This window comes from Burkholderia sp. PAMC 28687 (genome assembly GCF_001577465.1).
GTDB lineage: Bacteria > Pseudomonadota > Gammaproteobacteria > Burkholderiales > Burkholderiaceae > Caballeronia.
Genome location: NZ_CP014507.1, coordinates 798,931 through 855,819, shown reverse-complemented (window position 1 = coordinate 855,819; position 56,889 = coordinate 798,931). Strand labels below are relative to the sequence as shown.

General features: G+C 60.7%; 56 protein-coding genes (2 of these 56 cut by a window edge). 33 read left to right on the top strand and 23 right to left on the bottom strand.

Annotation, left to right across the window (positions count from 1 at the left end; genetic code table 11):
• The 11 genes from AX768_RS26760 to AX768_RS26710 form a co-directional block, all read left to right on the top strand.
• On the top strand, positions 1-1,060 hold the 3' portion of the coding sequence (locus AX768_RS26760; RefSeq protein WP_062003091.1) for an efflux transporter outer membrane subunit. Its footprint begins 353 nt before the window's first position; the window shows 1,060 of its 1,413 coding nt (coding positions 354-1,413); its start codon lies beyond the left edge, outside the window; the stop codon is at positions 1,058-1,060.
• Positions 1,061-1,121: 61 nt separating this feature from the next.
• Entirely contained in the window at positions 1,122-2,051 is a 930-nt protein-coding gene (locus AX768_RS26755; RefSeq protein WP_062003090.1) for a LysR family transcriptional regulator, read from the top strand.
• A 103-nt stretch (positions 2,052-2,154) separates the two neighbouring features.
• Positions 2,155-3,348: a CaiB/BaiF CoA transferase family protein gene (locus AX768_RS26750; RefSeq protein ID WP_062003089.1), complete on the top strand. Its 1,194-nt coding sequence runs from the start codon at positions 2,155-2,157 to the stop codon at positions 3,346-3,348.
• 71 nt (positions 3,349-3,419) lie between these two features.
• Positions 3,420-4,766: an MFS transporter gene (locus AX768_RS26745; RefSeq protein WP_062003088.1), complete on the top strand. Its 1,347-nt coding sequence runs from the start codon at positions 3,420-3,422 to the stop codon at positions 4,764-4,766.
• 343 nt (positions 4,767-5,109) lie between these two features.
• On the top strand, positions 5,110-5,505 hold the full coding sequence (locus AX768_RS26740) for a hypothetical protein (protein WP_335340481.1): 396 nt from the start codon (positions 5,110-5,112) through the stop codon (positions 5,503-5,505).
• A gap of 75 nt (positions 5,506-5,580) precedes the next feature.
• Positions 5,581-5,865 (top strand): hypothetical protein, encoded by a 285-nt coding sequence (locus AX768_RS26735; RefSeq protein WP_062003700.1) that lies wholly within the window; start codon positions 5,581-5,583, stop codon positions 5,863-5,865.
• Positions 5,862-6,137: a DUF6723 family protein gene (locus AX768_RS26730; RefSeq protein WP_062003087.1), complete on the top strand. Its 276-nt coding sequence runs from the start codon at positions 5,862-5,864 to the stop codon at positions 6,135-6,137. The genes AX768_RS26735 and AX768_RS26730 overlap by 4 nt, the downstream gene beginning before the upstream one ends.
• Before the next feature lie 258 nt (positions 6,138-6,395).
• On the top strand, positions 6,396-6,599 hold the full coding sequence (locus AX768_RS26725; protein WP_056365119.1) for a cold-shock protein: 204 nt from the start codon (positions 6,396-6,398) through the stop codon (positions 6,597-6,599).
• A gap of 429 nt (positions 6,600-7,028) precedes the next feature.
• The gene (locus AX768_RS26720) at positions 7,029-7,265 is read left to right on the top strand and encodes a hypothetical protein (RefSeq protein ID WP_062003086.1); all 237 of its coding nucleotides are present in this window, start codon (positions 7,029-7,031) and stop codon (positions 7,263-7,265) included.
• 416 nt (positions 7,266-7,681) lie between these two features.
• The gene (locus tag AX768_RS26715; RefSeq protein ID WP_062003085.1) at positions 7,682-9,373 is read left to right on the top strand and encodes a methyl-accepting chemotaxis protein; all 1,692 of its coding nucleotides are present in this window, start codon (positions 7,682-7,684) and stop codon (positions 9,371-9,373) included.
• A 163-nt stretch (positions 9,374-9,536) separates the two neighbouring features.
• Positions 9,537-10,001, top strand: a complete 465-nt coding sequence (locus AX768_RS26710; RefSeq protein ID WP_062003084.1) for a hypothetical protein — start codon at positions 9,537-9,539, stop codon at positions 9,999-10,001.
• A gap of 21 nt (positions 10,002-10,022) precedes the next feature.
• Here the strand turns inward: AX768_RS26710 and AX768_RS26705 are convergent, their stop codons facing one another.
• Positions 10,023-10,484: a response regulator gene (locus AX768_RS26705; protein ID WP_062003083.1), complete on the bottom strand. Its 462-nt coding sequence runs from the start codon at positions 10,482-10,484 to the stop codon at positions 10,023-10,025.
• Between the two features lie 265 nt (positions 10,485-10,749).
• On the opposite strand from AX768_RS26705, the gene AX768_RS26700 reads away from it, so the two are divergent.
• A complete protein-coding gene (locus AX768_RS26700) occupies positions 10,750-11,448 on the top strand; it encodes a response regulator transcription factor (protein ID WP_062003699.1) in 699 nt (232 codons plus the stop codon).
• Between the two features lie 120 nt (positions 11,449-11,568).
• On the opposite strand, the gene AX768_RS26695 is transcribed toward AX768_RS26700, so the two are convergent.
• Positions 11,569-13,596: an ATP-binding response regulator gene (locus AX768_RS26695; protein WP_062003082.1), complete on the bottom strand. Its 2,028-nt coding sequence runs from the start codon at positions 13,594-13,596 to the stop codon at positions 11,569-11,571.
• 258 nt (positions 13,597-13,854) lie between these two features.
• Between AX768_RS26695 and AX768_RS26690 the strand changes: the two genes are divergently transcribed.
• Entirely contained in the window at positions 13,855-14,628 is a 774-nt protein-coding gene (locus AX768_RS26690) for an SDR family NAD(P)-dependent oxidoreductase (protein WP_062003081.1), read from the top strand.
• Between the two features lie 10 nt (positions 14,629-14,638).
• Here the strand turns inward: AX768_RS26690 and AX768_RS26685 are convergent, their stop codons facing one another.
• Both AX768_RS26685 and AX768_RS26680 read right to left on the bottom strand, forming a co-directional pair.
• Positions 14,639-15,022 carry a VOC family protein gene (locus AX768_RS26685; protein WP_062003080.1) on the bottom strand — a complete coding sequence of 128 codons (384 nt, stop codon included), beginning with the start codon at positions 15,020-15,022 and terminating at the stop codon, positions 14,639-14,641.
• A 1-nt stretch (position 15,023) separates the two neighbouring features.
• Positions 15,024-15,980, bottom strand: a complete 957-nt coding sequence (locus tag AX768_RS26680) for a hydroxymethylglutaryl-CoA lyase (protein ID WP_062003079.1) — start codon at positions 15,978-15,980, stop codon at positions 15,024-15,026.
• Positions 15,981-16,342: 362 nt separating this feature from the next.
• Here AX768_RS26680 and AX768_RS26675 point away from each other — a divergent pair, with 362 nt between their 5' ends.
• From AX768_RS26675 to AX768_RS26665, 3 genes are all read left to right on the top strand, one after another.
• Positions 16,343-17,653 (top strand): IS256 family transposase, encoded by a 1,311-nt coding sequence (locus tag AX768_RS26675; protein ID WP_062003698.1) that lies wholly within the window; start codon positions 16,343-16,345, stop codon positions 17,651-17,653.
• Positions 17,654-17,835: 182 nt separating this feature from the next.
• Positions 17,836-18,975, top strand: a complete 1,140-nt coding sequence (locus AX768_RS26670) for a fimbrial protein (RefSeq protein ID WP_082779101.1) — start codon at positions 17,836-17,838, stop codon at positions 18,973-18,975.
• 351 nt (positions 18,976-19,326) lie between these two features.
• On the top strand, positions 19,327-19,728 hold the full coding sequence (locus tag AX768_RS26665) for a PaaI family thioesterase (RefSeq protein ID WP_062003697.1): 402 nt from the start codon (positions 19,327-19,329) through the stop codon (positions 19,726-19,728).
• A gap of 30 nt (positions 19,729-19,758) precedes the next feature.
• Here AX768_RS26665 and AX768_RS33925 read toward each other — a convergent pair whose 3' ends face one another.
• Positions 19,759-20,016 (bottom strand): hypothetical protein, encoded by a 258-nt coding sequence (locus tag AX768_RS33925; RefSeq protein ID WP_062003077.1) that lies wholly within the window; start codon positions 20,014-20,016, stop codon positions 19,759-19,761.
• Between the two features lie 134 nt (positions 20,017-20,150).
• Between AX768_RS33925 and AX768_RS26655 the strand changes: the two genes are divergently transcribed.
• A complete protein-coding gene (locus tag AX768_RS26655; RefSeq protein WP_062003076.1) occupies positions 20,151-21,506 on the top strand; it encodes an MFS transporter in 1,356 nt (451 codons plus the stop codon).
• Positions 21,507-21,511: 5 nt separating this feature from the next.
• Here the strand turns inward: AX768_RS26655 and AX768_RS26650 are convergent, their stop codons facing one another.
• The 11 genes from AX768_RS26650 to AX768_RS26600 form a co-directional block, all read right to left on the bottom strand.
• Entirely contained in the window at positions 21,512-22,579 is a 1,068-nt protein-coding gene (locus tag AX768_RS26650; RefSeq protein WP_062003075.1) for a zinc-binding metallopeptidase family protein, read from the bottom strand.
• 120 nt (positions 22,580-22,699) lie between these two features.
• A complete protein-coding gene (locus AX768_RS26645; protein ID WP_062003074.1) occupies positions 22,700-23,284 on the bottom strand; it encodes a TetR/AcrR family transcriptional regulator in 585 nt (194 codons plus the stop codon).
• A gap of 79 nt (positions 23,285-23,363) precedes the next feature.
• Entirely contained in the window at positions 23,364-24,281 is a 918-nt protein-coding gene (locus AX768_RS26640) for a nucleotidyl transferase AbiEii/AbiGii toxin family protein (RefSeq protein ID WP_062003073.1), read from the bottom strand.
• On the bottom strand, positions 24,282-25,130 hold the full coding sequence (locus tag AX768_RS26635) for a type IV toxin-antitoxin system AbiEi family antitoxin domain-containing protein (RefSeq protein WP_062003072.1): 849 nt from the start codon (positions 25,128-25,130) through the stop codon (positions 24,282-24,284).
• Between the two features lie 187 nt (positions 25,131-25,317).
• On the bottom strand, positions 25,318-26,841 hold the full coding sequence (locus AX768_RS26630; protein ID WP_062003071.1) for an efflux transporter outer membrane subunit: 1,524 nt from the start codon (positions 26,839-26,841) through the stop codon (positions 25,318-25,320).
• On the bottom strand, positions 26,838-27,830 hold the full coding sequence (locus tag AX768_RS26625; RefSeq protein ID WP_062003070.1) for an efflux RND transporter periplasmic adaptor subunit: 993 nt from the start codon (positions 27,828-27,830) through the stop codon (positions 26,838-26,840). Before AX768_RS26625 ends, AX768_RS26630 begins: the two co-directional genes overlap by 4 nt.
• A complete protein-coding gene (locus AX768_RS26620) occupies positions 27,827-28,036 on the bottom strand; it encodes a DUF1656 domain-containing protein (protein WP_062003069.1) in 210 nt (69 codons plus the stop codon). The genes AX768_RS26625 and AX768_RS26620 overlap by 4 nt, the downstream gene beginning before the upstream one ends.
• A 37-nt stretch (positions 28,037-28,073) precedes the next feature.
• Complete coding sequence (locus AX768_RS26615) at positions 28,074-30,194, bottom strand: FUSC family protein (protein WP_062003068.1); 2,121 nt, start codon at positions 30,192-30,194, stop codon at positions 28,074-28,076.
• A gap of 6 nt (positions 30,195-30,200) precedes the next feature.
• Complete coding sequence (locus tag AX768_RS26610; RefSeq protein ID WP_062003696.1) at positions 30,201-30,698, bottom strand: MarR family winged helix-turn-helix transcriptional regulator; 498 nt, start codon at positions 30,696-30,698, stop codon at positions 30,201-30,203.
• Between the two features lie 88 nt (positions 30,699-30,786).
• Complete coding sequence (locus tag AX768_RS26605) at positions 30,787-32,487, bottom strand: cobaltochelatase CobT-related protein (protein WP_062003067.1); 1,701 nt, start codon at positions 32,485-32,487, stop codon at positions 30,787-30,789.
• Positions 32,488-32,496: 9 nt separating this feature from the next.
• The gene (locus tag AX768_RS26600) at positions 32,497-33,708 is read right to left on the bottom strand and encodes an AAA family ATPase (protein WP_062003066.1); all 1,212 of its coding nucleotides are present in this window, start codon (positions 33,706-33,708) and stop codon (positions 32,497-32,499) included.
• 409 nt (positions 33,709-34,117) lie between these two features.
• Between AX768_RS26600 and ltaE the strand changes: the two genes are divergently transcribed.
• Positions 34,118-35,149 (top strand): low-specificity L-threonine aldolase, encoded by a 1,032-nt coding sequence (gene ltaE / locus AX768_RS26595; RefSeq protein ID WP_062003065.1) that lies wholly within the window; start codon positions 34,118-34,120, stop codon positions 35,147-35,149.
• A gap of 19 nt (positions 35,150-35,168) precedes the next feature.
• Here ltaE and AX768_RS26590 read toward each other — a convergent pair whose 3' ends face one another.
• Positions 35,169-36,059 (bottom strand): LysR family transcriptional regulator, encoded by an 891-nt coding sequence (locus AX768_RS26590; protein ID WP_062003064.1) that lies wholly within the window; start codon positions 36,057-36,059, stop codon positions 35,169-35,171.
• A gap of 109 nt (positions 36,060-36,168) precedes the next feature.
• Here AX768_RS26590 and AX768_RS26585 point away from each other — a divergent pair, with 109 nt between their 5' ends.
• The 5 genes from AX768_RS26585 to AX768_RS26565 all read left to right on the top strand — a co-directional run bounded on the left by AX768_RS26585 (position 36,169) and on the right by AX768_RS26565 (position 41,339).
• Positions 36,169-37,173, top strand: a complete 1,005-nt coding sequence (locus AX768_RS26585; protein WP_062003063.1) for an aldo/keto reductase — start codon at positions 36,169-36,171, stop codon at positions 37,171-37,173.
• 122 nt (positions 37,174-37,295) lie between these two features.
• Positions 37,296-38,180, top strand: a complete 885-nt coding sequence (locus tag AX768_RS26580; protein WP_062003062.1) for an oxidoreductase — start codon at positions 37,296-37,298, stop codon at positions 38,178-38,180.
• 10 nt (positions 38,181-38,190) lie between these two features.
• A complete protein-coding gene (locus AX768_RS26575; RefSeq protein WP_062003061.1) occupies positions 38,191-39,213 on the top strand; it encodes an AraC family transcriptional regulator in 1,023 nt (340 codons plus the stop codon).
• Between the two features lie 345 nt (positions 39,214-39,558).
• Entirely contained in the window at positions 39,559-40,809 is a 1,251-nt protein-coding gene (frc, locus tag AX768_RS26570) for a formyl-CoA transferase (protein WP_062003060.1), read from the top strand.
• An 83-nt stretch (positions 40,810-40,892) separates the two neighbouring features.
• The gene (locus AX768_RS26565; RefSeq protein ID WP_231941560.1) at positions 40,893-41,339 is read left to right on the top strand and encodes a PAS domain S-box protein; all 447 of its coding nucleotides are present in this window, start codon (positions 40,893-40,895) and stop codon (positions 41,337-41,339) included.
• Between the two features lie 53 nt (positions 41,340-41,392).
• Here AX768_RS26565 and AX768_RS33015 read toward each other — a convergent pair whose 3' ends face one another.
• Together AX768_RS33015 and AX768_RS26555 are read right to left on the bottom strand one after the other, a co-directional pair.
• Positions 41,393-41,743 carry a hypothetical protein gene (locus tag AX768_RS33015; RefSeq protein WP_062003058.1) on the bottom strand — a complete coding sequence of 117 codons (351 nt, stop codon included), beginning with the start codon at positions 41,741-41,743 and terminating at the stop codon, positions 41,393-41,395.
• A gap of 109 nt (positions 41,744-41,852) precedes the next feature.
• A complete protein-coding gene (locus AX768_RS26555; protein ID WP_062003695.1) occupies positions 41,853-42,773 on the bottom strand; it encodes a LysR family transcriptional regulator in 921 nt (306 codons plus the stop codon).
• Between the two features lie 451 nt (positions 42,774-43,224).
• Here AX768_RS26555 and oxlT point away from each other — a divergent pair, with 451 nt between their 5' ends.
• The 5 genes from oxlT (at position 43,225) to AX768_RS26530 (ending at position 47,795) form a co-directional block, all read left to right on the top strand.
• A complete protein-coding gene (gene oxlT / locus AX768_RS26550) occupies positions 43,225-44,583 on the top strand; it encodes an oxalate/formate MFS antiporter (RefSeq protein ID WP_062003057.1) in 1,359 nt (452 codons plus the stop codon).
• The gene (locus AX768_RS26545) at positions 44,580-45,536 is read left to right on the top strand and encodes a LysR family transcriptional regulator (RefSeq protein WP_062003056.1); all 957 of its coding nucleotides are present in this window, start codon (positions 44,580-44,582) and stop codon (positions 45,534-45,536) included. The genes oxlT and AX768_RS26545 overlap by 4 nt, the downstream gene beginning before the upstream one ends.
• A 149-nt stretch (positions 45,537-45,685) precedes the next feature.
• The gene (locus AX768_RS26540) at positions 45,686-46,714 is read left to right on the top strand and encodes a 2-dehydropantoate 2-reductase (RefSeq protein WP_062003055.1); all 1,029 of its coding nucleotides are present in this window, start codon (positions 45,686-45,688) and stop codon (positions 46,712-46,714) included.
• 114 nt (positions 46,715-46,828) lie between these two features.
• Positions 46,829-47,050 carry a hypothetical protein gene (locus tag AX768_RS26535; RefSeq protein ID WP_056365209.1) on the top strand — a complete coding sequence of 74 codons (222 nt, stop codon included), beginning with the start codon at positions 46,829-46,831 and terminating at the stop codon, positions 47,048-47,050.
• A gap of 64 nt (positions 47,051-47,114) precedes the next feature.
• Complete coding sequence (locus AX768_RS26530) at positions 47,115-47,795, top strand: GntR family transcriptional regulator (RefSeq protein WP_256700993.1); 681 nt, start codon at positions 47,115-47,117, stop codon at positions 47,793-47,795.
• Positions 47,796-48,570: 775 nt separating this feature from the next.
• On the opposite strand, the gene AX768_RS26525 is transcribed toward AX768_RS26530, so the two are convergent.
• Both AX768_RS26525 and AX768_RS26520 read right to left on the bottom strand, forming a co-directional pair.
• A complete protein-coding gene (locus tag AX768_RS26525) occupies positions 48,571-49,470 on the bottom strand; it encodes an IS3 family transposase (RefSeq protein WP_061998991.1) in 900 nt (299 codons plus the stop codon).
• The gene (locus AX768_RS26520) at positions 49,467-49,856 is read right to left on the bottom strand and encodes a transposase (protein ID WP_061998992.1); all 390 of its coding nucleotides are present in this window, start codon (positions 49,854-49,856) and stop codon (positions 49,467-49,469) included. The genes AX768_RS26525 and AX768_RS26520 overlap by 4 nt, the downstream gene beginning before the upstream one ends.
• A 596-nt stretch (positions 49,857-50,452) precedes the next feature.
• On the opposite strand from AX768_RS26520, the gene frc (AX768_RS26515) reads away from it, so the two are divergent.
• The 3 genes from frc (AX768_RS26515) to AX768_RS26505 all read left to right on the top strand — a co-directional run bounded on the left by frc (AX768_RS26515) (position 50,453) and on the right by AX768_RS26505 (position 53,878).
• Positions 50,453-51,700 (top strand): formyl-CoA transferase, encoded by a 1,248-nt coding sequence (gene frc, locus AX768_RS26515; protein WP_062003054.1) that lies wholly within the window; start codon positions 50,453-50,455, stop codon positions 51,698-51,700.
• Positions 51,701-51,813: 113 nt separating this feature from the next.
• A complete protein-coding gene (locus AX768_RS26510; protein WP_155524345.1) occupies positions 51,814-52,557 on the top strand; it encodes a hypothetical protein in 744 nt (247 codons plus the stop codon).
• Positions 52,558-52,636: 79 nt separating this feature from the next.
• Positions 52,637-53,878 (top strand): YbfB/YjiJ family MFS transporter, encoded by a 1,242-nt coding sequence (locus AX768_RS26505; protein ID WP_062003052.1) that lies wholly within the window; start codon positions 52,637-52,639, stop codon positions 53,876-53,878.
• Positions 53,879-53,947: 69 nt separating this feature from the next.
• On the opposite strand, the gene AX768_RS26500 is transcribed toward AX768_RS26505, so the two are convergent.
• Positions 53,948-54,274, bottom strand: coding sequence for a DUF4148 domain-containing protein (locus AX768_RS26500; protein ID WP_062003051.1), 327 nt, complete (start codon positions 54,272-54,274; stop codon positions 53,948-53,950).
• 220 nt (positions 54,275-54,494) lie between these two features.
• A complete protein-coding gene (locus tag AX768_RS26495) occupies positions 54,495-55,394 on the bottom strand; it encodes a LysR family transcriptional regulator (RefSeq protein ID WP_062003050.1) in 900 nt (299 codons plus the stop codon).
• Positions 55,395-55,528: 134 nt separating this feature from the next.
• Here AX768_RS26495 and AX768_RS26490 point away from each other — a divergent pair, with 134 nt between their 5' ends.
• Positions 55,529-56,695 carry a mandelate racemase/muconate lactonizing enzyme family protein gene (locus AX768_RS26490; protein ID WP_062003049.1) on the top strand — a complete coding sequence of 389 codons (1,167 nt, stop codon included), beginning with the start codon at positions 55,529-55,531 and terminating at the stop codon, positions 56,693-56,695.
• Positions 56,696-56,762: 67 nt separating this feature from the next.
• On the top strand, positions 56,763-56,889 hold the 5' portion of the coding sequence (locus tag AX768_RS26485) for an NAD-dependent malic enzyme (RefSeq protein ID WP_062003048.1). Its footprint extends 1,502 nt past the window's final position; 127 of the gene's 1,629 nt are visible here — the first part of the coding sequence; it begins with the start codon at positions 56,763-56,765; its stop codon lies off the right edge, out of view.

The following is a 56,889-nucleotide window of genomic DNA, read 5'->3' as shown; positions in this document are numbered from 1 at the left end:
GCCGCCTTTGGGTTACGTACGTGATGCAGGGTTTGGCGTCGCGCTTGGCTGGGCGCCCGATGTCTTCGGCGGAGAACGCCTCGAATTACTGGCGGCAGAAGCGCAACTGACCGGCCGTCAACACGCCGTCGATGAACTTCGTCTCGCGCTCGCGGCAAATACGGCGTCGGCGTATGTCGATCTTCGATGGGCGCAGAGCGAGCAGAAGATCCTGCAAGACAACGTCGCCATCCGCGAACGCGCGCTCAAACTCACGCAAGAACGCATGCAGTACGGACTCTCCACGCGGCTCGACGTAGCCCGTGCGAAGAATCAGTTGAGCGAACTGCAATCGCGCTTGCCGCGGGCGGCATCGACGATTCAGCATCAGTTGAGCCTGATCGCGGTGTACTCGGGGCGCACGCCCGAATCGGTCGATACCCTCGTGCTCGCCACGCCCGCCGCAATCCCGACGCCGACCGATGCCGTGCCGCAAATGCTGCCGTCAGAAGCGCTGTTGCGTCGTCCCGATGTCCGCAGCGCCTACGCCGAACTCACGCAGCGCGCGGCGGAAGTCGGCGTGGCGAACGCGAATCGCTATCCGAAGTTTTCGCTGCAGCTGACCGATGGCTTGCTGGCAGCGTCGTACGTCGGCTTGCCTACGCTCACCGACAACCTTTTCAGCGCCGCGCTCAACGCAACGAGCCCGATCTTCAACGCGGGGCGCATCACCGCGGGTATCGAACAGAGCGAAAGCCGCATGCGGGAATCCGATCTGCGCCTTCGGCAGACCATGCTGCAGGCGTTGAAAGACGTGGAAGACACGCGCAGCGATCTCGTCAGCACGTCGGAGCAGGCAGATCGTTTGAAAGACGCGTTGCAGTCATCCGACCAGTCGCTGCGGCTTTCCACGCAACTGTATAAGGGCGGCGCGAGCGGTTTCCTCGATGTCCTCGCGGCGCAGGACGCTTACCTGAAAGACTCGGACGCGTTGAATCAGGCGAAGCGCGAGCACGCGCTTGCGGCGGTTGCGCTCTACCGTTCGCTTGGCGGCGGATGGAGCGAGACACGGCAGGACTGATGCTCTTAGGACGCCTCGGGTAACATCGGGCATCTTCCGCCCCACGACGCTCGACCCGCGCATGGCACTCAAAAACCTCCTGAGACGGCTTGACCTCACCACGCTGCAACTATTCCTCGCCGTCTACGAGGAAGGCACGCTCACACGCGCTGCCGAGCGCGAGGCGATCGCCGTTTCGGCTGCAAGCAAACGTCTGCTGGAACTCGAACAGGCCGTGGGCGCAGCGCTGTTCGTTCGCCGTGCGCGCGGCATGGAGCTCACGCCGGCCGGAGAAACGCTGCTGCACCACGCACGCCGCGTGTTGCGCGATGTCGAGAATATCGGCATCGAACTTGCCGAGCATGCAACCGGCGTGCGCGGTTATGTGCGGATGATGGCGAACCTCTCGGCCATCGTCGAATTCTTGCCGGAAGACCTGCGCGCTTTCTTTTCGATGAACGAACGCATCAAGCTCGACCTGGAAGAACGGCCTAGCAGCGGCGTGGTGGAGGGCATAGCCGACAGCCTCGCCGATGTCGGCATCTGCTCGGGCGAAGCGGATACCCGTGGGCTGCACGTGTCGCATTATCGGCACGATTCGCTCGTCGTCGTGATGCGCGAGGATCACGCGCTCGCGAGTCGCGAAAAGGTCGCGTTCGTCGAGACACTCGACGGCGATCATGTCGGGCTGCACGCGGCAAGCTCCATCAACCTGCGCACGCACATGGCGGCACGGCAGGCGGGCAAGCCCCTGCGCTTGCGCATCCAGGTACCGGGTTTCGATGCAGTGTGCCGCATGGTCCAGACCGGTCTTGGCATCAGCGTGCTGCCGCTCAAGGTGTTCAACACGGTCGGCCGCCCGCTGGGACTAACGGCCGTCACGCTCGATGAGCCCTGGAGCCAGCGAGATCTGATCGTCGTCGTGCGCGACGTCGGCGCGTTGTCTCCCGTCAGCAAAATGCTCTTCGATCACCTGCTTTCGGTCGAGCAACGCGAACAGAATCCGGCTTGAGCGTTCGCCGTTCGCGAACGGTCGTTGGTGAATTGAGGTTGGACGCGGGGCGCGGCGCGCTCCTAAGCTGTCTTCAGACTGGACATTTCTGGAGACATGCATCATGGCCGGACCGCTTGCAGGCATTCGCGTAATCGAGATCGGCACGCTCATCGCAGCGCCGTTCGCCGCCCGGCTGATGGGAGAGTTCGGCGCCGACGTGATCAAGATCGAAGCGCCCGACAATGGCGACCCGCTTCGCAAATGGCGAAAGCTGCACGAGGGCACGTCACTCTGGTGGTATCTGCAATCGCGCAACAAGAAGTCGGTGTGCGTGAATCTCAAGTCGCCGGACGGTGTGGATGTCGTCAAGCGCCTTGTTGCGGACGCCGATGTCATCATCGAGAACCTGCGTCCCGGCGCGCTCGAAAAACTCGGCCTCGGCTGGGACGTCCTGCACGAAATCAACCCCAGGCTCACGATGGTGCGCATCTCTGGCTACGGCCAGTCCGGACCGTATCGCGACCGTCCGGGCTTTGGCGCGATCGGCGAGGCGATGGGCGGCATCCGCTACACGACCGGCGAAGCCAATGGTGCGCCGGCGCGCGTGGGCGTGAGTCTCGGCGATTCGCTCGCGTCGCTGCATGGCGTGATCGGCGCGCTGATGTCCATCCTGCGCGTGAAGACGGGGCAGGGCGACGGGCAAGTGGTGGATGTTTCGCTGGTCGAAAGCGTGTTCAACCTGATGGAAAGCCTGATCCCCGAATACGATCTGCTCGGCCATGTGCGTGAGCGCAGCGGCGGCGCGTTGCCGGGCATTGCGCCATCGAATACCTATCCGACCGAAGACAACGGTTATGTCGTCATTGCGGGCAACAGCGATCCGATTTTCAAGCGCCTGATGCACGTAATAGGCCGCGCCGATCTCGCCGATGACCCCGCGCTCGCCCGCAACGACGGTCGCGCCGCGCAGAGCGAAACGCTGGATGCCGCCATCACCGCGTGGACCTCGCACCATTGCACGCAAGACGTGATCGCCGCGCTCGAAGCAGCGGCAGTACCTGCGGGCAGGATCTATTCCGTGGCGGACATCGTTGCGGACCCGCATTACCAGGCGCGTGACATGTTGCTCGATGCAGCGCTGCCCGGTGGGATATCGGTGAAGATGCCAGGCATCGTACCCAAGCTCTCGGACACTCCAGGCGAAGTTCGCTGGCAGGGGCCTTCGCTTGGAGAACATACGGATTCCGTATTAAAAGATCTCGGCTTCGATTCGCAGGACGTTGCCCGCCTGCGCCGCGAAGGTGCGGTTCAATAGTCGCCGTCATCACCTTCATTACCTTCAATAACGATGACCGGACATAACAACCAGTCCGGCAGGAGACGATCATGAGCGTTCCAGGCGCCACGGCGACCGCAGTACACGAGCAAGACGAAACCGATTTCAAGGCGATCATCCGGAAGGTCGCGTGGCGGGTGATGCCGCTGATCATGATCTGCTATCTGTTCGCCTTTTTCGACCGCATCAACATCAGCTTCGCGAAATTCCAGTTGCAAAGCGACCTGGGTTTCTCGGACACCGCCGACGGCCTCGGCGCAAGCCTTTTCGTGATCGGCTATGTTTTGTTCGAAGTCCCAAGTAACCTGATGTTGTACAAAGTCGGCGCCCGCCGATGGATTGCGCGCATCATGATTTCCTGGGGTATTGCCACGAGCTTGATGGTGTTCGTGGGCAATGAATGGCAGTTCTATGGGCTGCGCTTCATCATCGGCGCGATGGAAGCGGGGTTTGCGCCCGGTGTGCTGTATTACCTCACGCTGTGGTTCCCGGCGAGTCATCGCGGACGCATCACTTCCTTGCTGTTCCTGGCCTCCGCGTTTTCGGGGCTGGTCGGCGCACCGCTCTCGGGCCTTGTGCTCGGCCACATGGATGGCGTGCTCGGGATTCGCGGCTGGCACTGGCTGTTCCTGCTCGGCGGCTTGCCGTGCATAGCACTCGGTGTGCTCGTGCTCAAGGTTTTGAAGGACCGCATTGAAGACGCGGGTTGGCTCGACCCCACCGAAAAGTCGATGCTCGCAAGCCGTATCGTGCGTCAGGACCCGCACTCGGGCGCCGGGAAATCGCTCTGGGGCGCAATCACGACGCCGGGGTTCCTGACGCTCGGACTGGTCTACTTCCTGATCCAGGTGGCGTCCTACGGACTCAACTTCTGGGCGCCGCAACTGATTCGCAGCGCAGGCACACACAACCCGACGACGATCGGTCTGTTGACCGCCGTGCCTTACATCTGCGGCGCGATCTGCATGGTCGTCGTCGGCCGTCTTTCCGATGCGTCCGGCGAGCGCCGCAAGTTCGTCTCCGGATTGTTGCTGATGGCGGCGATCGGGTTTTTCGCCGCAGGCATCTTCGACAAACAGACCGGCTTGCTCATCATTTCACTGGGCGTGATGGGCGGCGGCGTGGTCGCATCGATCCCCGCATTCTGGGCCTTGCCGCCCAAACTGCTGACGGGTGCCGGAGCGGCAGGGGGCATCGCGCTGATCAACACACTCGGGCAGCTCGGCGGCATCGTGAGCCCGGTCATGGTCGGGCGGGTCCGCGACCTGACGGGCAGCACGACGCCAGCGTTGTATGCAATCGGGGCAATGAGCCTGGTTTGCGCCGCGATTCTGCTTTTCGGCCTGCCGGCAACGCTGCGGCAGAAAGATCAGCCGGAGGCGCGGGTTTCTACCTGATTGCAGTCCAGCTTAAAAGCGCTGTTTCAAGAATATTTGAAACGGCGCTTTATGCTTGCGGATTAACAATTCGGCCACTTATACCGCTTTGAATACCGCTTTGAACTCCGGACTCATGAAAACGGGAAAATCGTCCGGAGAGTTCATCCATCGCTTTAAATACTGTCGGGACATATCCGCGCGGCAAGCATCCCCGGAATCGGCGCTTACTCCGATTTGCCTTGCCCAAAACACCAATTCGGCGCATTCTTAATCGTTCCGATGCCGATGACCGCCTGTTTTCTCTATCGGTTCATCAGGTGTTTTCCACGGCGGTCAGCGCAGTGTGTTCAGCGAGTGCGTCATGACCATCCATATCAGCGAATATCGCGGCTTTGCACTGCGTGCTTATTCGCAGCAGATTTTCCCGCCCCACGGCGATCCGTTCGCAAAAGGCCCGAAGCGATTTTCCGCAATCGTCCAGATCGACTCGGTTCCCACCGACACTGCGACCTCGAAGCGATATTCGCCGGGCCTCAAGGGCACGGAGCCGGCGAGCGCGGACGCGGCGATTGAACTGGCGATGCAGTACGGCCGGGACATCATCGACGGAAAGGTGCAGGCAGGCGCGCTCTACAACGTGCGCAGCGGGCGCTTTTCGCATTCGGTGAGGCGCTTCAGGCCGGCTACGCCGGCTGTTGCGGCAGCGCCTGTGCCGCTGAAGACAGGCAATGACGGCGCAATGAACGACGGCACATGAACTGGGCTGAGAGCCAGGCAGCAATACCGCGTGACGGAATCTCGGGACCTCGCGCACAACCGAAAGAGCATGATCATGAATGACACAGTACGAAGCTACCGCGGCCTTGAAATCTACCCGCTGATCTACCCCCACAAGCCGCGTGGCGCGGACGGTTCGCGGCATTACGACTCAGGATTCGACGCCGCCGTGAAAATCTCGCGGCGCGGTATCGATGACAGCACCACGACCAGCCGGGTCTATCGCGTGCCGGGCGAAAGCCCTTTCACCGGTTCGGGCGAAGCGCGCCTCGCGTCGATGCGCTACGCCGAGCAACTGATCGACGGCAGCGTAGCCGGCGAATCCATCTCCGATCTATGAGTTACTCATCCTCACTCGACCTTCCTCGCGCCGTGTCCTCACTCGACAAACCTGCCGTGCGGAGCAATTACAACGTGGCGGTATCGTCCCGGCGCGCGACGGGCGGCACCATGCCCACGTTGCGCGTGACGCGCCTGTCCGACAAGCGTGTGATCTATCCGTTCGTGGGCTGTGCGGACATGCCGCTTTTCCCCGATGCACAGACCGCCCGCGACTACGCCGAGCAGTACGGCGCAAGCCTCGTTGCAGGCGATATTGCCGTGCCGGAGTGACGTGTGCAGGCGGATGTGCAGGTGCTGCGGGGCTGATATGGGGCGAATAGTCACATTGCGTGACTAAGCTCAGTCCGAAATAGCTTGACACGGCTCCTCAGCGGCCGTAATCTGAGGGTCGAAGTATTTCAAGAAGTTCGATTGCTGTTCATCATTCTCCGTTGTCATCTCCGCGGTATTTGTTGTCCTCTCACTTCCTTGAAACTTCTCTCGCCTCATTCAGAGGTTGCATCATCTTTATATTTTCAAGGATTTAATATGGATACCGGTATCGTCAAGTGGTTCAACGACAGCAAGGGCTTCGGCTTCATTACGCCTGACGCAGGCGGCGACGACCTCTTCGCCCACTTTTCGGAAATTCGCAGCGAAGGCTTCAAGACCCTCGCCGAAAACCAGAAGGTTAGCTTCGAAACGAAGCAAGGCCCGAAGGGTCTGCAAGCTTCGAACATTACCCCGCTGTAATTGACGGTGTAATTGGTTTTAACGTGTGAATTGGTTCGTACCGGTTCACACGTGCATCAAGCGTTTCGCGGAGCTTTGGCTCCCGGTTGCGGCAGCCGTATCAACCAGGTGATCTTTGAGTTATCAGGTTCCACGGCGCCGCTGCCATCAGCATTGCACCTGTCTGCCTCTGCTTGCATGTGTTGCATCCCCACTTTAGTCCGCTGTCGCATTAGTCCTCTGCCGCTTTAGTCCCCTGCAATCTCCTGCAACACTCCGCTGCTACATCGCGATTAAGCTGCGAACGTTTTGAGTTCGTCGCCGCGCTGTACCTCGGGCTGCTTTCTGCTGTATTTCTGCTGCTCCTCTGCGAATTCATGGCCTCGTGCCAGCAACGACGCGTCCTTGCACAAGCTTTTGTGGGACGGCGTTCATTCGTGTGTATCACCCATGCATAACTCAAACGATAACTCTAAAATTTCGCAATATCACGGCTACAAAGTCATAGCTTTCGCACATCGTCTGCCGGACGGATTGTTCGCATCCAATTTGCTGCTTGAACGTAACAGCGGCACGGGCAAAGGCAATCGTTATCAGTTTCACGCCCTTGACTACTTCAAGGACGAAGCGCAGGCAATTGGTCACTCCCGCAAATGGGCTCGCAACTGGGTCGACGATCGCGGCTGATTCCAGCCGGTCGTGAAAATCCCTGACTGACGCGCGCAATAGCGCGGTCAACATCAACAAGGCGCACCTCGGGTGCGCCTTTGTCGTATGCGTCGGCAAAAAATCCCTCAGAAACACGGGCGCTGCGAAATTCAGTAAAAGATCTGCATCTTTTTCCTCAAGCAATTTTTCTGGCGGTCGATAAACACATTGCCTGGATCGACAAATGTGCGACGGAGCATCACGAAAAAAGTTTATCGCGTTCGAGGGGTGAGAGCCTCGCCGTCTTAAAGCACTTTGCGACAGGCATGGGCCGCGGGCAGGACCATCGATAAAACCGGTCCGCCCGCGCCGCACTCGATCCGCTGGCGGTTCTTTGGGGGCAAAGGCCGCAGCGGCAACTCAGCCGTTATGCCCGTGAGGGCAGGAGTCGCCACATGAATCTCAAGGACGTGTCCATCAAGAGCAAGCTCATCGGAGGATTCGGTGTGCTCGCCGTCATCGTGCTAGGCGTTTCGGTGATGTCGCTGCACGCTTTAAGCGCGTCGACCGACGGCTTCTCCAGCTATGTGCATGGCCCGAATGCCCGCGCCGATGTCGCCACGCAAGTGCGCACGGCCGTGGATCGCCGGGCAATCGCCGCGCGCAATCTCGTGCTCGTCACGAAACCATCGGACCTCGAGATCGAAAAAGCCGAAGTGATTCAGGCCTCGGAAGATGTGCAGACGAAGCTCAAGCTCCTGAAAACCATGGTCGCAACCGGGCCTGACAGCAGCGACACCGCCCGCAGCCTCGTGAGCGAGGTGGATCGTGTGGAATCGCTCTACGGGCCGGTCGCGAATGACATCGTGGCGTTGGCGCTGAGCGGCAAGCACGACGAGGCCATCGTGAAGATGGACAACGAATGCCGGCCCTTGCTGGCCGCGCTCGTCAGGGCCACGAACGCTTACGCGGAATACACGCGTGGGCGTCAGGAGCAAATGGTGCGCGAGTCAGACGAGCAATACCAGACGCAGCGCAACTGGATGGTCGCGCTTTGCGTCGCCGCGCTTGCGTTGGCAGCCGCCGCGGGCGTGTTCATTACGCGCTCGATCACCGTCCCGATCCGCCGTGCAGTCGATGTCGCCAGCACGGTCGCGCGTGGTGACTTGCGCAGCCGCATCGTGGTGATGCAGAAGGACGAAACCGGCCAGTTGCTCGGCGCGCTCGCCGATATGAACGCGCGCCTGATCGAAACCGTGAGCCGCGTGCGTGAAAGCAGCGGAAGCATTGCCAACGCTTCCACCGAGATTGCCACCGGCAATACCGACCTCAGTCAACGGACGGAGGAACAGGCGGCGTCGCTGGAGGAAACGGCGGCGAGCATGGAAGAGCTGACATCGACGGTGAAGCAGAACACGGAGAACGCGCAGCAGGCAAGCGCTCTGGCATCGAGTGCATCGAATGTCGCAGAGCGCGGCAGCAAGGTCGTGAGCCAGGTGGTCGACACCATGCACGGCATCAGCGCGAGCTCGGCGAAGATTGCGGAAATCACCGGGATGATCGAAGGTATCGCGTTCCAGACGAACATTTTGGCACTGAATGCGGCCGTGGAAGCGGCGCGGGCGGGCGAGCAGGGACGCGGTTTTGCCGTTGTGGCGAGCGAGGTGCGCAGCCTGGCGCAACGGTCATCGAGCGCGGCCAAGGAGATCAAGGAGCTGATCGCAAACTCGGTGCAGCAGGTCCAGAGCGGATCGGTGCTTGCCGGGCAGGCCGGCGAGACGATGGCCGAAGTCACGCAGGCGGTGGCGCGCGTGACGGACATCATGGAGGAGATCGCGGCGGCATCGATCGAGCAGGGGCGCGGTATCGAACAGGTGAATCAGGCGATCACACAGATGGACGAGGTCACGCAGCAAAACGCGGCGCTGGTGGAGGAAGCCGCGGCGGCATCGCATTCGCTGCAGGAACAAGGGCGCCAGTTGATGGATGCGGTTGCGTTTTTCCAGATGGAGGGTTCTGCGGCGGCGAGCGCGGCGCCGCAAGCTCGTGCGATTGCGAGGGGTGCACAGGGCGTGCAGAAACGAGCGCCGGCCGTTCGCATCGCGCAACTGAAAGCTGCCGGCGATGACGGCTGGAGCACGTTTTAAATTGCTTTGAGCTCTATAGGAAAACGGCGCGGACGTCTTTGGACTCCGCGCCGTTTTTCATGGTCCTTCCTTGATCGATTGAGTTCGGATATTGCTCGGGAACGCGAACTGCGTTTGGCTCACTGAGTCCCGATCTTCCTTCTTCGAACCACCGGAGCTTTTGATGTCCCTCTATCTTTTGGCATTGCTCATCGGCGTGATTGCCGGTCTCCGGGCGATGACCGCGCCCGCCGCCGTAAGCTGGGCCGCGCACCTTGGCCTCCTGCCGCTGCAGCACACGCCGCTGGCTTTTCTCGGCGCGACGATCACGCCGTACATCCTGACGGTGCTCGCCCTCATCGAACTCGTGACAGACCAGTTGCCCAAGACGCCCAGCCGCAAAGTGCCGATGCAGTTCGGCGCGCGGCTTGTGACCGGTGCCGTGAGCGGCGCCGCGATAGGGGCGGCGGCCGGATCGATGATCGGTGGTGCGGTGGCCGGCTTGATCGGTGCAGTCATCGGCACGTTTGGCGGGGCGAGCGCCCGAGGCGCGCTGGCGCGTGCGTTTGGCCGTGATCTGCCTGCCGCGCTGGTAGAGGATGCAGTAGCCGTGGTGGGCGCGGTGCTGATCGTCATGGCGATCGGCTGAAGCCGGGACCCCGGGCAAGTTTTAGTAGCTGCGGCGTTGCGGTATCGAAAAGTAGGTGGTCAGCATTTCCGCCAGGCGCCAGGTGGCGCAGGGGCGGCGGCAATGGGCATCGAATCCGGCATGCTTCAACGTTTCGATGGGGTCCGCCGGCCAGATATTGCTGATTGCGACCAGTAGGCGGCCGGTCATGTCGGCGTCTGGCCGTAGCGCGCTGATGAAGGCGTAACCGGAATCGCTGTCGAGCCGCGTATCCAGTATCAATGCCTGGGGTTTCCAGTTCTGCAGCAATGAACGCGCTGACTTCAGGTTCTGCGTTTGCATCACCTGTAATCCGGTAAGCCGCAGTAATGCTGCCAGCGACTCGCCAATCAGCTTGTCCTGATGCGCGATCAACACGCGGGGCGAACCGACAGGCATACGTGCCTGCTTGCCGCTCCATAGCGCAAAGTGTCTCTCGTCATCGGTGCCTGAACGACTGCTCATGATGTCCTCCTCGTGGTTTTTATGTGAGTGGAACGCCGGACCGTGTCTCCTCTCGCTAGCTGCAGCTTCGAGTTCGGTGATGGCGGTGTTGCAGAGTCGATGACGCAGTGTCGCGTTTAAGCGTTCGCCGCAAAACCCGGTCGAGGAGGGGCATGGCGCGCGATTTTCGGGGGGATCGAATACCCTCCCACTGATCCCTGCGAAAGGAGGGGTTGCGGGAGGTCACCTTACCGGTACCATCGAATCGTGATTTTTGGGAATGGCAATGGAAAACGGTAACTTCAAGACGGTGCTGCTGGTCGAGGATGAGGGGCTCACGCGAAGCGCCATGAAGAGCCTGATCCTTGCCAATGAACCGTTACTCGATATCGATGAGGCTGACGGCATCGAACAGGCCAAGGAGAAACTCTCCGGCGGCTCGTACGATCTGGTCTTTCTCGACTATCAATTGCGGGGGAACTCCACGGGCCTCGATCTGCTGAACTGGATCGGGGAACAGGAGCGCGAGGTGCAGACCATCATGCTGTCCGCACAAGATGACCGCGATACGGTGCTGGAATGCATCAGGAGCGGCGCATGCGGATTTATATCGAAGGCGAGTGAGCAAGGCGCGGGCGTGTTTCGCGAGGCGCTCAAGACTATCCTGAGCGGCCGGGTATATTTGCCCAATAGCGTGCTTGGAAAGGGCGGCCACAGCCCCAAGCCGGTATCGACGCATTCAGGCGTGACGGTCGAGTCGCTGAACCTGCCGCCACGGCTGACGGAAACGCTGCGTTATTTGCTGCAGGGTTTATCGAACAAGGCGATCGCCAGGAAGATGAATATCAGCGAGAACACCGCGAAGGAGTATTCGAGCGATCTCCTCGCGCGGTTTCATGTGACACGGCGAACCTTCCTGATTGTAGAGATGGCGCGCCGAGGAATTGAGATGCCGATGGGTAGTGCCGCGGTGCCGGCAAGGTAAGCGGGGGTTGGGCAGGATCTGAGAGACCAAAAATAAGAAACGCAAGGGCAGGCGAGTCGCCTGCCCATTGCAACCAAGTACATTCGAATCACCGCGTCAGCACTGGCTCGATCTTCTCCTTCAGCACCGCCAGGCCGCTTCAGCAAACGACCTCCCCGATATCAGCGATGCAATCTGCCTGCGCAGTTCCGCAGGACTCACCGGCTTGCTCAGCACGTCGTGATCGCAGGCAAGCGGCACGATCGTCGCGGCGGGCTCGCCCGTCACGACCAGACATGGGCAACGCCGGCCCAACTTGGCGGCGCCGAGCATCGCGACTTCGCGGGCGGTCTTTTCATCGCGCAAACGGAAGTCGGTGATGATCAGGTCCGGGTATCGCTCGATCGAACCCAGTATCTGTTCGAACTCCTCGAAGCTGCTGGCCGAATCGAACAGCACGCCCCATTGCACGAGCAGCGCTTCCGTCGATGCCCGCACGAGGCTGTCATCCTCGACCAACAGTACATACAGCCCTTCGAGCGGCACTTCATGATAGTCAGCGGTGTCGCCCTTTGCGCGCGGCGCGGCGTCTCCAAGCGGCGAGCCGCAAATCGGCATTTCCAGCGAGAAACGCGAACCACGGCCTTCTGCCGATTTCAGTTCGATCCGATGCTCCTCCAGCATCGAGACCACCGCGTTCACGATCGATAATCCCAGCCCGAGCCCGCGATCGTTGTCCTGCTCCGCATTGCCGACCTGGAAGAACGGCTGGAAGATTGCGTCCCAGTGCTCGGACGCAATGCCGATGCCGTTATCGACCACATCGATGCGCGTACGCGTCGCCGAGCGCACCACGCCCACGATCACAACGGGCTTGGGATTCTTGACGGCATCGGCGTAACGAATTCCGTTGGATACCAGGTTCGCAATAGCCCGTTGAAGCCAGTGCGAGTCGCTGCGCACGTAGACGGGCGCGGCAGGCATGCGCAGGCGCAGGTCGACGCCATGCATGGCGGCAAGCGGCCGCAATTGCTCGGCGACTTCGAACACCGCGAGCTTCAGGTCGAACACGTGATATCGCGGCATCACGCGACCCGATTCGAGCCTCGAGAGATCCAGCACGGCGTTCAGGAATCGCGCGAGGATCACGGAGGAACGGCCGGATTCATCGATAAGCCTCGCCGCTTCGGTCACGTCGTCGTGGCGCACGGCTTCGGCGGCCGCTTGCAGGAAGAGGTTGAGCGCGTGCATGGGTTGCCGCAGATCGTGCGTGGCGGCGGCGAGGAAATTGGACTTCTCCTTGCTGGCCGTTTCCGCGGCCAACGTTTGCTGCTCTTTGAGCGATATCAGCGCGCGGGTTTTTGTGTCCTGATCCTTTTTCGATGCCAGCAAGTCGAGGTTTTTGCGCTCCAGTTGTACGTTCGCCGTGAGCAATTCGTTGTTGAGCACGCCGAGGGCGCGCTCGGCCGAAAAGCGTTCGCGCGATACCCGTTCCGCGTGAACACACACACCATGTCCGATCACGACCACGTTGAACAGATAGAACATGCCCATGTAGAAATCTTCGGGCGAAAGAATCCGGATGGTGAGCTGCAGCAGGATGATGCTGGAAAACGTGACCACGGCGGCTGTCAACGCGACCTTCGACTTCAGATAGAAGAAACCGAACTGAAAGAAAAAGACTAAATACAGGCCGACGAAATACCACGTGTAGTTGAACGGCCGTGGCGTGATGGAAACCAGCAGGAGCAGCAACAGGTTGCAGCCGTAGACGCCCATGAGCGTCACCCGCTGGGACGTGGCATGGGTGGCGAACGAACCCCGCAGAGCCAGGCTCAGCACGAACATCAGCCAGACGATGCCCGCAAACCGCAGCGCCATGATGTCCATGAACACGGGTTCGAGCACCGTGCTCACGCGCCCGAAATTGAAGTCGTACCAGAGGAAGCAGACCCACACGCTCAACGCGAGCAGCGCGGACGCGCGCCGGAAGGCGCAGAAGCGCCGGCTATGGTCTTCGAGGAACTGCGCTTCCAGCGCAACGTCGGGAAATGCCTTGGGAACCGACAGGTTACGGATGAGGCTCAGGCCTGCGTCGCGTGCGGATGCCGAAACGAGCTGTGACGGCGTTGGCGTGGCGATCTCTGCGGTGTGCTCCGGTACGTCCATGTTTCGCTCACTCGAAAAGAACGTGACCGGCTACTGTAGCGGAGCACGCGTCTTATGAAAACCTCGTAATTGCAGGGCTTTTAAGCGTTCGGCTGGCGATGACCTCGTGTCATTGATTCGATGACGCGCACGCTATCGTCATTCAAACTCCGCCGCATTACGATTTATTCCCTGTTTGCCGCATCGCCGAGATCTTTTACGAAGTCGGATGCGGCGCTTATTGATCAGATCTAAGCAGATCCATATAGGACGAAAAACATGTCACGCGTTTTCATAACGGGTTCCGCCGATGGCCTCGGGCAGATGGCTGCAGAGTTGCTGGTGGCGCAGGGTCATCGCGTGGTTCTGCATGCACGTAACGAAAAGCGCGCCGGCGATGCAATGCGTGCTGTGCCATGTGCGGAAGCGGTGGTATCGGGCGATCTGTCCAGTATGGACGCAACACGTGACGTTGCCGAGCAAGTGAACCGGCTTGGCCGCTTCGATGCCGTGATCCATAACGCGGGCGTTGGTTATCGCGAGTCGCGGCGTATCGAGACCATCGATGGCTTGCCTCATGTCTTCACGATCAACACGATTGCGCCTTACATCCTCACAGCTTTGATCGAAAAGCCTGAGCGGCTCGTGTATCTCGGTTCGGGCATGCATGAAGGCGGCGATCCGGGTCTCGATGACCTGCTGTGGGAACAGCGCAGGTGGCAAGGCGCAAGCGCCTATTCGGATTCGAAGCTGCACGATCTCTGGCTCGCATTCGGCGTTGCACGGCGCTGGCCGGGCGTTTTATCGAACGCGGTCCATCCCGGATGGGTGCCGACCAGGATGGGCGGCGCGGGTGCGCCCGACGACATGAAGGCCGCACCGCGCACGCAAGCATGGCTTGCGGTCAGCGACGATCCTGCAGCAAGCGTGACGGGCGAATATTTCTTCCATATGAAACCGCGCAAGCCGAGTGCGGCCGCAAGCGATGAGCGTTTGCAGGACGGCCTGATCGCAGCATGCGAGCGACTGACCGGTATTCGTCTGCCGAATTGAACGCCTTGGATCAGACCAGTTCGGAAATCTCGATCAAATTCAGATCAGGGTCGCGGACATACACCGAGCGGATTTTTTGCGTTGCACCGGTCCGTTCTACCGGCCCCTCGATGATCGGCCAGTCGCACTGGTTCAGGTGTGCAATGACGTCGTCCAGGGGAACGGCTGCGATAAAACACAGGTCGAGCGCGCCCGAAACCGGCAGATGCGCCTTCGGCTCGAATTCCTTGCCGCGAACATGCAGGTTGATTTTCTGCTTGCCGAAGCGAAACGCGCTGCGCCCCTCGCCGAAAGTTTCGAGCTGCATGCCAAGGACTTCCGTGTAGAAGTGGCGAGTCGCCGTTTCGTCGATGCAAGTCAACACCAGATGATCCAGATGATCGATGAGGGCCATATCAAGCTCCTTCGTGTGCGGCTGTTCTTTGCTGATCGGGCGGGGTGTCGTGAAGATCGAGCCGGCGGCCGGCCTTGAGAATCTGGCTGGGTACATCGTGGCCGATCAACCCGGGCAACAACGCCGATGCCTTAAGCACGGCAGCGAGATCGACACGGGTATCGTAGCCGTCGAGCGCCAGCATGTGCACAAGTTCTTCGGTACAGACGTTGCCGCTCGCGCCTGGCGCATACGGACAGCCGCCAATGCCGCCCAGCGACGCATCGAAACGATCGATACCCGCCTCCAGCGCCGCGAGAGTGTTGGCAAGCGCCATGCCGCGCGTATTGTGAAAGTGCAGCGTCAGTTCGAGCGCAGGAAACACTTTGCGCACGCGCTCGCACAAGGCTTTCACTTGCGACGGATAAGCCATGCCGGTGGTATCGCAAAGGGTCACGCCGTGCACGCCGAGCGTGGCGAATTCTTCCGTCCAGCGCAGCACTTCTTCAACGGGAATGTCGCCTTCCATCGGGCATCCCATCGATGTCGACAGCGACACATTGATGGCAACCGGCGTCGACTTCACCACGCCGATCACCTCGCGCAACTGGGCGAACGACTGCTCGCGGCCCATGCTCAGGTTCGCGCGGTTGTGAGTTTCGCTGACCGACATCACGAGGTTGACTTCATCCAAGCCGCACGACAACGCGCGCTCCGCCCCGCGCACATTCGGCACGAGCGCGGTGTAGACCACGCCTTCGCGCCGCGTAATGCCGTGCATCACGGCTTCGGCGTCGCGCAATGCGGGAATCGCCTTGGGCGACGTGAACGACGTTACTTCGATCTTCGCGAAGCCGCACGCGCTCAGGGCATCGACGAGGGCGATCTTTGCGTCGGTATCGACGAACTGCTTTTCGTTCTGAAAGCCGTCGCGGGTCGCGACTTCCTGGATATACAGGCGTTTATGAATTGTGGTCATGGCAGTGGTTCCTGTTTTCGTGCGATGCCGCTGGTAGCTGAGGCGTGGCATCGCCACGTTTGAGCGCCGCAAGGTCTCGGATGCTCATCATGCCGTCCACACACCAAGTCGAGAATTGCCAATTTTTCCATTACCGTTTCCAAACAAGAAACGGTCCGTGCTTTGGACTCGTGACAGCGACAAACCAAACGGGCTCAGGCGCGAACAACTCATGTTAATCAAGCGTTTTGTTGGAAGACTGCTGTTGTCAATTTCGGGCAATGTCCCAAGCGTAGTTGAAGGTTGAAGGCGGCGGTTTCCTGGTGAATCCGAGACAATCGGGTTTGCCAACGACGAAAACCTCGGACAGGAGAACCGCCAAAATGAAGCCTACCAAGAAAACCCGTCACAGCGCCAGCCTTGCGTTTAGTGTCGTGGCAAAGCAAGACGCTGACGCGCTGAAAGCCTGTTTTGCAGAAAATAGTGAGATGCTGCTGCCGTTGTTGGAACTGGTTCAGAACACGCGCGCGACCATTGATGAGTTGATGCACGAGGCCGGGCGCGGTTTGGTCGAACAGTTGCTCGTGTTGTCCGCGATGGAGCTCGCGGGTGACAAACACCCGGGCAAATCGGGTGGCGAGGTCCGCTGGCATGGTTCGCAGCGTGGGCAGATCGTGATGGACGAGCGCAAGCTGGCGGTCAAACGCCCACGATTGCGTAACAAAGGCGGCGTCGAAGTGGGGATTCCAGCGTACGAGCAACTGAACCAGAATCCGCGACTTGGAAAGCGGGTGCACGACATTTTGGTGACGGGGGTGTCCACACGCAAGTACGCGAAGGTGCTGCCGAAGATGGCTGGCACTGTGGGCATCTCCAAAAGCAGCGTGTCGCGCCAGTTCATCAAGGCCAGCGAGAAAGCACTGGAGACGCTGATGGCACGGCGCTTCGATGACAAGGACATTCTGGCGATCTACATGGACGGCATCATTGTCGACAAGCGGCACATTCTGGCGGCCATCGGCGTGGACAGCGGGGGCGGCAAGCACCTGCTGGGGCTGGCGAGCGGCTCCAGTGAGAACGCAGAAGTAGTCAAGGACCTGTTGAATGGTTTGATCGAGCGCGGTCTGTCGAGCGGGCGCAACTATCTGTTCGTGATAGACGGCTCCAAGGCGCTGCGCGCGGCAATCGAGGCGGTCTTCGGCAAGCGGGCCCACGTGCAGCGGTGCCGGACTCACAAGATGCGCAACGTGACTGATCGTCTGCCCAAGGAAGTGGTCTCGCAAGTGAGCGCAGTGATGAAAGCCGCCTACAAGCTGCCAGAAAAAGAGGGGCTGGCGAAACTGAAGACGCAGGCAGCGTGGCTCAAGACCGAATATCCGGACGCAGCAGCTTCGCTGCTTGAAGGACTTGAAGAGACCTTCACGGTCAACAGACTGGGCTTGACGCCGGCGCTTATGCGTTGCCTGTGCACGACCAACATCATCGAGAACCCGAACGGCGCGGTGCGCCGCGTCACACGCCGGGTGACGCGCTACCGGGATGCGGACATGGCGATGCGCTGGACGGCCACGGGCTTTCTGGAAGCTGAAAAGACTTTCCGAAAAATCAGCGGTGTCGACGACCTGTGGATTCTGGCTACTGCTTTGCAGCGATCTACGGAAAAAACCGTTGACCATGATTTGAAGTCTGCCTAACCTAAGCAGCACCCGCCGTCCTAACCTTCAACTGGCATTGGGACATTGCCCAATTTCGAGGTGGACGGTCATGGCACGCGGTCGGTAGGGTGTCGGTGCCTCAGTGCCTCGGTGCGCCAAGGCCGGACTGCACATCGGCTTGATTCCGGCTTACATATTGACCTGCTACCTGAAGGGCTTCAATGTTTATGTGGCCAAATATCGCATTCGTTTCATCTGCCACTAGCAGCACCGACCGCTCGGCGAACAACCGCTTTTTTGCTATCGATTGGGGCATCCAGACCTCTTTCAGCAGGCACCTTTTCTTCATTGCGCTTACAGCGTGCATTGTCTTCAGCGCGACGTCCGCACGCGCCAGCCTGACATGCACTTACCCGGTGAACGTAAGCAAAGTGCTTGCCGCAGGAACCATTTCGGTCCCGGCGTCGCCTGCTGTGGGGGCCACGGTCAAGACGCTGGCACCGGATGCGTTTCAGATACCGTGCAGGCTTCTTTCGTCTGCGCCCGTCTCGACTTCAGCCGACGAATACGCCATTTTTAAGACGACCGCGTCGCTGGCATCAGGGTTTAGTGATGTCTATGCGACCAACGTCCCAGGCCTGGGTGTTCGCTTTGCGTTCAACGCACCGGCGTGCAATGCGGTTAATGCCACGCTGGACAAAGGAGAGGCCAGGCTGACCTGTCCCGTCAACACGCCGGTCGGTGGACCTTACGTAAATATCGATATCGCAAGTGTCGTCAGTCTCGTGACGACCGGTCCTGTCGCCGCGGGAGCATCGAGCCTTTTAACAATCCCGACCGTCACGATCACCTATCAGCACTCAGACAGTCCTGGCAATAGTTACCAGTTTGGTTCGCTTTATACGGGCACGGCAAGCGGCACGCTCAGCACTGCCACCTGTTCAGTACAGACCGACGCTCCGGTCGTTGCGCTCCCCACCGTATCCGTACGCGGATTTTCAGGCGGCCTGGGAACCACGGCCGGCGCTCAATCGTTCAACCTCAGCTTTGCCTGTGCAACCGGCGCACAAGTTTCCATAGTCATCACCGACGCAGTCGATCCGTCGAACCGTTCGAACGTGCTTAACCTCGCGTCTGAATCGACGGCCAAGGGCGTTGGTGTACAGGTCCTCAGGGACAAGGGCACGCCGGTTAGTTTCGGTCCGGATGCGGCGGGGCCGAATGTGCCGAATCAGTGGTTGATCGGTGCTTCGCCGAACGGCGTGCTCGTGCTGCCTTTAACGGCGCAGTACATTCGTACCGGAAACGTCACGGCCGGATCGATCAAGGCATTGGCTACATTCACGATGTCGTACCAATAGCCGCACGGGCTCAGACCGGTTTGAACGCGGTGCGAAATAGACGTCGCTATCCGGAGCTGGTCGCAGAGCAGTAGTGGGCGGCTATAAACCGCAGGCGATTGCCTGAGCGCTTTATTGGACGTCGATTCAGTTTGCGCACGCGTACATCTCGCCGCTCCGGCAAAGATGGACAGGCTTGCCGGGGGATAGCCTGCAGGCCAACGACTTCGCCGTGGCCTGGTTATAGTGATCGAATCAATGTTCCGGCCGGGATCGAAGTTAGCTTTTTTTCCGGTCGATCCTATCAAGATTCACGAGACCGGACTAAGTGCTGCGGCGATAACTCCGGTCGGCAAAGGAGATCTTTTCCCGATGTCCAATCTCGTCCTCGACAATCCTTTCCTCGAATACCTCGATGCCCGGCATGTAGGCTGGAAGGAAGGTTACGCCGAATTTCGCATGCCGATCCAGCCGAAGCACCTGAACCGGCGCGGTGTGTTGCAGGGCGGCGTGGTGGCGACGCTGCTCGATGCCGCCTGCGGTTATGCCGGCTTGTATGCACCCGAGGACGAACCTGCCAGGCACGGCTTCACGTTGTCGCTGACGGTCAATTACCTTGATACGGGGCTGGGTGAAAGCGTTACGGCGAAGGGCTTCATCGAAAGACAGGGCCGCAGCATTTTCTTCTCACGCGGCGAGGCGTGGGTGGACGACAAGATCCTGATCGCGAGCGCGCAAGGGACGTTCAAATCGGCAGGACTCAAAAAAGGCTGAGGGAGCGCGGTCAGACGGCGCTCCCGATGCTTATGCAGCCGTTGCCGCGTGCGTCGAAGTGCTTGTACGCTTCGGGCGCCTCATCGAGCGCAATTCGTGCGAGATGATCGGGACTTCGTGGCCCTTGCAACTGCATTGATAACCCACGCATTCGCAGCCCCGGTCAGCGCCTTCACCACCGGTCAGTTCCAGCGCCTGGTCGACGGCGAAACCATCGCTGTCATCGATACCAATGACTGGCGTACATCGAACTCCTGCAGATTGCGAGGAGACGGCAAAGGGCGGCATGGTGTTCGTGTCGCCTGGGTCCTACCACTATGACGCGATCGTTCTAGGAGTCCGGTTTATGGTCGCATCTACTCAAAGGGAACCCATCAATCCAACAAACAGCCAAGGCCAGTCCTTTATCCGGGAGTCATCGAATGTCGAGAACGTTGGAAGCCGCGCCTCCTGAAGTCGATCTGAAAACGCTGCGCAAAGTGATTCTCGCGGCTTCGATCGGCAACTTCGTCGAATGGTTCGATTTCGCCGCGTACGGCTTTCTCGCGACCATCCTCACGCGCGAGTTTTTTCCGAGCGGAGACCCCGCTGTCGGACTGCTCAAGACCTTTGCCGTGTTCGCCGTGGCGTTTGCGTTCAGGCCGCTCGGCGGAATTGTGTTCGGCGTGATCGGCGACCGGATCGGCCGCAAGCGCACGCTGGCGCTGACTATTTTGCTGATGGCAGGCGCGACGACATTGATCGGTTTATTGCCGACTTACGCCGCCGTCGGCGCATTCGCGCCGCTGCTCTTGACGGTGATCCGCTGCGTGCAGGGCTTCTCGGCCGGCGGGGAATATGCCGGTGCCTGCGCCTACGTGATGGAACACGCGCCGCAGCACAAGCGTGCGCGGTATGGCAGTTTCGTGCCGGTCTCGACGTTTTCTTCTTTCGCGGTCGCCGCGGTCGTGGCCTACGCGCTCGATGCCTCCCTGTCCGCCGATGCCATGAGCTCGTGGGGCTGGCGCGTGCCATTTTTGGCGGCCGCGCCGATCGGCTTGATCGGGCTTTATCTGCGGATGAATCTCAACGAAACGCCGGCGTTCCGTGCTCTCGAGGGCGAGCATGCCGTGGCGCACGCGCCATTACGCGATACGCTGCGCACGCAGGCGGCAGGCATCCTGAAGCTGGGCGCGTTCATCTCCGTGACGGCGTTGTCGTTTTATATGTTCACGACGTACTTCGCGACTTACCTGCAGGTCGCCGGCCATCTGAATCGTGCGACATCCTTGCTGATTACCGTGATTGCGCTGTTTTTCGCGGCTGCGCTGTGCCCGCTCGCAGGTTTGTATTCAGACTTCGTTGGACGCAGGAAAACCGTGCTGACGACGTGCGTGATTTTGATCGCGACCGTATATCCATCGTTTTCGCTTGGCAGTTCAGGGCAGTTCCTGCCGTCGGTGCTGGGGGTAGGACTGCTGGCGATCGGCGCAGTGTTGTCCGGCGTAGTGACCGCACCTTTGTTGTCCGAAATATTCCCGACGCGCACACGCTACACCGCTTCAGCCATCACCTATAACCTCGCTTACACGATCTTCGGCGGCACCGCGCCGCTCGTCGCCACGTGGCTGATCACGACGACCGGCAACAACATGTCGCCGGCGCTGTACCTGATCGTTATTTCGGTGATGGGCCTGATTGGCGGGATGATGTTGCCGGAGACGTCGAAGGTATCGTTGCACGGCGGGCAACCGGCTTCGTCCAGTGCGAGCCCGGCAGCCCTCAAAGCCGTGGCGTAAGAAGTTTATTGCTGGACTTGCCCCGCGGCCGCGATCACGCGATGCACGAAGCGCAGCTTTTCGACCACCGGCGGCGCGAGCGCGAACGGGTAAGCGTCGGGCATGCCGAGACTGCGATTCAGGCTGTTTAGCGCATAGGTGAGCGGAAACCACTGGTGCATCAGGTGGTCGAAGGTCGCTTCGCCGACGGGCGGCTGCGCCACGAGCGTGGGATCGAGCGTGTTCAATGGCGCGAGGGCCACGCCGCAGGCACGGGCGGTATCGATGGTGTCGAAGATGTGCAGGTAATGCGCCCATGTCTCCGCCCAGTCCTCCCACGCGTGCGTGGTCGCGTAGCCGCTCACGAACGACTTGTTCCAGTCCGGCGGCGGGCCTTCCTTGTAGTGGCGCGCGAGCGCTCCGCTGTAACTCGCGCGTTCGTCGCCGAACAGCATCCGGAAACTGTCGATCCACGGCGTATCCGCGATCAGCCGGTCGAAATAGTAGTGGCCGATCTCATGCCGGAAATGCCCCAGCAAGGTACGGTAGGGCTCGCCCATCGCGAGGCGGGCGCGTTCGCGCTGGGCGTCGTCGGCCTCGGCAATGTTCATCGTGATCAGGCCATTGTCGTGGCCAGTCAGCACGCGTTTGCCCCGGCCATCCTCCATGAATTCGAACTGCAGCCCCGTCTTCGGATTGTCTTGGCGGGAGTCCACGCGAAGTCCGAGCGCGCCGAGCGTGTAGAGCAGGCGCCGCTTTGCCGCTTCCAGCCGGAACCAGTAGTAGCGACGGTTCGGCACGCCGAGGTTCGGAATGGTGTGGGTCAGGCGGCACGCGTGGCAGAGGGGATCGCGTGAATCGGCCGGCACCATCCAGTTGCAGACCTTTTCGACGGCGTAGTTATGACACGGCTTGTACAGGCCCGCGTCGCCGCGTTCGGGGTGGCGGCTGCGCCAGAGGCCGTCGCCCGCGTCTTCGAACGCGCTGATTTCGGCGAGTTCGGGAATGAAGCCCAGCAGGGACTCGCAGCGTTCGCAGCGGAAGTTCTCGAAGAACACCAACTGATTGCAGTGGTTGCAATGGAAAGTTTTCATGAGCCCGGAGGTCGGAGTGCGCGCGATGTGCGTGACACAAGTCCCGGTCAAGCCTGGAACATGCGCAAAATGTGGCGGTTCGGCGAGCGTACACCTTACTGCGCAGCAACCTGCATGCCGCTAGTTCAGGCGCGCGGTGAGATACGCCGTCACGGCGGTCTTGTATTCATCGATGAGAAGACGCCGTTCCTTCGGTTTCGCGGCCATGTAGAGCGGCGGGAGACCCTTCACGATCTGCAGAAGCACCTCGGCGATGCGCAGTGCGTCGGCTGGCGCCAGGTCTGTGCGTCGGTGCGCGAACAGTTCCGCGAAGCGTTGCCGCAGGCGGCTGCGGTCGTCGTCGCTGCGATTGGTGGGTGTGGACGCCGCCGATAACGCCAGATAAGCCGGATGGTCGCCGATAAACCCTGTCATCAGGTCGATCAGCCGCCCGGCGAGCTCGGGCGTGCTGGCGGTGCGTGCATGCTCGGCGAGCGCGCTCCAGCGTTCGTCCATGAGCGCGCCATACTCGGTGCGCAGCGCGATGGCGAGCGCGTCCTTGTTCAGGAAATACTGGTAGACCGCACCAATCGATACCCCCGCGCGTGCGGCGATCTCGGTCATGGTGGCGGCTTCGAGGCCGCGTTCGGCGATGACGGTGCCGGCGGCCGCGAGCATGTCCTGCATGCGCTTCTCGGCGCGTTCTTGCTGGGGAATGCGTCGCATGGTTGAACGTCGGGGTCAGGGAGCGCTCAAGGTTACACGGAAAGCGCGCCGGGATCAGGTTTGGGGAAGCGTCGATCGATCACGTTGATGACAGAACCTTTCCGAGCTGTGCCACGAGGGCTGCTCGTTTGTCCGTATCGATACTATTCAGATTGCGTTGGCGCCATCGCACTGCGGGCAACTCCGCGGCGGCTTGCAAATCGAGGGAATCCCAGGCGGGGTTGCCGCGCTCGAAAGCCAGAAGGAATTCCCGATGGATCTCTGGCATCGATCCAATCATCTCGCGAACCAATGTTTCCCGCGCCGCCAGGAGTTCCTCGAGCTGGACCGAATCGCGAGTCATTCCGACAAAACCTCGCTCAAACTCAGCCGCGATGTCTTTGCGTCGAACGGTCAGGATCTCGGCCATCGGTCGATCATGGCTGACCAGGTAGATCAGGAACGCTCGCCGCAGTGACTCGTCGATACCCTCGTTAGCCAGCAGATCGCGCACATCAAACAAGTCACGCGGATGCTGTCGGTCCAGCGCCGCAACGATCTTGCCCGCGTAAAGGTCCGGGAAGGAAAGTACACGCATCTCGGCAAATCCGAATTCCTCCTCGACGCTCGGTGTGACCGAGCGCATCTTCGGTTCAAACACGCACCCCCTGAGAACCGGCGTCACTTCTATCTTGATTTGTACACCGTCATGACGAACAACGAGTTTGGTGACCACGTCCTCCCTGGAACGCGCGAATAGAACGCGTGTTCCAGGGAGAGCCCCGGCGATACGTTCGGCCGTCCGTTTCATGGCCGTATCGATCGCCGCAAGCGAAGCCGGACGGTCCTGAATGGGCAAATAGGTCAAGTCGATATCGACTGAAAGACGTGGCAGATCGCGTACGAAAAGGTTGATGGCGGTGCCGCCTTTGATCGCGAAATGCTCTTCTGCGGAGACGGAAGGCAAGGTCCGGATCAGTAATTCGACCTGACGTCGATAAACATCGGCAAAGGCCATTCAATGTACCTCGTCGAGATCTTTGGGAACGGTGATCTGGTATGTGAAATCCAGACGTCCGTCCTTTACCAGCACCCGCTTGCCCGAACCAAGCCCGATTTTCGATCGATCGATATGCTTGAGCCATGCATGACCGTGCCGGTCCGCAAAGAAGAAGAAGAGACGCTTGACCTTCACGCTTTGGCATCGATCAAGTAGCGCTTGCAGGCGTCGTGGAGCAAGATTGCTTAATCCTTCCATCAGCATGTCTGTCTGATGAAAACTTTCGTGGCCAGGCAGTTCATCGAGAAGTTCGAGCACGGCGCGTTCGGGCGTCGAGGCTGTCAGTGGCCAGTTCCATTGACCCCATGGAAGCGAGCGCAATCCGGCATCTTGGAATAAGGCGGGATCTCGCGCGGGAAGCTCGTCATTCCGGACAAGAGGGGGAAATTCGACAACGCTCAGGTCGTTCCCGAAAAGTGGCGCGCTGTTGTGATAGACAAATCGTTCCTTAAGCGGGAGCGAATAAAGCCATCCCGGCGGTCTGGCGGGACCGTGAAGATGGATCTCGGGAGAACTTTGCGAAAGATAGTGCGCATAGCCTTGCAGCTCGAGGGCCGTGCGGCCGCCAACAATCAGGCGGCGCTCAAGCAGCGTTTGCAAAGAGATAATGACCTGTTGCCAGCCGAGTTGACCACGGGGACGCCGATAAACCCTGCGCGCGGGTTGTTCAAGCCAACCAGCGGCGACGTACTTGGAGCGAAGAGACGTGGAATAGTGGTTCGTGGACAGCCATTCGGCGTCCACAAGCAAACCTTCCGGAAGCAAGATCCCGAGTTGGTTTAGTTTTCGCTGGTTTGGCTCACTCATGGTTGGCGTACGTAGATTTTTTCGAACTCAGCATGGTTTGAAAATATACCAATTTACGTAGCCATGGTAATCGAAACGGACAAACTGTAACCGATGGGTGCAAATACCAACTGCACAAACTGATCGCTGATTTTCAAAACAGGCTTCTCCCGAATCGATTCAGGAGACCAAGGCCGGTCATAGCAGACTAATCGGCGCTGTCGTACTTTATGAAATGAGGTGTTCCCGATCCGCTCGTGGGAGCAGAGACCGGGCGGGGCGCCACAGCAACGCTGGGATCAGGGGACGAACCCATCTCCCATCCCCCGCCCAGCGCAAGGAACAAATTCACCTGATCGATCGCCACTTGCCCCTCGGCCGCCGACAACTGCGCGTTCGTCGATGTCAGCACGCGAGTCGCATCCAGATCGGCGATAAACGATTCGCGCCCGGCGAGGAAAAACCGGTGCGTCTGATCGGCGGATTCAGCCGCCGATTTCTGCGCGGCCCGCAGCGCGTCGGCGCGGGTGTAATCGGCGGAATACGTCGCGAGACTCGACTGCGTCTCGCGCAATGCCTTGAGCACGACACCATCGAACTGGGCGAGCGCAGCGTCGGCGCCATATTGCGCTTCGTGAATCCGGCCGCGTGCGCCATTCACCGGGAACGTCCAGCTGATCAGCGGACCAAAGCCCCAGCGCGCGGTCGGTTGCGTGCCGAGGTCTTCCAGCACGCCGGTCAAACCGGCAGACGCGCCGATGCTCACCGTCGGATACAACGCGCCCGTCGCGACACCAATGCGCGCGGTCGATGCCGCCAGCCTTCGCTCCGCTTGCCGTACATCGGGGCGGCGGCGCAGCAGGGCGGCGCCATCGCCGACGGGCAGGGGTTGTGCGATCGTCGGCGTCTTGTTGCAGGCGTACACGGCCTTGGGCAGGTCTTCCGGCGAACGCGCCAGCAGCGCCGCCAGTTGATATTGCGCGATCTTGCGGCGCGCGGTGTACACCGGGATATTCGCGCTGAGCGTGGCGACCTGCGTCTGGCCGGCGGTCACATCGGGCGCGTTGCCGCGTCCAGCCTGCTGCAACCTGCGCGATACCGATACCCGCTGGCGCTGCAACGCCAGCGACCTTTGCGCAATCACGAGTTCTTCGGCCGCCGAGCAATTCTGTACATAAGCGCGCACGACGTCGGCCACGACCGAGATCCGCGCGAGATCGGCGGCGGCCTGCGTTGCATCGCTGTCTGCTTGCGCCGCTTCAACGCCGCGGCGCAGCGTGCCGAAAAGATCGAGTTCGTACGAAATGTTGATGCCGACATCGCCTTCGTTCGCGACCGGGATCTTTTCGAAGATGAGGTACTGTTCGGCCGATTCCTGCGCGCGCTTGAACGCCGCCGACGCCCCGCCCGAAAACCCGCCCTGCGATTGCGCGACGCTCAGCGCGGCGCGCGAGCGGCCGAGGTTCGCCGCCGCCACGCGCAGGTCCGTATTCGATGCCATCGCCTGCTGCACGAGGTCGTCGAGTACGGGATCGTTGTAGAGACGCCACCAGTGCGTGGGCACGGCGCCCGCCGATACCGTCGACTGGCCTTGTGCACCGTCGAGCGGCGCGTTCGCGTACGGCGCGTTGACGGCAGCGTCTTTCGGCAGGGAATAATCAGGGCCGACGGTGAAGCACGCGGCGAGCGCGAGCACGAACGGCGTCAGGGCAAGGGCGCGCGGCATCTTCATTTGCTTGCCGCCGGTGCGGATGCGGCGACGCCGGTGGTCACAGGAACCACGCCGCTGGCCGTGGCCGGTGCAGACACTGCCGAAGCCGATGAAGCGCCGTCGGCGCGGGTGTTTCCGGTCGGCGTCAAATCACGCACCGACACCGTCGCCGTGCGCCCCGCGATCATCCGGAAATCCGCCGGCACTTCGTCGAGTGCAATGCGCACCGGAATCCGTTGCGCAAGCCGCACCCAGCTGAACGCCGGATTCACGTTCGGCAGCAGGTTCGATCCCTGCACGCGGTCACGATCCTCGATACCCGCCACGATGCTCTGCACATGCCCGCGCAGGATCGCGGGTTCGCCCATCACCTTGATGTCGACTGCCTGGCCGATATCGATACCCCGCAGCTTCGTTTCCTCGAAGTATCCATCGACACGGAACGAATGCAGGTCCACCACCGACAACACCGAGCGTCCCGCCGTCACGAACTCGCCCGTGCGCGGCGCGCGGTCGTTGAGGTAACCATCGACGGGACTCACGATCGTCGTGCGTTGCAGGTTGAGGCGGGCGGTATCGATGGCGACTTCGGCATCGGCAAGCGCCGCTTCGGCCTGCTGCACGCGCGAACGGCTTTCTTCCGTGATCTCGCGTGCGACGAGGTCGCCGAGCGTCCGGTTACGCGCGTCTTCGCGGCGCGCCTGGTCGAGCGTCGCGCGGCGCTGCAGTGCGGTCGCCTGGGCCTGGCGCAAGCTCAGCGCGTAACGCGCCTGATCGATGACGAAGAGCACCTGGCCGGCCTTCACCGGCTGATTATCGACCACTTTTACATCGACGATCAGGCCGCCGACATCAGGCGCCACCTGCACGACGTCGGCGCGCACATGGCCGTCGCGCGTCCACGGCGCAAACATGTAATAGCCCACGAGCCGCCACAGCACGAACGCGGCGATCGCCACGACGACGAGCGTAAAGAGGATCTGTCCAATCGAGAACCAGGTTTTTTTCACGGTAATAGCCGATGCGAAACAATGACCACGATGCCAAGCACGATCACGTAGATCGCGAGGTCGAAAATGGAACGATGCCAGACGAAACGGTACAGCCCCACGCGCGCGAACACGCGCGTGAGCACGAGGCAGAGCAGGTACGAGACCAGCATCAGGATCAGCACGGCCGGCAGGAACACGCCGTAGATATCGATTTCGCCGATCATCGCGGGATGCTTTGTAAAGGGATGAGCAAACGGCGCGTCATGCTGCGGCCTCGGGTTCTGGCGGCAGCGCGGACGCGACGGTTTCCGGAAACAGCGACAAACGCATGCCGACGAGCGCATGCAGCGCATCGCGTACCTGACGGCCCGGCGGGGGCGCCTGGGTCTGCGAGGCTGCAGCTTCGGCATTGGCTTCGGCATGGACCGCGCCGCCGCGGCGCGTGATGCGCGTGAGGGCGGTATCGATGGCCGTTTCCAGGCTTTGCGGTACCGGTTGCCGAGATCCACGCTCGACGTTGTACTGGAAGTAAGCGCGCACGCCTTCGAGCACGCTGTCCACCGACGCCAGTTCCGCTTCGCCGAGCCTGCGCCGCAGGCGCCGCAGATCGAGCGCGTTGAACGCAATGCGCAGGTCCCGGAAACTTTCGATGGACGGATGGCGGCGTTCGTCGGTGGCGGCAAGGCGTGGAATGATCTGCATCAAACGGTCGATCATGCGGGCCGTCAGGTTTTTCTGGTCATCGACGGGACGAGTCGATGCGCTTAGTACCACGTCGCGCCAGCTCGACCGGATCAGTCGCGAAGCCGCCAGTTCCGCGCCGAAGGGCCGCGTCACACGCGTCCACACGAACGCGAACAGCAGCCCGGCCGGACCCGCGAGGTTGCTGTTCATGAAGGTCAGGAAATTGGCGTCGTAGGTGCCCTGGATGCTGATGAACGTCGCCGTGTTCACGGCCGTCAGCATGGTCGCGAGGTTGAACTGCGGACGCGGGATCAGCGTGCCGATCAAGATGAACGGCACTGCGAACATGATCACGAGCATCGGGAAGTCGTGCACGGTCGGCAAAATCACGAAGAGATATAGCCCGGCCAGCACCACGGCAAGACATGTGTAGATGAAAAACGAGAACACTTGCGGCGCGGGTTCGTCGAGCGCGGCGAAAAAGCAGCACGCGACCGCCGCCAGGGTCACGGCGCCCGCGCCGTCGTTCCAGCCGGACGCAATCCATATGCTCATGGAAACGAAGATGGCGAGCATGGCCGAGCCCGCCGAAAACATCAGCATGCCGCGATCGAAATATTGCTGCGTGCCGCCGAGCCGCCAGTGTCGATAACGCGGCCGCCACGATCCTTGCTCGTTGGTGATGATCACGCGCAGCGAGCGGCAGTCCTGCCAGACATCCACGAGCTGTTTCAGCCGCCAGAGCGTGCTCGAGAGCAGCGCGCCGTCCCACGTGCGCAGGCCGTCGGCATCGGGTTGCAGGCTTGCGACACGGGCACGCAATGCGTCGGCGTTGGCATCGGCATCAGCGGACCCCGATTTTGCATCGACGGGTTCGTCGAACCACTTGACGATATCGTCGAGAAGCGGCTTGAGACCGTCCGGCGGTGGCTGCTGGCCGCTGAACAACGCCGCGAGCGGATCGCCGATAGCCGACATGATCGGCAGCAGCAATTGCATCCGTCCGCGCAGCGCTTGCGCGCGAGCAAGGACGTCGGGCCGGCTATGGTCGTAGGCGAGCTGGCTCAGCAGGAACTCAAGCTGATTGACTGTCAAGGCCATCCGCTGGCGGCATGCCGCAATGGTTTGACCGGAGAGCCGGCCGGAAAGCGTTTCCTTCGTGTAGAACGCGGCGTCGCGGAACCAGGCGTCGGTACGTTCGATCAGCGTGGGCGCAAGACGGCTCGGGAACAACGCGCCGCCGACCACGCTCGCGCACACGATGCCGAGCACGATTTCCTCGGTCCGTGAAACGGCGAGATCGAAGATGCCGGCCGGGTTCATGACGGAGGGCAGGGCGATCAGCGGCATGGTGTACCCCGCCAGCATGAAGACGTAGCTGCGCGCGGTGCGGTCGGATATGGCGAGAAACAGCAGCGTGCCCGTCCAGATTGCAACGACGGCGCTGAAAATGTACGGCGACTCCACGAACGGCGGCACGAACAGCACCGCCGCCGCCGCGCCGATCATGGTTCCCAGCGCGCGATACAAAGCCTTCGAGCGGGTTGCGCCCACAAACGGATTCGAGACGATATACACGGTCGCCATCGCCCAGTACGGACGCGGCAATTCCAGCTTGAGGCCGATGTAAAGCGCCAGCATGGAAGCAATGAAGGTCTTGACCGAAAACAGCCATTCGCGCGAAGTGGGGTACGTCATGGTGCGCTAGACGCCTTCTTCCGTATCGGTGCCGGCCGGATGGGATTTCGACGATGCCTGGGACGCGGGCGTCGCCGCACCCAGTTTAAACGCGGCGAATACGCGCAGGGTGGCTTCCAGGTCTTCTTGGGTGACGTTTTGCAACACATCGGCGCGCAGGCCGATCAGTTCTTTCTCGATCTTGGCGGTGACGCTGCGGCCTTCGTCGGTGAGGGAAATGATCTTGGCGCGCCGGTCGTCTGGATCTTCTTCGCGGCGCACGAGACTGGCGGCGCACAGTTGATCGAGCAGACGCACGAGCGACGGGCCTTCGATTCCCGTCATTTCCGCCAGCGCCACCTGCCGAACGGGCGCGTCGAGCCGCCCCGCGATAAGCAGCGGGGTAGCGCAGGCTTCGGAGACGTTGTAGGCGGCGATCACGCTATGACTGGTTCGCCGCCACTGGCGGGAGGCGATCACAAGCGCGCTGCTTACGGATTGTCGGAGGACATCGATTGTCGGCATGGCGGGCATTGTATTTCGCCGACAATTCGTTAGCAAGCTATTGAATTAAATGCCGGGGTCAGAGTTGTTTTTTTGCCGCGGGTATTCGTCAACCGCGCTTTGCGAGCAGAAGCTCGCTGAGGATCGCGAACGCCATGGTTGGAAGCTCGACGAGTTTCTCCATGACGATGTTATGCGCATAAAACTTTTCTACGGCGTCATCGAGCAAGCCGATGCCAACGAGTTCGATTCCCGATGCCGTGATTTCACCGATCCGCGCCCGCAAATCAGTTCGCAAGATGACCGGATGACCGTCGCCAGTGGCGGGGTAACCATCGGACAGCACCATCAGGATGCGGCGTCCTGCGCGCTGCGCCAAAAGCCGGCCGGCCGCCCAGACCAGCGCTTCGCCGTCGGGATTCTCGTGGCTGCAGTCGATTGTGCTCAGGCCGGTGGGATTGCTCGATCCAAACCGCTTGTAGATCCTCAGGTCCAAGCGTTCGAGCTTGCGGTTGTATCGGGTTAGATCTTCGCCTTCTCCGAGCATCTGTTGGTAATACGCTCGCATCTCCGCGGACTCTACGGAGCTATACCCTAGCACTTCGCATTTGAACGACAACTGCATCAGCGCATCGCACAGCGCCGCTGCACACAGGCGCGCCAGATCCATCTTTTTTCCAGCCATGGACCCGCTAAGGTCGATGAGCAGAGTCACTGCTGCGTCGCGGCCTTCGGTCGTGCGTTTTACACGGAACGGCGTGCGATAACCCGGCGACACCACGAGCTTCGCCAGCGCCGGCCGGTCGATTTCGCCGCGTTCCTGCTCGCGTTTCCAATGCGTCTGTTCGTCGGCTTTGAGCGCCCGCTCAAGGCGCGCGGTCAGCGGAGCGGTTTCCGCGCGGGCGAGTGCGCGGAGGTTTCGCCATGCCGCAGGGTCGCCTCGGCCCGTCAGGTCGGTGATGATGTCGTATGCGGTGGTGAGCGGGATTGAGAGGCGCGGGCGGCCATCGATCAGATCTATATCGTCCGCCGACATGGGTGCCGCGGGCGATTGTGCTTCGGAAGCCTGCGCAGCGGCGTCCGACGGCGATGTTGCGCTGGTCGTGGCATCGGCTGAAGCTGCGTCCGGCGCTTCGTTTTCCGATGCGACGTCCGGATCGCTCGCGGCTTGCTCGGCGTCGAGCGTGTCATCGGCGTCGGCGGTAAACATCATCGTATTGACGTCGCCCGCGCCGAGCGATCTGATCCGCGCCACGAGCGCGTGCGCATTCGCGATGCTTTCGCGCGTCGACCGGCTCTTGCGCGCAGTTTCCAGCGCATCGGTCACAGCGCCGAGCGTGGCCAGAAGCGCGGGCGTGCGTTCCGTGACGGCGGGCGTTTCGCCCCACAGCGCGCCTTCGACAAGCCAGATCAGCTTGTCGCGCCATGAAAGCGTGGACCATTTCTGGTGCGTGGCATGCGCCTTCTGCGCGCGCAGCCTTTCGACATATCCACGGGCACCCGGATAGTCGGCGAACAAACGCTCGCACACACGCCGGTCTTCTATGACCTCGGCAAGTTGCCGCGCCGGACCTGAAGGCAGCGCGTCGATCTCATCGATGACGGAAAACTTCCAGCGCGCCGCGAGCAGATCGAGCTGGCCGGTGAGGGCGTCCGCGTCCGGTGAATCCGGCGCGGGTTCCGCAAGCACGATGCGCTCGCGTTCGACACGTGGGCCGCGTGCATCGAAGGAGACGGTCACGCCATAGCGGCCCGTCAGGACCCGCGCGAGCCGGCTTAGCGTGTCAGACGTGAGTTGGGCGCGGCTCACGAACGCGGCTCAATCGTCAAACGCGATGTGATGCCGGATGATGCTGCGGATCAGCGCAGCGTCCTCCGCGCTCACTTTTGCGTAGATCGCAGGGCCGGCGGCGCGCTCCGGATCGCCCGAACGAAGCATGAGGTCGGCCCAGTCGAGCAAACGGCGCGTCGAAAACGCGCTCGCCAGATCTTCCCGGGCGAAGGCCGCGCGGCAATCGGCAGCAATCGCGGCGAGCGTGTTTGCCATCGGAGGCGTGATGCGCGCGCCGAGCGTGCGCATCAGCACCTCGGCTTCCTCTTCCGGCGACAAATAATCCATCAGGTACACGCGCCATCGGTCGAGAAAGGCTTCGTTCATCAGGTTTGCACCCTGGTACAGATGACGATAAATGCTCATTGCACCGACAGCGTTCGCGGTCGCGAACAACCGGAACGACGCATGCGGCGCGACCAGCTCGTTGCCTTTTTCCTTCAGCAGCAAGCGTCCGTGCGGTTCGAGCACGGCGGTCAGCACGGCGAGGATCGATGGCTCGGCAAAGTCGATTTCATCGACCACGAGCCAGAGGCCTTCGCGCATCGCGGTCGGCAACACGCCGTCCACCCACAGCGTCTCGCCGCCTTTCACGGTCCAGAACCCCACGAAATCGCCGATGGTCGTCTGCCCGTTCATATTCGCCCGCAGCACGCCGTGTTGCGAGCGCGCCGCGACCTGTTCGATCAGACTGGTTTTGCCTGCGCCGGTGTGTCCGATCAGCATCACACGCCGGTTTTCGACGATGTCCTGAAGGATGTCGGCGAAGCGCCCGGGGAAGAGGTAGGCGGGATTCAGGCGCGGCACGAGCGGACCGGCGTGGCCGAGCGGCATTTCGACTGTGCCGATCAAAGTAGTGGCATGGTCCGGCTGAGAAAGCGTGGCGAACATTGCTTTGCCCGGTGCTGCGCGCTTGAGGTCCTTGAGAAAGCCGTTGCGTCCTTCGCCGGCAACTGGCGCTTCTTTGTCGCCGGGACGCAGAAAACCTTCGCGATGCCACTTTTGCAGCTTCGATTTCAGGTTTTCAAGATCGACGACGGTATCGATATTCGCCGGCGCCTCGTCGCGCCCATGTTCGATCCGGTACATCTGGGGCCTGTCGGAGAGCGTCACGCGCCACCATTCGGCGCCATGTCCGGCGGAGCGTTCATAGCGGCCGATGTAGGGATCGTCTTGCAATTGCGGGTCGGGCGCGTTCATGGGAGTCGAGGCTTGGTCGCAGTGGATTGCGGAAGTTTATACGTTCGGAGCTTCGCGGCGCGCTTCGCTTGCGTGGGCAGTGGCGAAACTTGATAATTTGCATTAGATATACGTGTTATCTATTTGATATAAAAGAGAATTATAACAAACCTAATAATTTGTTTAAGAATACTTCTTAAACTTTTGATTTGCTTGAAAAATAATGTGTAGTACGGGAACCTAACTTCAAGTGCTTTATAAGGTCGTGCATGAAGTTAATTCTCATGTGTGGGTTTCGCCTGCAAGATATTGATTTAATTGATTAACTGTGGGGAATTGCGAACTCGCCAAACCCACCGGCCTTTATGACGCAACTCACGACTGCGCATCCACAATGGCAAAATAAGCGCTCCACAAACCAGGAGCCGAAATGCGTACCCCGATCAAGCACGACTTCCGCAGCGACACCGTTACGCGACCCGGCCAGGCGATGCGCGCCGCGATGGCATCGGCGGAAGTGGGCGACGACGTTTTTCGCGATGACCCTACCGTCACCCGCCTGGAAGAAACGCTCGCAGAACGCTTCGGCAAGGACGCCGGGGTGTTCCTGACATCGGGTACGCAATCGAATCTGGTCGCGCTGATGGCGCATTGCGGACGGGGCGATGAGTTCATCGTGGGCCAGCAGGCCCATGCGTACAAATGGGAAGGCGGCGGCGCGGCCGTGCTCGGCAGCATTCAGCCGCAGCCCTTGAACAATCAGCCCGATGGTTCGCTCGCGCTGCAGGATATCGAAGAAGCGATCAAGCCCGACGATTCGCATTTCGCGCGCACGCGGCTTCTCGCGCTGGAAAACACGATCGGCGGCAAGGTCCTCTCGCATGAATACATGGAGGCGGCGACAGCGCTTGCGCGCCGCCACGGGCTGGCTACCCATCTCGATGGCGCGCGCATTTTCAACGCGGCCACGGCGCTGAAGACACCTGTCGCGACCCTCGCGCGTCCATTCGATACGGTGTCCGTGTGTTTGTCGAAGGGATTGGGCACGCCGGTCGGCTCTGTGCTGGTCGGCAGTGCGCCGCTGATTGCGAAGGCGCGGCGTACGCGCAAGATGCTGGGCGGCGGTTTGCGGCAAGTCGGGATTCTCGCGGCGGCGGGCCTCTACGCGCTCGAACACAACGTGGAGCGTCTAGCCGATGACCACGCGAACGCGAAGGCACTGGCCGAAGGCCTTGCATCGTTCAGCCAGCTCAAGGTCACGATGCCGGATACCAACATCGTCTTTGTCGAGGTGGACGGCGCGATTGCCGAGGGATTCTCGGCGCATCTCGCGTCGCACGGAATTGGCATCACGTCGGCCTATGGCGCGACCAAACAGCGCTGGGTCACGCATCTGGATGTGGACCGGGCGGCAGTCGAAGACGCATTGAGCGCTGCGAAGTCTTTCTTCGCCAACCGATAGCCAACGGACGGGAAGCCGGTCACTCTTCCTTCACGAAATCGATGAACGCACGCAACGGCGCGGGCATGTGCGTGCGGCTCGGGTAGTACAGGAACGGCCCTGAAAAGTGCTCCCACCACTCGTGGAGCACCGGCACGAGCGCGCCGCTGTCGATTTGCGGACGCAGGAATTCGTCGAAGGTATAGATCATTCCCAGGCCGGCGGTCGCTGCGGCCACTTCCAGTGCCAGCGTCGTTGCCACCAGCGGCCCTCGTGGCGTGAATCGAACCTGTTCGTCGCCGCGCACAAAATTCCACGCTGCCAGCACGCCGCTCGCAAACCTGTGGCCAATGCACGCATGGTCCAGCAAGTCACGCGGGTGCACGGGCAGGCCATGTCTCTCGAAATACGCGGGCGAACCCGCCGCCACGAAATGCTGCGTGCGCGGGCCGATCGGCACGGCGATCATGTCGCGCTCCAGACGTTCGTCGTAGCGAATGCCGGCATCAAAACCGGCTGCAAGCACATCGATAAACGTATCGTTCGATACCACCTCCAGCCTGATACCTGGATGCGCGGCCAGAAAGCGCGTGACGATCGGCGGCAAGACATGCATCGCAACGATGGTCGGGACATTCAGGCGCAATGTCCCGGTCGGGCTGTCCCGAAAACTATTGACCGCGTCCAGCGCGCCGGCAATCTCGCCGAGCGCCGGCCCAAGGCGTTCCAGCAACCGCTGGCCCGCTTCCGTCACGGTGACGCTGCGCGTGGTCCGGTTCAGCAAACGGACCCCGAGACGCGCTTCAAGACGCCGGATCGCCTCGCTCAATGCCGATGCGGACACGCCGCGCACACGCGCCGCCGCGCGGAAGCTGCGTACTTGAGTGACGGCCATGAAAGCGTTGAGATCGGAGAGATCGGGATCGTCCATTGTGCGTTTTTCCGTACAGCCCGTGCTGTAACGGCCGGATTGTCGCACGCTTGGGCGGCTCACATACTCCTGTTATCGCATCCGCATCGGCACGAACAGGAGAAAGAGCATGGAACAGCGTCAACTCGGAAAAACAGGACCGCAAGTGTCCGCCCTCGGGCTCGGCTGCATGGGCATGTCCGGCATGTACGGGCCGTCGGAGCGTGGCGAAAGCATCGCCACGATCCACGCGGCGCTCGACGCGGGCATCAACCTGATCGATACCGGCGATTTCTATGGCAGCGGCCATAACGAAGCGCTGATCGGCGAAGCGTTAAAGGGTATGAAACGCGACGCCGCCGTCGTCAGCGTCAAGTTCGGCGCGTTGCGCGACCCGGCGGGAGGCTGGGCAGGTTACGACGCACGGCCTGCAGCCATCAAGAATTTCCTTGCGTATTCGCTGCAGCGACTGGGGCTTGATTACATCGATATCTATCGTCCTGCGCGGCTCGACCCGAACGTGCCTATCGAGGAAAGCATCGGCGGGATTGCGGATCTGGTGAAGGCGGGGTATGTGCGGCACATCGGGCTGTCGGAAGTCGGCTCGGACACCATCCGCCGCGCCGCAGCCGTGCATCCGATCGCCGATTTGCAGATCGAGTATTCGCTGCTTTCGCGCGGTATCGAAGACAATATTCTCGATACTTGCCGCGCGCTTGGCATCGGTGTGACGGCTTATGGCGTGCTGTCACGCGGGCTGATCAGCGGGCACTGGATGCCCGCGCAGAATCTGGCGGGCAGCGATTTCCGCGCGCATAGTCCGCGCTTCCAGGGCGAAAACGCTGAACGCAATCTGAAGCTCGTCGATGCCCTGCGGCGAATCGCGCAAGCGAAGGGCGTGTCCGTGGCGCAGATCGCGATTGCATGGGTCGCGGCACAGGGCAAGGACATCGTGCCGCTGATCGGCGCGCGTCGGCGCGAGCGCCTGACCGAAGCACTGGGCGCGCTCGACGTCACGCTTTCGGCCGATGACCTCGCCGCAATCGAACAGGCCGTTCCGAAGGGTGCGGCAGCGGGCGACCGGTATGCCGCGGCGCAAATGGCGCATCTGGACAGCGAGAAGCGCCACGGCTGACTGTTCCAACGGCCTGGCGCAATCCGATTGCACGTTGGCGCGATCGGATTAGTGCCGCCGAGGTCTCGCTCCTAGAATCGGTGAACGCATTTACCTCGTTCATCGTTAAAAGGAAGCACCTCATGTCGTCAGTCTGGCTTATCACCGGCAGTTCCCGTGGCATCGGCCACGAGTTGGCAAAAGCAGTTCTCGCGGCGGGGCATCGTCTGGTCGCGACCGCGCGTCGCCCTGAGGACCTTCACGCGCTTGTCGAGCAATACGGCGAGCGCGTGCGCGCCGTCGCACTCGATGTCACCGATCCCGCGTCGGCACGCGCCGCCGTGCAGGAAGCCGTCAGCGCGTTCGGCCGTCTCGATGTCGTCGTGAACAACGCGGGCTACGGCAACATTGCATCGATCGAAGAAGGTGACGACGCCGATTTCCGCGCGCAAATGGAAACCAATTTCTACGGCGTCGCGAACGTCACGCGTGCGGCGCTGCCGGTCCTTCGCGGACAGCGCAGCGGGCACATCATCCAGGTTTCATCGATAGGCGGACGTGTCGGTTCGCCCGGCCTGGCCGCTTATCAATCGGCTAAATGGGCGGTCGAGGGCTTTTCCGAAGTGCTCGCGAAGGAAGTCGCGCCGCTCGGGATCAAGGTGACGATTGTCGAGCCGGGCGGTTTCCGCACGGACTGGGCGGGTTCCTCGATGACCATCCACGCTCCCGGTCCCGACTATGCACAGAGCATCGCTCCTTTGCTGGAGTACCGGAATTCGCACAAGCCCGTCGGCGATCCGGCGAAAGCCGCGCAGGCGATCCTGAGCATCGCGGAAGTGGACGAACCGCCGCTGCGTCTGCTTTTGGGCAGCGACGCCGTGCATATCGCGGGACAATTGCACGAGGCGCGCGGCGCGATGGACGCACAATGGCGCGACTTGAGCATGTCCACCGATGCCGACGATGCCACCGGCTGGCGCGGTCTTATCGATAAACTCGATATCGTTAAGCAGAAAGCGACCGACTAAATCGAGGCCCATGAAAACAGACGGCGTTCCCATCAGTCCCGCGCTGATCGCCCGGCTCAACACGCTGGGCGTGGACGTCGCGCGCACTTTCCGTGCGGCCGGCATTGCGTGGCCGCCGGCGGCCAACGCCGAGCGGCTGCGGCTGCGCGTCACGACGCAGAAGTACTTCGCGTTATGGGAAGCCATTGCGCAGGTGAGCGGCGATCCGGCGATCGGCTTGCGCATCGGCGAGCAAACTTCGCACGGCCAGCTCGACATCATGTCGCTCGCCGCGTTGCATTCCGCGAATTTCCGCGATGCCCTCGCCAAGCTCGGCCGCTACAAGCGGCTAAGCTGTCCGGAAGAGGTCATCGTCGATATCAACGGCGCCGAAGCGTCGGTTGCATTCCGCTGGCTTCTCGCCGATGGCAACCTCCCCGATCTTCTCGCCGACGCAATGTTCGCATCGGCGTTGGCGATGGCCCGGCGCGGTTCGGGCATCGAGATCAAGCCGCGCCGCGTGGAACTGACGCGCCGGGCGTCGAACCGGACGATGTTCGCGCGCCATTACGGTTGCGAGATCGTTTTCGACGCGCCACAAGACGTGATCGTCTTCGATACCGCCGCGCTCGCGCTGCCCTTCGTCACGCATAACGCGGATTTGCTGGCGGCCGTTTTACCTCAGCTCGATGCCGGTATCGCCGAACTGAGCCGTACGCAGACCTTCTCAGATCAGGTCGAGGCGGTAATTGCGCGGAGCATGCGCGGGCAACGGCCAAGCGTCGATGCACTCGCGCATGAAATGGGCATCAGTTCGAGGACGCTGCAAAGAAAACTCGCCGTCGATGGCACGACTTACCAGCAATTGCTGGATCGGGTGCGCAACCGGATTGCGCGCAGGCTGCTTGGGAGCACCGATCTAGGCGCCGGTGAAATCGCTTGGTTCCTCGGTTTCGAGGAGGTCAACTCGTTTTCGCGTGCGTTCAACCAATGGGAAGGCGTGACGCCGCAAAGGTGGCGGGTCGGATCGGATAGCCGACCGACCACTGCTTAGGGTTCTCCCGCCGTGCCGTCGTTCGCTCGCTGCGGACGACGATCTCACCAGTCTCCCTTTTTCCTCTCTTTTGCACTGCAACAGGCTAACGCTGTGGCGCCGGCGTTAACGGCGTTATTGCGCCTGCTGCATTGCGTCACGTCCGGTTCGATGAATAAATATCCTTGACTAATACTGTGTTCGGAATATTGTATATCACAAGAAACGACGGTTGCCCGTAGGCACCGCGCCAATAGACGCCTCGAAGAGGAGACAACACATCCCAGCACGCTTGACGCGCCTCTCTCTTCCCCTTGCGCTTTATCCAACACACCAACTAATCCAGTCAGTCAGGAGACAAAAGCCATGACCAGGCCCCTCGAAGGCATCAAGATCATCGACTTCACGCACGTTCAGGCCGGGCCGGCGTGCACGCAGTTGCTCGCGTGGTTCGGTGCGGACGTGATCAAGGTCGAACGTCCCGGTTCCGGCGACGTGACGCGCACGCAATTGCGCGATATCCCGAACGTGGATGCGCTGTACTTCACCATGTTGAACAGCAACAAGAAGTCGCTCACGCTCGACACCAAGAAGCCGGAAGGCAAGGAAGTGCTCGAAAAGCTCATCAAGGAATCGGACGTGATGGTCGAGAATTTCGGCCCGGGCGCGCTCGACCGGATGGGTTTCCCGTGGGAGCACATCAAGGAACTGAACCCGAAGATGATTTTGGCGTCCGTCAAGGGCTTCAGCGACGGCCATCATTACGATGACCTCAAGGTCTACGAAAACGTGGCGCAGTGCGCGGGCGGATCGGCATCGACGACCGGTTTCTGGGATGGTCCTCCGACCATCAGCGCAGCCGCGCTCGGCGACAGTAACACGGGCATGCATCTGGCCATCGGCATTTTGACGGCGTTGATTGGCCGGGATAAGACCGGCAAGGGTCAGAAGGTGGCGGTATCGATGCAGGACAGCGTGCTGAATCTGTGCCGCGTGAAGCTGCGCGATCAGCAGCGCCTCGACCGCCTGGGCTATCTGGAAGAGTATCCGCAATACCCGCACGGTGAATTCAGCGATGTCGTCCCACGCGGCGGCAATGCCGGCGGCGGCGGTCAGCCGGGCTGGGTGCTCAAGTGCAAGGGCTGGGAAACGGACCCGAACTCGTACATCTACTTCACGATCCAGGGCCACGCGTGGGCGCCGATCTGCAAGGCGATCGGCAAGCCGGAATGGATCGAGGATCCGAAGTACAACACCGCGCAAGCACGGCAGCCGCACATCTTCGACATCTTCGCGACCATCGAAACCTGGCTCGCCGATAAAACCAAGTTCGAAGCCGTCGACATTCTGCGCAAGTTCGACATCCCATGCGCACCAGTCCTGACCATGAAGGAACTCGCCAACGATCCGTCGCTGCGCGAGAGCGGCACGATCACGGAAGTCCAGCACAAGGAACGCGGCTCGTACCTGACCGTGGGCAGCCCGATCAAGTTCTCCGACATGAAGCCGGACATCACGGCGTCACCTTTGCTCGGCGAACACACGGACGAAGTGCTTGCAAGCCTCGGTTACAGCAGCGACCAGATCAGCAAGCTGCACGACGCTCAGGCGGTTTGAACGCGTAACTGCGGCGCTGTGGGTTTTCACGAACTCACAGCGCTGCATGTTTCAACCAGGGTGCTTCGACCATGAGCAGCGCTGTGAATACAAAAACATCCCCAATCGATTTCGAACAACTGGTCGACGTGATCGGCGACGCCATCGTGATCTCCGATGCAAGCGGGGCCATCACGTTATGGAATCCCGCTGCAGAGCGCATGTTCGGGTTCACGCCCGATGAAGCGCTCGGCCATTCGCTCGACATCATCATTCCCGAGCGATTGCGAGGGCGCCACTGGACGGGCTACGAAAAGACCATGGCAACGGGCGAAACGCGCTACGGCCACGACGTGTTGCGCGTGCCGGCCGTGCACAAGGACGGGCGGGCTCTATCGATTGCCTTCACGGTCGCGTTGCTCCATTCGGCGGGACCGGACGCCGTGGTGACGGGCATCGTCGCCGTCATCCGCGACGAAACCACCCGCTTCACCGAAGAACGCAACCTGAAGAAACGTCTGGCCGAACTCGAAGGCAAACCGGGCGGTTGAAGGGCGCACGAGGAAGACGGCCTGCTGTCATCTAGCTGGCCGTTTCCGGTAGATCAAGCCGCTGCACGCGCGGTGTCGTACTCGGGACGCCACATCTTGGCGCCGCGGGTGTCGTCGGCGCGAGCGATGGTCGTGGCACTGCAGGCGTCGTAGTAGGCGTTTTTCTTGTCGACGATCGCCTGGCAGAGAAATTCCGCACTGTAGGCCTTGAGCAGATGCGGGCAGTGGACTTCGATGTAGCGCGCAATGCGCGCCTGGTCGTTGGGTGCGCCGGAGAGCGCCTTGAGCGTATCGGCGTCCCAGCGAAACATCAGGTCGAGTTCTTCGAAGGCGCTGTTGTATGCGCAGAGTTGCGTTTGCAGTTCGCGCTCGTCGGCGGCGGTGGTGGCTTGTGAACGGATCATGGTTTGTCTCCTGGTTGGCCGTGTTGCTTAACTGCAGGATAGAAAAAATGATCCATAGACGATAGTCACAGTTTTTTACCGTGACTATTCAGAATACCTAATAAATGGTTTACCCGATATGCGTTATCGCCGAGATTTGCGCCGCACCTTCATCGATCAGGAACTGCTTGAACGCTGCCGCTACGGCCGGAAGGCGCTTGTTGTGGCGATGCACGAGATACCAGTTGAGCATGACGGGAAAACCCTTGATATCGAGCACGGCAAGACGCCCGACCTGCAGTTCCATGGCGATGGTGTGAGCGGACAGGAAGCTGATGCCCATGCCCGCGATCACTGCCTGCTTGATGGTCTCCGTGCTGGTGATCTCCATGGCGACGTTGAGCGACTTGAGCCTTCCAGCAAACCCTTCTTCCATGGAATTCCAGGTGTCCGAACCCCGTTCTCTCACGATGAACGGCTCCTCGGAGAGCGACTCGAGCGGGATGTTCTTTACGCCGACCAGCGGATGATCCGGCGGCGCGACGATCACGTACGGATGCGGCGCGAACGACACGTTGTCGGTGTCCATGTCCTTCGGCGGCCGAACCATGATGGCCAGGTCGGTGAGGTTGTCGGTGAGCTGGTGCAGCAGTTCCTCACGGTTATGCACCGCGAGGTTGAGCTTGACGTCGGGATTGCGCTTGGTGAATTCGGCGAGCAGGCGCGGAAAAAAATAATCGCCCGCGCTGATGACCGCCACGTTGAGCGTGCCTCCGGAAATACCCTTAAGACGGGCCATGGCGTCATCGGCTTCGCGGAATTGTTCGAGGATCGCGCGGCTGTGATGGAGCATTTCGACCCCTGCGCTCGTCAGGTAGATCTTCTTCCCGAGCTGCTCGAAGAGCGGCAGGCCGGCGTGCTCCTCAAGCTGCTTCACCTGCGTGGAAACCGCCGGCTGCGTGAGGTAGAGCTCCTCGGCGGCTCGGGAAAAGCTGAGTCTTCGGGCGACGGTTTCGAATATTTTGAGTTGCCTGAACGTCGCGTTGCGCATCATCACCATGTCTCCATCCATAAACGATCCTGAATTTATACAATAAATTTTTCTAACTTTCCCTAATCGTTTTTCTCCCGCAGCATGCTTTCAACGTGCGCCAGTTCCGTAAGGTGATAACGGACAAGGCGCCATGAAGCGAGCGGAGAAGGGCGAAGAAACACAGACCTCCGGCACGGTGCAGCCAAGCGTTCCGGTCCGCTCAACAAAAGAACACTGGATGTGCCTTTACATGATTTTCCCGACAGCTCCCTCAGTCCTTCGGCCGGTGTTTCACTCGCGGCTGCGGCTCGCTGCGTGGGGCTCTGAACCAGGACCCTGACCGACCAAAAACCAACTCTCGCACCGGTGCCAGGTGGAACTTGCGCAAAAGACGCATGCAACCCGATGACACCGTTGAGCCGCAGTCGATTACGCGCCGCACGAGCGCCGATACATAACGGAGACAGACATGGCAAACGCAGATACGCTCACGGCACCCGCCGGAAGCAACCCGAAACGCGGGGTGCATAACAACCGATGGGCGCAACTTGCCATCGGCATCATTTGCATGGGGCTGGTTGCGAACCTGCAATACGCGTGGACCTTGTTCGTTGTCCCAATGGATGCAAAACACCACTGGGGACAGGCCGCGATTCAAACGGCATTCACGGTGTTCATCGTCACGGAAACGTGGCTCGTGCCGCTCGAAGGCTGGCTCGTCGATAAATTCGGCCCGCGTCCGGTTGTCATCGGCGGTTCGATTTGCGCGGCGATTGGCTGGATCATCGATGCCAACGCCACTAGCCTCTACCACCTGTATATCGCGGCGGTCATCGCCGGGATCGGCGCCGGTTGCGTGTACGGCACGTGCGTGGGCACGGCGCTCAAGTGGTTTCCGGACAAGCGTGGTCTTGCAGCGGGCCTGACGGCAGCCGGTTTCGGCGCAGGTGCGGCGGTCACGGTGATCCCCATCTCGAACATGATCCAGACCTCGGGCTATGAACACGCATTCATGTTCTTCGGCATCTTCCAGGGCGTCTGCATCTTCCTGCTTGCGTTGATGCTGGTGCGTCCGCGTCCGCCTGCACATGCGGTTCCGGCGAAGCGCGTGGTGGCATCGAAGATCGATTACACGACGGGGCAGATGGTCCGCTCGCCTTTGTTCTGGGTGCTTTACCTGATGTTCGTGTTCGTGGCTGCCGGCGGCGTGATCGCCACGGCGCAACTCGGTCCGATCGCGAAGGAATACGGCTTCGCCAAGATGCCGGTCAGCATTCTCGGCGTCACGCTGCCGCTGCTTACGATGGCGCTTTCCATCGATAACCTTTGCAACGGTTTCACGCGTCCCCTTTGCGGCTGGATCTCCGACAAGATCGGCCGTGAGAATACGATGTTCTTCATCTTTATCGGCGAAGGGATTGCGTTGCTCGGGCTGATGGAGTTCGGCCACAACCCGTATCTCTTCATGTTCTTCGCGGCGATCACGTTCCTGTGCTGGGGCGAAATCTTCTCGATCTTCCCTGCAACCTGCGCGGATACATTCGGCAGCAAGTACGCTGCTGCCAACGCCGGTACCTTGTACACGGCGAAGGGCACGGCTTCCATGCTGGTGCCGCTGGCGTCGGTGCTGTCGGCGATCGGTTCGTGGGATGCGGTTTTCATCGCGACGGCGACCATCTCGATTGCAGCCGGTTTGTGCGCCAAGTTCGTCCTGGCGCCGATGAGAAAGCGCTGGATCGACAATACGGTGGCCGAATCCAGCCGGCTCGATGCCGCTTCGTTCCAGACCGCCTGGTCCGAAACACCGCGCAATTCGTCGGCGCAATGAGCAGGAATCTCGTCGCCGAGGCAGGGCTGAAGGGGTCCGGCGTGTCCTTGCAGCAGTTGCGCCTGTTCGTCACCCTTGCCGAACACCGGAGCTTCACGCAGGCCGGCAACGCGCTCGGCGTGACGCAATCGGCGGCGAGCCGCAGCATCAGGGAACTGGAAGAGCTGCTTGACTTGCGGCTCTTCGATCGCACCACGCGCCACGTCGCGCTCACCGATACCGGCCGCGCCTTGCTTCCCCGCATCGCGCTCCTCGTCGATGAACTCGAAGTCGCGCTGCGGTTTGGGCAAGAGGTATCGACGGCGGAAAGCGGCGCGGTATCGATTGCATGCAGCGCAAGCGTGGTCGCTTCGGTCGTTCCGGCGCTGCTCGCGTCCTGCCGGTCGAGCTATCCGAATCTCACGATCAAGCTGCACGACGCGCCGCAAGACCGCGTGCTCGACATGCTGCGTTCGGGCGACGCCGATCTGGCCATCCTGATCGAGCCGCAGGAAAGTCGCGACCTGTCCACCGAGACGCTGTTCTCCGATACCTTTTGCGCGATCGTGCCGGCGCGTCATCCGCTGGCATCCAATGCAACGGTTCGATGGCGCGAGCTGAGCGGCGCCGACCTGTTCCTTCTCGACGATACCGCCGGCAGCGCCGACATGATTGCCGACGCGCTTGGCCAGCAAGGGGTATCGAACGTCAGGGTGCAGCGCCTGACGCAAGCGGCGAGCATTGTGCAGATGGTCGCGACGGGGCTCGGGATCGGCATCCAGCCGATGCACGCCTGGCCCGCGCCGGCGCATGCGCTGGTTCAAGCGGTGCGGTTGTCGCCGCCGGTGAGCCGCAATATCGTGCTCGCGAAGCATGGCGAACGTACGCTGGAATCGCAAGCGAGACGCATCTGGACCCACGTCATTTCTTCGTATCGCGAGGAGCACAAGCTGCTGCAAACGGCTGACGCCTGAGCGTTCATTCCAACCCTTAAAAAAGCGCGGCTTCCTCGACGGGACCGCGCTTTTTTATTGTTCATTGTCCTTGCGCTTTCGCGAGCGCTGTCCAATACTGAAATCTAATATGTTGTATATCAGGAAGATAAAAGATTCAGGAGACGACGATGAAAATCTGCATTTACGGAGCGGGTGCGATTGGCGGTTACATGGGTGCGCAGCTTGCGAGAGCTGGCGCGGACGTCAGCTTTGTTGCGCGCGGGCCGCATCTCGCCGCGATGCAGGAAAACGGCCTGCGCCTGCAAATCGACGGACAGGAACACACCGTCAAGGCCCGGTTCACGAACGATCCGGCTGAACTGGGACCGCAGGACTTCGTGATCATCGCGTTGAAGGCGCACTCGGTTCCGGGTGTCGTCGACCAGATGCCGCCATTACTTGGCCCCGATACCGCCGTCATCACCGCCGTCAACGGCTTGCCGTACTGGTACTTCCACGATCATGGCGGCGCGTTGTCGGGCACGACGCTTGAAAGCGTCGATCCGGGCGGTCGCCAATGGCAGATCCTCGGGCCCGAGCGCGCGATTGGCTGCGTGCTCAATCCCGCTGCCATCATTCTCGAGCCCGGCGTGATCCGCCATGTCCATGGCAAGAAATTTCCCATCGGCGAGCCCGGTGGCCAGATCACGCCGCGACTGCAGGCGTTCCACGACATCATGGCCGCCGCCGACATGGAAGCGCCGATGCGCGACAACATCCGCGATGAAATCTGGCTCAAGCTCTGGGGAAGTGTCTGCGTCAATCCGATCAGCGCACTGACCGGCGCGACGCTCGATGTATTGACGAGCGATCCGGCCGTGCGTGATCTGGCGCGCAGCATGATGATGGAAGCGCAGGAAATCGCGGAACGGCTTGGCGTGCATTTTCGTGTCGATATTGAAAAGCGCATCGATGGCGCAGGCGCCGTGGGTTCGCACAAGACGTCGATGCTGCTCGACTGCGAAGCTCGCCGGCCAATGGAAATCGATCCGATCGTAACCGTCGTTCAGGAAATCGGCCGAAAGCTCGGCGTAAAGACACCGATGATCGATGCGGTGCTCGCGCTTATCAATCTGCGCGAGGGCGTGAATCAAGGCACGGCGCGTCCGCGCATCAAAACAATTGAATCCTTCACACGCTCCCGCAAAGCCGCTTAAACTTCCATCAAGAAAGGGCTGTTGTTTCTGATATATCACATACGAAATATGTTGCGTTGCATTGCGACGCAACATATACTGAAGGCTCTTGAGGTTAACCACTAGGAGCCGGAAATGAGCATCGCTTTGTTAGTCGTGATCGGAATTGCCTTGGTAGCGGGTGGTGTTGGTGTGACGTTTGCACTGGCGTCGGCGTTGCCGCAAGACGTGTTGCAGCGTGCGCAGGAAAATGGTCGTTATGCCGGACTGGCAGCGGACGATCAGGGCGGCAGCACGGGTACACGGGCGACGACGGGCGCGCGGAACCTTGGACACCAAGCCATCAATGCCATCTGATACTGAAGTTGCTGCAACGTCTGCCAATATTCTCGAACCGCGGCTGGAGCCGAGGCCTGCGGGTGTGACGCTTTCGCTGGCGCCGATCAATGCGACGGTTTCGTTGCGTGATCAGGCTTATGCCCGGCTGCGTCAGGCCATATCGGAAGCGGATATTTATCGTTCGCGGGAAGAGATCAGGCTGGACGAGAAGGATTTGACCGAAGCGTTGGGTGTGAGTCGTACGCCTATACGCGAGGCCATGACGTTACTGGAGCAGGAAGGGTTTCTGCGCACGGTGCCGCGTCGTGGGATTTACATCGTGCGCAAGACCAAGCACGAGATTGTCGAGATGATCAACATGTGGGCCGCGCTTGAGAGCATGGCGGCGAGGCTCGCGACTCAACGCGCGACGGATGAAGAGATCGCTTCGCTTCGTCATATGTTCGATCATTTTCAGAATACGGCGCCGGCTGAGCATATTGATGAGTATTCGGAGGCGAATATTGCCTTTCACCAGGCGATTGTGCAGTTGAGCAAGTCGCAGATTCTCTTTGATACGATCAAGAATATATTTGTGCACGTGCGGGCAATCCGGAAGATGACGATTTCGCAAAGCGACCGGGCGGCGAGATCGATCGAGGATCATATGAGGATTATTGAAGCGCTTGAAGCGCGAGATACCGAATTGGTCGAGAGGTTGGTCAGGCAGCATTCACTGGATCTGGCCGCGTTCGTGCAAAAGAATTGCGATTTTCTGGATTAGGTGGGCGGGGCGCTGGCGCTTGAGCGGGGTTTTGGTTTTTTAAGTCTAAAAGCAGCGGTCGGGTTATATGCCGGGTTGCTGCTTTTTGCGTATACGTGCGTTCTGTTCTAGCTGACTTCTTTAGCACTATTAGCCACTGTGCGTGGCGGCACTTCATTTCTTTGTCCAACGGCGACAAAGAAACGAAGCAAAGAAAACGCCTTCCAACCGCTAATTCTTAAGTGTCCCGAGCGTGCAGTGACAACTGTTTGGTACTTCAGAAGAACGGTTACCGCCATAACCACCAACAGTTGAAACCCTCCCCCTCCGCCAAAAGATACCCACACGCTTCGCCACCAGTAATTGTGGCAGTCAATACGGAAACCTGGCCAAGACATAACAACGGGTTAAGCCATAACAGCTCCGCAGGTCTTGACCCGCACAGGACTTTGCCGCCGGGGTCCCATGCAAGCCCGGATACCACGGAACCAGTACAGCCATCCATTTATTTGGGCGCCAGCGCGCGCAGCGGGGAGGCCTAATTAATGGACTCCCACACTGGTGGCGAAGCGTGTGGGTTGCGGTTGACGGAGGGGGAGGGTTTCAAGTGTTCGTGGTTATGGCGGCAACCGTTCTTCTGACGTACCAAAAAGTTGTCACTGCACGCTCGGGACACTTAAGAATTAGCGGTTGGGAGGCGTTTTCTTTGCTTCGTTTCTTTGTCGCCGAAGGACCAAGAAATGAAGTGCCGCCACGCACTGTATCGGCTCCGGTTGTTTGGACACACTTTTGCAGTTCAGGCGGCCAATTTCATCAGCCTTTCCTGACGGGCTTCGAGGGGTGATTTGAAGCCCAGCTTTTCAAGACGCCAGTCGCGGTTGTATCGATCCTTGAACGCGACAGCGGCGGCACGAACTTCCTCCAGGTTTTTGAAGATACGTCCATGAACAGCCTGCTCCTTCATGGTTCGGTTGAACCTCTCGGCCACGCCGTTGGTCTGCGGCTCGGCGACGAAGGCGTAGCTCGGCGCGATGCCCCAGAATTTGATCTGGTCGCGAAAGTTGTCCGAGGTGTACTGCGAACCATGATCCATGCGCAGCGACAGCCCGCGACCCGCGTCGGCACCCACGGAGCCAAACTCGCCCAGCAGCCCCTGGGAGATCGGCTCGAGGGCGGCGAAACGGTCACCAATTTTCGCGGCATGAATGCCGGTGCACATGCCGTCGCAGTGGTCGACGGCGCAGAAGATCCACACCATGCCGTCGTCCACGGTCGCGATGCGCACGCCGTCGGTACCCCACATTTCATTGGGGCGATCAGTTGTAATCCGGCCGTCGTGAAGGATGGGTTCGCCTCGCGCTTGACGATGCGGCGAGAGCAGACTGTGCTCCCGCATCAGCCGCAACACGCGGGTCCGGGAGACACGGATGTCATGCAGGATGCGCAGCCGTGCCCAGACCTTGCGATGCCCCTCGCCCTTGAAGGGCGAAGCCGCCAGATCGTCACGGATGGCCTTGAGCAGGTCAGCATCGGGCATCTTCGGCTTCGGCCCACGCCTGCGCACAACCATCGGCGTCACGCCGGCGCTCGCTCTGGCACGTACGGCGTAGATCGTCGAGCGCGGGAAGTCGAGCACCTGGCAAACCCGTTGCAATCCAAAGGGCTTGCCGACGCTCACGGAGATCTCGTGGCTCATGTCGATGATCTCCGAGCGCTCAAAGGGCGACGGGCCTGCCGCTCGCGTTCCTTGTTCAAAATCTCGATTGTCATCGTGAGCTCGCCGACGCGCCGGACGGCCTCGTTGAGTCGGGCTTCCAACGGATCGCTGGTGCGTGCCTTCAGACCTGCCTCCATGCCCGCCAGAGCCTGTTCACGCCAGCATTCAAGCTCAGCGATCGTCACGCCAACTTCGCGCGACACGGCATCGACTGGTTCGCCGCGCAGCAATCGGAGCACCACGCCACGTTTGCGCCCGGTCGACCAGCGTTTGACTTCGGGGGCGCCAGAGGCGCTTCCAGTCGCGCTACGCGCGCCTTCCAGCGACTCTGGCGCAACTGCATTCGCATCAGCTTTCTTCAACATGAACTACTCCAGTTTGGAACACACGTTTTACCCCAAATCTGTGTCCAAAAAAACCGGAGGCGCCGCAGTGCCGCCACGCACAGTGGCTAAAAGTGCTAAAGAAATCAGACAGCAATGAACGCGCGATAGCCTGAAGAGCAACAACCCGGCATCAACCCAGACCACGAAAAACATTGACCCGAGCGCCAGCGCAAAACTCGTGAAATGAAGTGCCGCCACGCACAGTGGCTAAAAGTGCTAAAGAAATCAGACAGCAATGAACGCGCGATAGCCTGAAGAACAACAACCCGGCATCAACCCAGACCACGAAAAACATTGACCCGAGCGCCAGCGCAAAACTCGTGAAATGAAGTGCCGCCACGCACAGTGGCTAACAGTGCTAAAGAAATCAGACAGCAATGAACGCGCGATAGGCTAAAGAGCAACAACCCGGCATCAACTCCGACCACAAAAAAACGTCCCCCCCACGCCGAGCCTCTGGAAAACACCCTCTTGACTCCGCCAGCACTTGGAATATTGTATATCACAGCAAAGACAAGAACGACCCAAGCGGCAGCATCCAAAAAAACACCTTGGCCCCACGGCCCCGAGCCCCCATGAGCAAAGCCCTCACCGGCGTCCGCATCCTCGACTTCACGCATGTCCAGTCAGGCCCGACCTGCACCCAACTCCTCGCTTGGTTCGGCGCCGACGTCATCAAGGTCGAACGCGCCGGCATCGGCGATATCACCCGCGAACAACTCCGCGATATCCCTGACGCCGACAGCCTCTACTTCACGATGCTGAACCACAACAAACGCTCGGTGACCATCGATACGAAAAATCCCGAAGGCAAGAAGGTCCTCGAATCGCTCGTAAAAAGCTGCGACGTGCTGGTCGAAAACTTCGCGCCAGGCGCACTCGACCGCATGGGCTTCACCTGGGAACGCATCCAGGAACTGAATCCAAAGATGATCGTGGCATCGGTGAAAGGCTTTGGACCAGGACCCTACGAGGACTACAAGGTCTACGAGAATGTCGCGCAATGCACCGGCGGCGCAGCATCGACAACAGGTTTCGATGACGGGCCGCCCGTTGTCAGCGGCGCTCAAATCGGCGATTCGGGCACCGGACTGCACCTGGCGCTCGGGATCGTCACCGCGCTCTACCAGCGCAACGCGACAGGCCGCGGCCAGAAGGTGCTCGCGGCCATGCAGGACGGCGTGCTCAACCTGTGCCGCGTGAAACTGCGCGATCAGCAGCGCCTCGAACGCACCGGCGTGATGAAGGAATATCCGCAATATCCGAACGGCGAGTTCGGCGAGGCAGTGCCGCGTGCGGGCAACGCATCGGGCGGCGGGCAGCCAGGCTGGATCCTGAAGTGCAAGGGCTGGGAGACGGACCCGAACGCATACATCTACTTCATCACGCAGGCGCCCGTGTGGGGCGCAATCTGCAATGTGGTCGGCAAGCCGGAATGGATCGATCATCCGGACTTCAGCACGGCGGCGGCGAGGCTTCCTCATCTGAAGGACATCTTCGCCGAGATCGAACAGTGGACCATGACCAAGACCAAGTTCGAAGCAATGGATATCCTGAATCAACACGACATTCCGTGCGGACCGATCTTGTCGATGAAGGAAATTGCCGAGGACACGTCACTGCGAAAGACGGGGACGATCGTGGAAGTGGATCATCCGGTGCGCGGCAAATACCTGACGGTCGGCAACCCGATCAAACTTTCCGACAGCCCCACCGAGGTCACGCGTTCACCGCTTTTAGGTGAACACACCGACGAGGTCATGACAGAACTCGGCTACTCGGCCGACCAGATCGCGACGCTGCGCAGCCTGGGCGCGATCTGATCTTGGATTGATCGTTTCATGCGCGGATGCGCGCTTTCCGCAATGGCGCCACGCGCAGGAATTCGATACCTTCGTCACGTTTCATCAACAATATTTCCAATACGGATACATCGATGCTCGACGGGGTCTGGTGTGCGTTAGCGGTGATTGCATCGGTACAGAGTCTGCGCACACCGGGCGCGGTATCGCCGGCTCGGCAACAGGCATTGCGCGATGCCGCGGGCGTCGGCGCGGCCGTGATCGTGGCCTACGCCATGGCGACTGGCTTCGAATCGATGCTCGTGGCGCTCGCCATTGCGGCGTTTGCCGTGTTGACACCGCGCTCCGGCAAGGCCACGCCCGCGTCGCTGCAAAGTGCGCTTGCGCTGGCGGCGCTGGCGTCGGCATCGGCGGACCATGCGCTTGGACTCGATACCGGGGCATCGCTCGGGTGGACTGCGCTCGGCGGGTTATCGGCGGTGATCGTTGTGTTTGCGGCCGGGTACCTGCGCGTCGGGTCGCGCATCCGCGCGCTCAATGGCGTGTTCTTCAACACGCCCGCCAGCGGCATGCACTTCGCGTGCGCGGCGTTGTGCACGGTGATCGCTTATACGGCGGGGTTCGAGGGCGGTGCGGTCGCGGTGGTGATCATCGGCGCGATGGTGGCGCTGATCGGCGCCTATCTCGCCATGGCGCTCGCTGATCGCGCGTACCCGGTGTTTATCGCTGCGTTGAACGGTTATGCCGCCTGCTCGGTCGTGGCGGCGGGCGTGGGACTCGCGAATGGCGCGCTGGTCGTGACCGGCGTTGCGCTCGTGCTGGGATGTGTGGCAGCGTGCACGAGCGCGATTCCGTCGCGGGTATCGAGCAAGAAGTAGAGGCGTCGCATTATCATGATGGCGCTTCTTCTGCACTCGTTGCCTTGCACGCATCCCGAAAGCTCACGCCGCCCAGCCGATGATCGACGAACCCCGTAACACCGCGGCACCATACTTTCCTGCATCGGACACCGCGCATTCACGGCGCACGACGCTCGTGCTTGCGGTGGGTTTATCGTTTGGCACCGCGATTGCACTCGGCCTCACGCGGTTTTCCTACGCGCTGTTATTGCCCGCCATGAAAGCCGATCTCGGCTGGAGTTTCGCGCAAGCCGGCGCGATGAACACGGCAAACGCGCTCGGTTATCTGCTCGGCGCGCTGACTTTCCCATTGCTCGCGCGCCGCTGGCCGGCGGGCGTGTGTTTCATTTGGGGATGCGTGCTGACGGCGGTCCTGATGATCGCGGGCGGTCTCGTTTCCAATACCCATGCGCTACTCGTTCAACGCGTCGTGACCGGCATGACGAGCGCATCCGTTTTTGTAGGCGGAAGCGTGCTTGCGGCGCGGCTTGCATCGGCTCATCCACACGATGCCGGTCTTGTGCTCGGCCTGTATTACGGCGGCGCGGGTCTTGGGATCATCGCGGCGGCGTTGCTGGTTCCCGTCACGGTATTGTCCGGCGTGCACGGCTGGCAATGGGCGTGGTTTGCGCTTGCGGCGGCGTGCGGACTTGCTTCGGTCGCGGCGATCATGGCGGCCCGCAAGACAGGAATCCACGAGGCTGCGCCCGTGGCCGCAAACCTGCAGTCTGCCGCGCGTCTTCCTTTGACCCGGCTCGGTTTCATGCTCGCCGGATATGGGCTTTTCGGGGTCGGGTATATCGGCTACATGACGTTCCTGATCGCGCTGCTTCGATCCACGGGAATGAGCTCGGCGGTGGTCACGGCGTTCTATGTGCTGCTCGGCGTTGCGACCATCGGCTCGGCGCGGATATGGTCGGGACTGCTCAACCGCATGCGCGGCGGTCAGGCGCTTGCGGTGTTCAACTGCGTCCTCGCCTTCGCGACAATAATGCCCGCGGTGTTTGCGCAACCGGTCGTTGCGTTCGTGTCGGGCGCATTGTTCGGCGCGACGTTTTTATCGGCGGTGGCGTCGACTACGGCGTTCGTGCGGCATAACCTTCCCGCCGCGCAGTGGACGCGCGGCATCGGCGCATTCACGATCGTGTTCGCATTCGGCCAGATCGTCGGGCCGGTGGTGATCGGATGGATCTCGGACGGCGCGGGACTCGCGCGCGGCCTGATGTACTCATCCGCGATGCTTGCTGTCGGCGCGGTTTTAGCCGCATTGCAGAAGCCCTTGGCTAGCACGCGCACATGAAAAAATCGCCCGACGCCTTAAGGCGACGAGCGATCCTTGCGAGCTCGAATCCAACCAGTCAAAAGCGGCTTAGTGCCCGAAGTAAATCGAATGCTGTTGAATCGGCGATGCGGGGGCCATCGTCGCGCGCATGCCTGATGCCGATGTACCGCTTGTCGACGGACCATAAGACTGCGTTTCTACGCCGTTGGCTGCATCAACACGCTGCTGTGCAGCTTGCAAGCCCTGCGGATAATAGTTGTCGTTTGTCGCCGGGTTATAACCCGCCTTTTCCAGGGTGCTCAATTGGGCGCGAACCTCTGCGCGCGTAACCGGTGCGTTGTCCTGGGCGAAGGCAAAAGTCGGTGCTGCAAGTGCCGATGCAATCAGCAGGGCGGGGATAAGTGACTTGGTCATGATGAACCTCCAGAGTTCTGTTCTTGGACTGCTTCAAGTAGTGCGCTGCAGATCAATTTGTTCATCTGCAAACGCAACCTATGAAACCAGTCTAGGCCCCCTATTGACGTAATCCAACGATAGTTTCGTCGAAAGATATTTGTTGTTTCGGCAACAATAAAGCGGTTGAAACTCAGCGTCGCTTAAGTTTCGGCCCATTTTCGCGGCAATGGTCCGGTGATCACTGGGACGTACGAAAGTGCTCTGCCAGGAAATCGATGAACGCACGAATGCGCGCTGGCTGGTTGCGGCGGCTCGGATAGTAGACAAACAGATCGGCTGGCGGCAGAAGAAACTCCGGCAACACGACTTTCAGGCGCCCGCTTTCGAGGTACTTGGCGAGGTCCCATTCGGAGCGGATGGAGATGCCGTGTCCGTCGAGCGCCCATCCAAGGACGATGTCGCCGTCGTTGCTCGACAAGCCGCCCGGCACTTTCACCGATACCGTCTCGCCTTCGCGCGTGAAGCGCCATACGCCATAGGCATCGTCGTTCTGCCGATGCAGTATGGTCCTGTGGCGCGCGAGGTCGCTGAGTGCGGTGGGATTGCCATGCCGTTGTAAATACGCTGGCGATGCACACAGAAAGCGCCGGTTCGACATGATGCGGCGCGCGTTGAGCCGCGTATCGGGGAGTGCGCCGAAGCGAATGGCGAGATCGAACCCTTGCTCGACGATATCGATAGGCCTGTCCGTCACATCAAGCTGAACTTCGACTTGCGGATAGCGCTGCACGAACGCGGAGACGAGCGGCGCGATGGTCGTGCGGCCAAATCCAAGCGATGCATTCACGCGCAAGATGCCGCGCGGCGCTTCGCGGCTGCGCGATACCGCGTCTTCCATCTCCCGCGTTGCAGCAAGAATGCGGATGGCGTGACGCAAGTAGGTGTCGCCTTCGTCGGTGAGACTCGTGCTGCGCGTGGTGCGATTCACGAGCCTGACTCCCAGGCGTTGTTCCATCAATGCAAGCCGGCGTGTTGCGGCCGGCGGCGTCAGATCGAGCGCGCGCGCGGCCGCCGACAAGCTGCCAAGGCGTGCAAGCTGAACAAAAAATTCGAGATCCGAGGTGCCGTCGTTCTTCACTTAAACTGAATAATCAAATGTGTACCGGTGAAGTGTAACGCGGCGGGGCGCGCGTATGCTTCGGTTATCGGCTGAAGCACGTGCTAGACCGTTCACTTACACCCGACTTAGACCCGCATTCAGGAGACAGGCACATGAAAATCGTGGAAATTCGCGAGCTGACCATTCCGATCAGTTCAGCCATTCGGAATGCGTATATCGATTTCAGCAAGATGACACTGAGTCTGGTTGCCGTGATCACCGACGTGATGCGCGACGGCAAACCGGTGATTGGCTACGGGTTCAATTCGAACGGACGCTATGGCCAGGGCAAGCTGATGCGCGAGCGTTTTATTCCCCGCGTGCTAGAAGCCGATCCGGATTCGCTGCTCGATGCGACGGGTAACAACCTCGATCCACACAAGGTCTGGGCCGCGATGTTCACCAACGAAAAGCCGGGCGGCCATGGTGAGCGGTCCGTAGCAATCGGCACCATCGACATGGCGGTGTGGGATGCGGTGGCGAAGATCGAAGGCAAGCCGCTGTTCCAGTTGCTGGCCGAGCGTTATGGCAACGGCACGCCGGATCGCAAGGTCTTCGTTTATGCCGCGGGCGGTTATTACTATCCCGGACAGGATTACAGCAAGCTGAAAGACGAAATGCGCAGCTACATTGACCGGGGTTATACCGTGGTCAAGAAGAAGATCGGCGGTGGATCGCTCGACGAGGACCTGCGCCGGATCGATGCCGTGCTGTCCGTGCTGCAGGACGGACAGAAACTCGCCGTCGATGCAAACGGCCGCTTCGATCTGGATACGGCCATCCAGTACGCCAAGGCGCTCTCGCAATACGATCTCTTCTGGTACGAAGAAGCCGGCGATCCGCTGGATTTCGAATTGCAGGCGACCCTGCGCAACTACTACGACAAGCCGATGGCAACGGGCGAGAATTTGTTCTCCATGCAGGATGCGCGTAACCTGATCCGCTATGGCGGCATGCGCGCGGACCGCGATTACCTGCAATTCGACTGTGCGCTGAGCTACGGTCTCGTCGAATACCTGCGCACGCTCGACATGCTCCATCAACATGGCTGGTCCCGTTCACGCTGCATTCCGCATGGCGGCCATCAGATGTCGCTGAACATTGCAGCGGGTCTTGGCCTCGGTGGCAACGAATCGTATCCGGACCTGTTCCAGCCGTTCGGGGGTTTTCCGGACGGCGTGAAAGTAGTCGATGGTCATGTGACCTTGCCCGAACTTCCGGGTATAGGCTTTGAAGGGAAAAGCGACCTGTATGCGCACATGAAGGCCTTGTCGTCCTGAACACACAGGTTGAGCGCAGGCTCAAGGGTTGAGGCCATTCACACACAGCTAACACCAGGAGACTGAAATGCAGAAACCGATCGAGCTTTCCGGCCGCGACATCCTTCGCGATCCACGTCTTAACAAAGGATCCGCATTCACCGAGGAAGAGCGCCGCAAGTATCACCTCGAGGGACTCTTGCCGCCCGGATCAA

Bases quoted from the DNA above. Each gene is read 5' to 3' on its own strand.
- AX768_RS26720 (WP_062003086.1), top strand. From the start codon at position 7,029: ATGCATAACTCAAACGATAACTCTAAAATTTCGCAATATCACGGCTAC.
- AX768_RS26650 (WP_062003075.1), bottom strand. From the start codon at position 22,579: ATGAAAACTTTCCATTGCAACCACTGCAATCAGTTGGTGTTCTTCGAG.
- AX768_RS26665 (WP_062003697.1), top strand. From the start codon at position 19,327: ATGTCCAATCTCGTCCTCGACAATCCTTTCCTCGAATACCTCGATGCC.
- AX768_RS33015 (WP_062003058.1), bottom strand. From the start codon at position 41,743: ATGATCCGTTCACAAGCCACCACCGCCGCCGACGAGCGCGAACTGCAA.
- AX768_RS26685 (WP_062003080.1), bottom strand. From the start codon at position 15,022: ATGGCCCTCATCGATCATCTGGATCATCTGGTGTTGACTTGCATCGAC.
- AX768_RS26545 (WP_062003056.1), top strand. From the start codon at position 44,580: ATGAGCAGGAATCTCGTCGCCGAGGCAGGGCTGAAGGGGTCCGGCGTG.
- AX768_RS26755 (WP_062003090.1), top strand. From the start codon at position 1,122: ATGGCACTCAAAAACCTCCTGAGACGGCTTGACCTCACCACGCTGCAA.
- AX768_RS26510 (WP_155524345.1), top strand. From the start codon at position 51,814: ATGCTCGACGGGGTCTGGTGTGCGTTAGCGGTGATTGCATCGGTACAG.
- AX768_RS26535 (WP_056365209.1), top strand. From the start codon at position 46,829: ATGAGCATCGCTTTGTTAGTCGTGATCGGAATTGCCTTGGTAGCGGGT.
- AX768_RS26615 (WP_062003068.1), bottom strand. From the start codon at position 30,194: ATGACGTACCCCACTTCGCGCGAATGGCTGTTTTCGGTCAAGACCTTC.
- AX768_RS26735 (WP_062003700.1), top strand. From the start codon at position 5,581: ATGAATGACACAGTACGAAGCTACCGCGGCCTTGAAATCTACCCGCTG.
- AX768_RS26700 (WP_062003699.1), top strand. From the start codon at position 10,750: ATGGAAAACGGTAACTTCAAGACGGTGCTGCTGGTCGAGGATGAGGGG.
- AX768_RS26630 (WP_062003071.1), bottom strand. From the start codon at position 26,841: ATGAAGATGCCGCGCGCCCTTGCCCTGACGCCGTTCGTGCTCGCGCTC.
- AX768_RS26690 (WP_062003081.1), top strand. From the start codon at position 13,855: ATGTCACGCGTTTTCATAACGGGTTCCGCCGATGGCCTCGGGCAGATG.
- AX768_RS26655 (WP_062003076.1), top strand. From the start codon at position 20,151: ATGTCGAGAACGTTGGAAGCCGCGCCTCCTGAAGTCGATCTGAAAACG.
- AX768_RS26740 (WP_335340481.1), top strand. From the start codon at position 5,110: ATGACCATCCATATCAGCGAATATCGCGGCTTTGCACTGCGTGCTTAT.
- AX768_RS26620 (WP_062003069.1), bottom strand. From the start codon at position 28,036: ATGATCGGCGAAATCGATATCTACGGCGTGTTCCTGCCGGCCGTGCTG.
- AX768_RS26600 (WP_062003066.1), bottom strand. From the start codon at position 33,708: ATGAACGCGCCCGACCCGCAATTGCAAGACGATCCCTACATCGGCCGC.
- AX768_RS33925 (WP_062003077.1), bottom strand. From the start codon at position 20,016: ATGCCGCCCTTTGCCGTCTCCTCGCAATCTGCAGGAGTTCGATGTACG.
- AX768_RS26695 (WP_062003082.1), bottom strand. From the start codon at position 13,596: ATGGACGTACCGGAGCACACCGCAGAGATCGCCACGCCAACGCCGTCA.
- AX768_RS26705 (WP_062003083.1), bottom strand. From the start codon at position 10,484: ATGAGCAGTCGTTCAGGCACCGATGACGAGAGACACTTTGCGCTATGG.
- AX768_RS26590 (WP_062003064.1), bottom strand. From the start codon at position 36,059: ATGGACGATCCCGATCTCTCCGATCTCAACGCTTTCATGGCCGTCACT.
- AX768_RS26715 (WP_062003085.1), top strand. From the start codon at position 7,682: ATGAATCTCAAGGACGTGTCCATCAAGAGCAAGCTCATCGGAGGATTC.
- AX768_RS26580 (WP_062003062.1), top strand. From the start codon at position 37,296: ATGTCGTCAGTCTGGCTTATCACCGGCAGTTCCCGTGGCATCGGCCAC.
- AX768_RS26680 (WP_062003079.1), bottom strand. From the start codon at position 15,980: ATGACCACAATTCATAAACGCCTGTATATCCAGGAAGTCGCGACCCGC.
- AX768_RS26525 (WP_061998991.1), bottom strand. From the start codon at position 49,470: ATGAGCCACGAGATCTCCGTGAGCGTCGGCAAGCCCTTTGGATTGCAA.
- AX768_RS26540 (WP_062003055.1), top strand. From the start codon at position 45,686: ATGAAAATCTGCATTTACGGAGCGGGTGCGATTGGCGGTTACATGGGT.
- AX768_RS26745 (WP_062003088.1), top strand. From the start codon at position 3,420: ATGAGCGTTCCAGGCGCCACGGCGACCGCAGTACACGAGCAAGACGAA.
- AX768_RS26555 (WP_062003695.1), bottom strand. From the start codon at position 42,773: ATGCGCAACGCGACGTTCAGGCAACTCAAAATATTCGAAACCGTCGCC.
- AX768_RS26670 (WP_082779101.1), top strand. From the start codon at position 17,836: ATGTTTATGTGGCCAAATATCGCATTCGTTTCATCTGCCACTAGCAGC.
- AX768_RS26505 (WP_062003052.1), top strand. From the start codon at position 52,637: ATGATCGACGAACCCCGTAACACCGCGGCACCATACTTTCCTGCATCG.
- AX768_RS26585 (WP_062003063.1), top strand. From the start codon at position 36,169: ATGGAACAGCGTCAACTCGGAAAAACAGGACCGCAAGTGTCCGCCCTC.
- oxlT (WP_062003057.1), top strand. From the start codon at position 43,225: ATGGCAAACGCAGATACGCTCACGGCACCCGCCGGAAGCAACCCGAAA.
- AX768_RS26640 (WP_062003073.1), bottom strand. From the start codon at position 24,281: ATGGCCTTTGCCGATGTTTATCGACGTCAGGTCGAATTACTGATCCGG.
- frc (WP_062003060.1), top strand. From the start codon at position 39,559: ATGACCAGGCCCCTCGAAGGCATCAAGATCATCGACTTCACGCACGTT.
- AX768_RS26635 (WP_062003072.1), bottom strand. From the start codon at position 25,130: ATGAGTGAGCCAAACCAGCGAAAACTAAACCAACTCGGGATCTTGCTT.
- AX768_RS26610 (WP_062003696.1), bottom strand. From the start codon at position 30,698: ATGCCGACAATCGATGTCCTCCGACAATCCGTAAGCAGCGCGCTTGTG.
- frc (WP_062003054.1), top strand. From the start codon at position 50,453: ATGAGCAAAGCCCTCACCGGCGTCCGCATCCTCGACTTCACGCATGTC.
- AX768_RS26490 (WP_062003049.1), top strand. From the start codon at position 55,529: ATGAAAATCGTGGAAATTCGCGAGCTGACCATTCCGATCAGTTCAGCC.
- AX768_RS26750 (WP_062003089.1), top strand. From the start codon at position 2,155: ATGGCCGGACCGCTTGCAGGCATTCGCGTAATCGAGATCGGCACGCTC.
- ltaE (WP_062003065.1), top strand. From the start codon at position 34,118: ATGCGTACCCCGATCAAGCACGACTTCCGCAGCGACACCGTTACGCGA.
- AX768_RS26645 (WP_062003074.1), bottom strand. From the start codon at position 23,284: ATGCGACGCATTCCCCAGCAAGAACGCGCCGAGAAGCGCATGCAGGAC.
- AX768_RS26575 (WP_062003061.1), top strand. From the start codon at position 38,191: ATGAAAACAGACGGCGTTCCCATCAGTCCCGCGCTGATCGCCCGGCTC.
- AX768_RS26730 (WP_062003087.1), top strand. From the start codon at position 5,862: ATGAGTTACTCATCCTCACTCGACCTTCCTCGCGCCGTGTCCTCACTC.
- AX768_RS26520 (WP_061998992.1), bottom strand. From the start codon at position 49,856: ATGTTGAAGAAAGCTGATGCGAATGCAGTTGCGCCAGAGTCGCTGGAA.
- AX768_RS26500 (WP_062003051.1), bottom strand. From the start codon at position 54,274: ATGACCAAGTCACTTATCCCCGCCCTGCTGATTGCATCGGCACTTGCA.
- AX768_RS26710 (WP_062003084.1), top strand. From the start codon at position 9,537: ATGTCCCTCTATCTTTTGGCATTGCTCATCGGCGTGATTGCCGGTCTC.
- AX768_RS26675 (WP_062003698.1), top strand. From the start codon at position 16,343: ATGAAGCCTACCAAGAAAACCCGTCACAGCGCCAGCCTTGCGTTTAGT.
- AX768_RS26725 (WP_056365119.1), top strand. From the start codon at position 6,396: ATGGATACCGGTATCGTCAAGTGGTTCAACGACAGCAAGGGCTTCGGC.